The 43,054-nt window shown below is 70.9% G+C and carries 32 protein-coding genes, 1 tRNA gene and 2 pseudogenes; 16 read left to right on the top strand and 19 right to left on the bottom strand.

Annotation, left to right across the window (positions count from 1 at the left end):
• Window positions 1-469: pseudogene (locus NJ376_RS20130) on the top strand (hypothetical protein); the annotation flags it as partial.
• A 170-nt stretch (window positions 470-639) separates the two neighbouring features.
• On the opposite strand, the gene NJ376_RS20125 reads toward NJ376_RS20130, so the two are convergent.
• From NJ376_RS20125 to NJ376_RS20115, 3 genes are read right to left on the bottom strand one after another with little or no spacing between them, the layout of a single operon-like run.
• Entirely contained in the window at window positions 640-1,497 is an 858-nt protein-coding gene (locus NJ376_RS20125; RefSeq protein ID WP_252955084.1) for an ABC transporter permease, read from the bottom strand.
• A gap of 1 nt (window position 1,498) precedes the next feature.
• Entirely contained in the window at window positions 1,499-2,485 is a 987-nt protein-coding gene (locus tag NJ376_RS20120; RefSeq protein WP_252955083.1) for an ABC transporter permease, read from the bottom strand.
• A 12-nt stretch (window positions 2,486-2,497) separates the two neighbouring features.
• Window positions 2,498-4,120 carry an ABC transporter substrate-binding protein gene (locus NJ376_RS20115; RefSeq protein ID WP_252955082.1) on the bottom strand — a complete coding sequence of 541 codons (1,623 nt, stop codon included), beginning with the start codon at window positions 4,118-4,120 and terminating at the stop codon, window positions 2,498-2,500.
• 999 nt (window positions 4,121-5,119) lie between these two features.
• On the opposite strand from NJ376_RS20115, the pseudogene tnpC reads away from it, so the two are divergent.
• Window positions 5,120-5,774 (top strand): annotated as a pseudogene (gene tnpC / locus NJ376_RS20110) (IS66 family transposase); the annotation flags it as partial.
• A 422-nt stretch (window positions 5,775-6,196) separates the two neighbouring features.
• On the opposite strand, the gene coaE reads toward tnpC, so the two are convergent.
• The 10 genes from coaE to NJ376_RS20060 form a co-directional block, all read right to left on the bottom strand.
• Window positions 6,197-6,787 (bottom strand): dephospho-CoA kinase, encoded by a 591-nt coding sequence (coaE, locus tag NJ376_RS20105; RefSeq protein WP_252955081.1) that lies wholly within the window; start codon window positions 6,785-6,787, stop codon window positions 6,197-6,199.
• Window positions 6,784-7,623 (bottom strand): shikimate dehydrogenase, encoded by an 840-nt coding sequence (locus NJ376_RS20100; RefSeq protein ID WP_252955080.1) that lies wholly within the window; start codon window positions 7,621-7,623, stop codon window positions 6,784-6,786. Before NJ376_RS20100 ends, coaE begins: the two co-directional genes overlap by 4 nt.
• 182 nt (window positions 7,624-7,805) lie before the next feature.
• A tRNA-Leu gene (locus NJ376_RS20095) sits at window positions 7,806-7,892 on the bottom strand.
• A gap of 82 nt (window positions 7,893-7,974) precedes the next feature.
• On the bottom strand, window positions 7,975-8,895 hold the full coding sequence (locus NJ376_RS20090; protein ID WP_252955079.1) for an NAD(P)-dependent oxidoreductase: 921 nt from the start codon (window positions 8,893-8,895) through the stop codon (window positions 7,975-7,977).
• 194 nt (window positions 8,896-9,089) lie between these two features.
• A complete protein-coding gene (locus NJ376_RS20085; RefSeq protein WP_252955078.1) occupies window positions 9,090-9,740 on the bottom strand; it encodes a hypothetical protein in 651 nt (216 codons plus the stop codon).
• Window positions 9,741-9,970: 230 nt separating this feature from the next.
• A complete protein-coding gene (locus tag NJ376_RS20080; protein ID WP_252955077.1) occupies window positions 9,971-11,254 on the bottom strand; it encodes a hypothetical protein in 1,284 nt (427 codons plus the stop codon).
• A gap of 272 nt (window positions 11,255-11,526) precedes the next feature.
• Entirely contained in the window at window positions 11,527-12,447 is a 921-nt protein-coding gene (locus tag NJ376_RS20075) for an SAM-dependent methyltransferase (RefSeq protein ID WP_252955076.1), read from the bottom strand.
• Window positions 12,444-12,821, bottom strand: a complete 378-nt coding sequence (locus NJ376_RS20070; protein WP_252955075.1) for a DUF423 domain-containing protein — start codon at window positions 12,819-12,821, stop codon at window positions 12,444-12,446. The genes NJ376_RS20075 and NJ376_RS20070 overlap by 4 nt, the downstream gene beginning before the upstream one ends.
• A gap of 58 nt (window positions 12,822-12,879) precedes the next feature.
• The gene (locus tag NJ376_RS20065; protein ID WP_252955074.1) at window positions 12,880-14,598 is read right to left on the bottom strand and encodes a stimulus-sensing domain-containing protein; all 1,719 of its coding nucleotides are present in this window, start codon (window positions 14,596-14,598) and stop codon (window positions 12,880-12,882) included.
• Between the two features lie 31 nt (window positions 14,599-14,629).
• Entirely contained in the window at window positions 14,630-15,331 is a 702-nt protein-coding gene (locus NJ376_RS20060) for a response regulator transcription factor (RefSeq protein ID WP_252955073.1), read from the bottom strand.
• A 99-nt stretch (window positions 15,332-15,430) separates the two neighbouring features.
• Between NJ376_RS20060 and NJ376_RS29415 the strand changes: the two genes are divergently transcribed.
• The 3 genes from NJ376_RS29415 to NJ376_RS20045 all read left to right on the top strand — a co-directional run bounded on the left by NJ376_RS29415 (window position 15,431) and on the right by NJ376_RS20045 (window position 18,419).
• Window positions 15,431-16,165, top strand: coding sequence for a HugZ family pyridoxamine 5'-phosphate oxidase (locus NJ376_RS29415; RefSeq protein WP_252955072.1), 735 nt, complete (start codon window positions 15,431-15,433; stop codon window positions 16,163-16,165).
• A 92-nt stretch (window positions 16,166-16,257) separates the two neighbouring features.
• Window positions 16,258-17,853 carry a phosphoenolpyruvate carboxykinase gene (locus NJ376_RS20050; RefSeq protein ID WP_252955071.1) on the top strand — a complete coding sequence of 532 codons (1,596 nt, stop codon included), beginning with the start codon at window positions 16,258-16,260 and terminating at the stop codon, window positions 17,851-17,853.
• A 155-nt stretch (window positions 17,854-18,008) separates the two neighbouring features.
• Entirely contained in the window at window positions 18,009-18,419 is a 411-nt protein-coding gene (locus NJ376_RS20045) for a DUF2237 family protein (protein ID WP_252955070.1), read from the top strand.
• A 168-nt stretch (window positions 18,420-18,587) separates the two neighbouring features.
• On the opposite strand, the gene NJ376_RS20040 is transcribed toward NJ376_RS20045, so the two are convergent.
• Window positions 18,588-20,060 carry a SulP family inorganic anion transporter gene (locus NJ376_RS20040; protein ID WP_252955069.1) on the bottom strand — a complete coding sequence of 491 codons (1,473 nt, stop codon included), beginning with the start codon at window positions 20,058-20,060 and terminating at the stop codon, window positions 18,588-18,590.
• 403 nt (window positions 20,061-20,463) lie between these two features.
• Entirely contained in the window at window positions 20,464-21,303 is an 840-nt protein-coding gene (locus NJ376_RS20035; protein WP_252955068.1) for a prephenate dehydratase, read from the bottom strand.
• 50 nt (window positions 21,304-21,353) lie between these two features.
• Between NJ376_RS20035 and NJ376_RS20030 the strand changes: the two genes are divergently transcribed.
• The 7 genes from NJ376_RS20030 to NJ376_RS20000 all read left to right on the top strand — a co-directional run bounded on the left by NJ376_RS20030 (window position 21,354) and on the right by NJ376_RS20000 (window position 29,511).
• A complete protein-coding gene (locus NJ376_RS20030; RefSeq protein WP_252955067.1) occupies window positions 21,354-22,127 on the top strand; it encodes an inositol monophosphatase family protein in 774 nt (257 codons plus the stop codon).
• Between the two features lie 145 nt (window positions 22,128-22,272).
• Window positions 22,273-24,129, top strand: coding sequence for an extracellular solute-binding protein (locus NJ376_RS20025; RefSeq protein WP_252955066.1), 1,857 nt, complete (start codon window positions 22,273-22,275; stop codon window positions 24,127-24,129).
• A gap of 62 nt (window positions 24,130-24,191) precedes the next feature.
• Window positions 24,192-25,295, top strand: coding sequence for a microcin C ABC transporter permease YejB (locus NJ376_RS20020; protein ID WP_252955065.1), 1,104 nt, complete (start codon window positions 24,192-24,194; stop codon window positions 25,293-25,295).
• 202 nt (window positions 25,296-25,497) lie between these two features.
• The gene (locus NJ376_RS20015; RefSeq protein WP_252955064.1) at window positions 25,498-26,529 is read left to right on the top strand and encodes an ABC transporter permease; all 1,032 of its coding nucleotides are present in this window, start codon (window positions 25,498-25,500) and stop codon (window positions 26,527-26,529) included.
• The gene (locus tag NJ376_RS20010) at window positions 26,526-28,124 is read left to right on the top strand and encodes an ABC transporter ATP-binding protein (protein ID WP_252955063.1); all 1,599 of its coding nucleotides are present in this window, start codon (window positions 26,526-26,528) and stop codon (window positions 28,122-28,124) included. Before NJ376_RS20015 ends, NJ376_RS20010 begins: the two co-directional genes overlap by 4 nt.
• Window positions 28,121-28,576, top strand: coding sequence for a hypothetical protein (locus tag NJ376_RS20005; RefSeq protein ID WP_252955062.1), 456 nt, complete (start codon window positions 28,121-28,123; stop codon window positions 28,574-28,576). Before NJ376_RS20010 ends, NJ376_RS20005 begins: the two co-directional genes overlap by 4 nt.
• A gap of 2 nt (window positions 28,577-28,578) precedes the next feature.
• Window positions 28,579-29,511, top strand: coding sequence for a 2-hydroxyacid dehydrogenase (locus tag NJ376_RS20000; RefSeq protein ID WP_252955061.1), 933 nt, complete (start codon window positions 28,579-28,581; stop codon window positions 29,509-29,511).
• 127 nt (window positions 29,512-29,638) lie between these two features.
• On the opposite strand, the gene NJ376_RS19995 is transcribed toward NJ376_RS20000, so the two are convergent.
• The 3 genes from NJ376_RS19995 to NJ376_RS19985 all read right to left on the bottom strand — a co-directional run bounded on the left by NJ376_RS19995 (window position 29,639) and on the right by NJ376_RS19985 (window position 32,920).
• Window positions 29,639-30,052 carry a MarR family transcriptional regulator gene (locus NJ376_RS19995; protein WP_252955060.1) on the bottom strand — a complete coding sequence of 138 codons (414 nt, stop codon included), beginning with the start codon at window positions 30,050-30,052 and terminating at the stop codon, window positions 29,639-29,641.
• Between the two features lie 164 nt (window positions 30,053-30,216).
• Window positions 30,217-31,641 carry a leucyl aminopeptidase family protein gene (locus NJ376_RS19990; RefSeq protein WP_252955059.1) on the bottom strand — a complete coding sequence of 475 codons (1,425 nt, stop codon included), beginning with the start codon at window positions 31,639-31,641 and terminating at the stop codon, window positions 30,217-30,219.
• Window positions 31,642-31,780: 139 nt separating this feature from the next.
• Complete coding sequence (locus NJ376_RS19985) at window positions 31,781-32,920, bottom strand: hypothetical protein (RefSeq protein ID WP_252955058.1); 1,140 nt, start codon at window positions 32,918-32,920, stop codon at window positions 31,781-31,783.
• A gap of 320 nt (window positions 32,921-33,240) precedes the next feature.
• On the opposite strand from NJ376_RS19985, the gene NJ376_RS19980 reads away from it, so the two are divergent.
• Window positions 33,241-35,013, top strand: a complete 1,773-nt coding sequence (locus NJ376_RS19980; protein WP_252955057.1) for a glycosyltransferase family 2 protein — start codon at window positions 33,241-33,243, stop codon at window positions 35,011-35,013.
• A gap of 488 nt (window positions 35,014-35,501) precedes the next feature.
• Here the strand turns inward: NJ376_RS19980 and NJ376_RS19975 are convergent, their stop codons facing one another.
• Window positions 35,502-36,101, bottom strand: a complete 600-nt coding sequence (locus NJ376_RS19975; RefSeq protein WP_252955056.1) for a D-sedoheptulose 7-phosphate isomerase — start codon at window positions 36,099-36,101, stop codon at window positions 35,502-35,504.
• 154 nt (window positions 36,102-36,255) lie between these two features.
• Between NJ376_RS19975 and NJ376_RS19970 the strand changes: the two genes are divergently transcribed.
• The 3 genes from NJ376_RS19970 to NJ376_RS19960 form a co-directional block, all read left to right on the top strand.
• Window positions 36,256-40,533, top strand: a complete 4,278-nt coding sequence (locus NJ376_RS19970; protein ID WP_252955054.1) for a class I SAM-dependent methyltransferase — start codon at window positions 36,256-36,258, stop codon at window positions 40,531-40,533.
• The gene (locus NJ376_RS19965; RefSeq protein WP_252955052.1) at window positions 40,530-41,618 is read left to right on the top strand and encodes a class I SAM-dependent methyltransferase; all 1,089 of its coding nucleotides are present in this window, start codon (window positions 40,530-40,532) and stop codon (window positions 41,616-41,618) included. The genes NJ376_RS19970 and NJ376_RS19965 overlap by 4 nt, the downstream gene beginning before the upstream one ends.
• Before the next feature lie 286 nt (window positions 41,619-41,904).
• Window positions 41,905-43,054 (top strand): lytic transglycosylase domain-containing protein (locus tag NJ376_RS19960; protein WP_252955050.1); only part of this gene is annotated, 1,150 nt, incomplete at its 3' end.

Here is a 43,054-nt window from a genome sequence, read left to right as displayed (position 1 = left end):
GGCCTGGACCGGCGGCGCGGTGATGGCCGACGCCTCCCTGAACCGGCGGATGACGGTGCGGCTGGCGGAGGCGGTCGCCTATGCCCAGATCGGCATTGTCGGCTTCGACGGGCAGATCGAGCTCGAGGCGCTGCGGCTCTACGGCCTGCCAGAGCACGCCCCGGCGCTGCTCTGCGGCACGCCCAACCTGCCGGTGGGCCAGCGGGAGTTTGCCGCCGAGGTCTCCTGGGACCTGCCGAACCTGGCCCCGGGCGCCACTAGCCTGCTCGACGTGGCAGTCACCGGCTGTCGGCAAGGCGACCTGGCTGATGCGGCGCTGGCCTCCTCGACCCGCTTCACCGAGCTCGACGCCGCGGCCTGGACCAACAACACGGTCCGGGTGATGGCGCGCAACATCTCGCCCTCCGCCACCTTCGACCTCAGGCCGGCCACGCTTTCCGTGGCGGTGACGAAGCGGCGGATCCCATAACCGTCCGGGCGGGAGAAAGCGTGCGAGCGGTCCTGCGCGTGCCCCCTCGGTCCGCGCTTGCCGCAGCACACAAGGCCCGGCAGCCGTGCAGCCTCAGGCTCGGCTCGCTGCCATTCCCCACTATCACGCAAGATTCGCCCCGCGCAGCACGTCCCGCGGTCTCCGCAAAGCTAGTGGCTCCCCGAACGTGGGTTGAGCACGTCGTTCAACCCATCGCCTGCAAGGTTGATGGACATGACCGTAAGCGCGATCGCCGCCCCAGGCAGTGCCGTCAGGTACCAAGCGGTACGGAGGAGCTGCCGCCCGTCGCCGATCATGCTGCCCCAACTCACCAAGTTGGGGTCGCCCAGGTTGAGGAAGGAGAGCCCCGCCTCGGTGAGGATGGCATTGGCGACCATCACCGAAGTCGTGACGACGATCGGCGGCAGCGCATTCGGCAGGATGTGCCGGAGGATGATGCGCGACGGCCGGGCGCCCGAGACCAGCGCCGCCGCGACGAAATCCGCGCTGCGCAGGCTGCGGAACTGCGCTCGCACCAGCCGCGCCACCGTGGGCCAGGACGCCACGCCGATCGCCACCGCGATGGCGGGCGCCGAGGGCTCGCGGATCGAGACAAGGACGATGACCAGCAGGAAGGCCGGCACAGTCTGGAACAGCTCGGTGACCCGCACCAGCAGATCGTCCACCCAGCCGCCGCTATAGCCGGCGGCCGCGCCGATGGCGGTGCCGATCAGCAGCCCGATGCCGGCCGCGCTGACCCCCACCAGCAGCGAGACCCGCGCCCCATGCGCGAGCCCGGCCGCCACGTCGCGGCCAAGGCTGTCCGTGCCGAGGGGGAAGGCGGGATCCTCGCCGGGCCACAGCGCCGGCATGCCGACCATGTCCAGCGGGTCCCCCGGGAACAGCCAGGGGGCGCTGAGTGCCACCAGCACCACGGAAGCGAGGATCAGGATGCCCGCGGTGAAGGACAGGTTGCGCAGCGCGGCGCGCAGCGTCCGGTGGCGCCGCCAGAAATTGTCCAGGCTCATGTCAGGAGAGGTCGGTGCGCGGGTCGATCCATGCCTGCAACAGGTCGACCGCGGCATTGGTCAGGATGACCAGCATGGAGGAGAGCAGCAGCACGCCGAGCAGCACGTTGAAGTCCCGCCCGGTCACCGCCTCCAGCGCCAGGCGCCCCATGCCGGGCCAGCTGAAGACCGTCTCCACCACCACCGCGCCGCCCAGCAGGTTGCCGAGATGCATGCCCGCGACCGTCGTCACCGGGATGAGGGCGTTGCGCAGGGCGTGCCGCATCCGGATGACCAGGGGCGACAGCCCCTTGGCAACCGCGGTGCGGATGTAGTCCTGCTGCAGCACCTCGAGCATCGTGGCCCGGGTGAGCCGCGCATAGACCGCAATGAAAAAGGAGGCCATGGCAAGCGCCGGCAGCACCAGATAGGGCAGGCGGTCCCGCAGGAAGTCGAGGCCGGTCGGGGCGATGCCGATGGTCATGCTGCCGCCGCTCGGCAGCCAGCCGAGCTTCACCGAGAACAGGACGATCGCCATCAGCCCGATCCAGAAGCCCGGGGTCGAGTAGAAGAACAGCACGACCACCTGCAACACCCGGTCCGGCCAGCGCCCGGCATGGATCGCCATGACCGAGCCGGCAATGATGCCGAGGCCGAGCGCGAGGCCGAGCGCCGCGAGCATCAGCACGAGCGTGTTGGGCAGCCGTTCCAGGATGAGCTGCGAGACCGGCGTCCCGAAGCGGGTGGAGTAGCCCAGGTCGAGCTGCGCCACCCGCCACAGATACCGCCCGAGCTGGAGCAGGATCGGATCATCCAGCCCGGCCCGGCTGCGGATCGCCGCCAGAGTCTCTTCCGTCGCCGCACCGGATTCGCCCGCCAGTACATCCGCCACGTCGCCCGGCATGAGCTGCAGCAGCAGGAAGCACAGGATGACGATGCCGAGGATCGTCGGCACTGCCTGCACCAGGGTGCGGCGCAGCGACCTGCCGGTGCGGTAGGCGAGACTCACGCGGCGGCTCCCTCAGGCATCGACATAGGCATCCGCCAGATTGGCCTCGATGCCATTGGCGGTCAGCGAATGGTCATGGACGCGCTTGTTGTAGATGGTCAGGAAGACCGGCGAGGCGATGTTGATGTCCGGCACCTCGGCCGCGACGATGCGCTGGAATTCACGGAACAATTCGACGCGCCGGGCCGGATCGTTCTCCACCGCCGCCGCCTCCAGCACCCGGTCCACCTCCGGGTTGGCGTAGTGCGTGCAGTTGGAGAAGGGCACGCCGCGGATGAAGTTCTTCGACCAGTAGGTGCGCTGCACGCCGACGGTGGGGTCGAACAGGTTGCTCAGCCCGTTGGTGGTGAAGGCGAAGTCTCGGTCCGTATAGACGCGCTTCACGAAGCTGCCGGTGTCCTGGGCGCGGATATCCACCGCGATGCCGATGCGGCCGAGGGTCGCCCGCAGGATGTCGGACAGCCGCCGCGCCTCGTCGAGCACGGGGTTGAAGTCCAGCGGCACGCGGAACCGGGTGCGGTTGGCGCCGCGGCGGAAGCCCGCCTCATCCAGCAGCTTCTCGGCCTTGGCCAGGTCAAAGGGATAGGGCGAGGGCGTCGGGTCGTGGAACTCCCGTAGCCCCGGCGCGATCGGCGAGGCGCAGGGCACCGCGTTGCCGAAGAAGGCGACGCGCGCGATGAACTCGCGGTCGATGGCGTGCGCCACCGCCTGCCGCACCTTGAGATGGCGGAAATACTCGTTATCCAGGTTGAACTCGAGCTTGGTGACGTTGAAGGAGTAGCTGTTCCCCTTCGTCTCGAAGCGCAGGTCCGGATGGTGGCGCAGCCGCTCTACATCTGCGAGCCCGACCGGCGTGCGGTAGCCGAGATCGACCTGGCCCGTCTCGAAGGCGGCAGAGCGCGCCGCGGCGTCGGGGATGAAGCGGATGATGAGTTGATCGAGATAGGGCTTGGGCGCGTCCCAGTAATTCGGATTGCGCGCATAGATCACGTGGCTGCCGCGCACCCATTCCTTGAAAATGAACGGGCCCGTGCCGATCGGCGCCGCATTGTTCGGGTTGGAGGCAGCGTCGGTGCCTTCGTAAATATGTTTCGGGAGGATGGGCGCCTCGGCGCCGGCCAGCGCCTTGATGAGATAGGGCGCAGGCCTGGACAGGCGCACCTCCGCCGTCAGCGGATCGGGGGTCAGCACCTCGGTGAGGTTGGCGAAGGTGCTGCGACCACGCGGATGGACCTGCTTCAGCAGCAGCAGGGAGAAGGCGACGTCCGCGGCGGTGAAATCCTTGCCGTCGTGCCACTTTACGCCTGGGCGGAGCCGGAAGACGTAGCGCAGCCCGTCCGGCGAGACGTTCCATTCCGTTGCCAGCTCCGGCTGCGGATTTAAGTCGAAATCGTATCGCAGCAGCCCCTCGGTTACCTTGCCGGAGACGCTAAGAGCCGGTGTGACGACCGTGGTGGCAGAGACGAGCGCGGTCGGTTCGCTGGATAGAGCGATGGTCAGCGTGCCGCCGCGCCGGGATTCGGCGCGCAGCCCGTACGGCGCCAGAGCGCGGGCCGAGGCCCCAAGCAGGGCAAGGCGGCGGGTCACGGGCAGGCCGATCGCTGCATTCTGGCCAGCGTCATGGATGATGCCCATCTGGGTTGTCTTCCTCTAGCGTACAGGCGGCGTCGTCAAGAGCGCAGGCGGGAGAGCTCTGGCCTCACGGCCGGACATGGCGCAACCCTAGATTTAGCCACATGGATATGCGCCGCGATCTTTTGCGGATCCGCGCGAAGGGCGTGTTACGAAGAGGCAGTACATCAGTACAGCGGACCTTTTAACCTTCCGCTTTTACCTGGTCACGCGCGACATTGTCAGACCATGCACCACGTCTCTCTGTGCACCCTAACGCATGCCAATAACGCACCCCAATGAGCTGTCAAAGCGCTCGGGAGAAATACGAAGAAAATTCGTTCTTCGCAGAAGGGGGCGTTGGAAGCGCCGCTCATGCCCAGGTTCCTGACAGGCAAGCTGCAAGGTGGGCCATGACAACCGGACAGAGCGCATAAAACGCTTGCGAGACGCCGAAACGAGGGCGCAACGCGCCGAAACTGCACAGACTGAGTTTGTGGCGGGTGGAATTGCGCCTATGAGATAAGTGAATATATGCATGGCTCAACTCATAACAGGAAGATGGAGCAGTGCGCACTGCCGCGCCTGCCATATGACCGCTTACGCAGGGCCCGCTGATGCCAGCGAGCCAGCTCGTGTCTGTCCGCCGCGCCGGGCGGCCCAGCGGTCCTGACGCCCGGTATCTCAGTCCGGCTGCCGCGAGCATGTTCCGGGCTGGCTTGGGAGGTATTGCGCGAAGACCTTGGCCGGACGGACTGCGTCGGCGACGCTGTGTGGCTGGGCTGGGGTGCGAACTTCATCCATCCAACCTTCCCACCGGGGCAGGAACCCAGGCTGGCCGATTTCGTTCGCGCACAGGAAGGGGTCGTCTCCCCTGGCCTGCAGTTGGTGGTGCTGGCGCTTTTACCGGATTGAGACTGGGAGCCGCAGGCCCGCGTTCGCAGGTCATCGGCTTCGCCGCCCGCGTGGGTCGGACCCGCCGCGGCGGGGAAGGTTGAGGCACGCGCTTTGGTGCGTCCTGGCGGGCGAGATGCGGCCGTGCTCTCGCCCTTCCATGCCCTCATCCAGGCCCATATCCTCGCGACCGAGCGCCTGCATGGGGACGACACCACCGTCCCGCTGCTCGTCCGCGGCAGGACGGTCGCGGCCCACTTCTGGGCTTATGTGCGGGACGACCGGCCCTTTGCCGGACCAGCCCCGCCCGCGGCCGTGTTCCATTTCTCGCGTGACCGCTCGGCCGAGCACCCGAGACGGCACCTGCCCCCATATTGCGGGATCCTCCAGGCCGACGCCTATGCCGGGTTCGGCGAGCTCTGCCGCTCCGACCGCAAGCCAGGGCCGATCACCGAGGCGGCTTGCTGGGCACACTTCCGGCGCAAGGCATTCGAGCTGGCCGAGGTCGCCCGAGGCCCGCTCGCCGCCGAGGCCGTGCGGCGCACCGATCGGGTGTTCGACGCCGAGCGGGCGGTGAACGGGTGCCCGGCAGCCGACCGGCTCCAGCACCGCCAGATCGGCGTAGCCCCGCTCGTCGCCGATCTCCGCGCCTGGATGCTCGAGACCAAGGGGAGGCTACCGTGCCACAACGACGTCGCCAAGACGCTGGACTACGCCCTCAAGCTGGGAGGCGTTCACCCGGTTCCTCGACGACGGCCGGGTCTGCTTGACGAATAATGCAGCCGGGCCGCATTGCCTGCCAACTAGAGCAGATCGCCGTAGGGCGGCATCGCCCGAAGGCGTGAATCTGCTCTGCAAACAAAGGCGTAGAGCGTTTTCGGTGAACGCATGTAAACCGAAAACGCTCTAGGCGTCTGGATAGCTGCTGGTCACGGCGATCTCGTGACCGACCGCAATGTTGAGCAGAAGGCACCGGCTATTTCCGGTTCCAGCGAGGCGCGCTCGATGGGCTTCGACATAGGCGCATGCCTAGGCTTGAACCTAGGCCCTCACGGTTGCGCCGCCTGTCCGGTCGAATTGGGGGCCGCTCCAAGGACAGAGTCGGCAACTGAACCCTAAACGCCGTCGTCGCGCGCCCTAGGCATTTACAGGACAAAGCGGACAACCCTTGCTATTGCTCCCTAACGGTGTCCAGCACCACATGCCTCATCGCTGCGCCTCCTCCCGCACCAGCTGCCTGATGCGCCGCTGGGCGAAATGGCGGGACAGGCCGGTCGGCACCACCACATCCGCCAGCCGCCGCTTCACCCGATCCGGCGTCTGCCGCGCCAGGATGGCGGCGAGGCGCGCCGGGGTCATGCCCTTGCGGCGCAGCACCCGCCAGCGCTGCACGGCGGCTGGGGCGGAGACCACCACCACTAGGTCGCAGCGCCCCTGGCCCTTGGTCTCGAACAGCAGCGGGACGTCGAGCACCGCGAGCCGCTCCGCCCGGCGGCGGGCGGCGGCGAGGAAGCGCTGCTCCTCCCGCCGCACCAGCGGGTGGATGATGCGCTCCAGCCGGGTCAGCGCCGCCGGGTCCGGCAGCACGGCGCGGCGCAGCGCCTCCCGGTCCACCACGCCCTCCTTCACCGTGCCAGGAAAGGCGGCGGCGATGGGGGCGACGGCGCGGCCGCCCTTCGCCTGCAGCCTGTGGACCGCGGCATCGGCATCGAAGACCGGCACGTGGAGGCGACGGAAGGTGGCGGTGGCGGTGGATTTCCCCATGCCGATCCCGCCGGTCAGGCCAATGATCTTCATCTGAGCGGGATGTCCCCGCCGACGAATTCCTCCAACTCGCTGTCCACCTGCGGCATCGTGCCGAACCACTCGGAAAAGCCCGGCCGCGCCTGGTGCAGCAGCATGCCGAGCCCGTCCACGGTGCGCAGTCCCCGCGCCCGGGCGGCGGCGAGCAGCCCGGTCTCCCGCGGCACATAGACGATGTCGGCGACGATGGCCGTGGCGGGCAGCGGCGCCAGATCCAGCACCAGGGGCGGCTGGCCCTGCATGCCCTGGGAGGTGGTGTTGACCAGCAGCGCGGCGCCTTCCAGTGGCGGGCGGTCGGCCACCTCGATCGGGCCGCTCAGCGCCTGGGCCAGCGCCTCCGCCCGCGCCGGGGTGCGGTTCACCAGGGTGAGGCGCGGGCAGCCGGCATCCAGCAGCGCCGCGGCGATGGCGCGGGCCGAGCCGCCGGCGCCGAGCACCACCACCGGGCCGGCCGCCGGGCTCCAGCCGGGGACGGAGGCCATGGCGTGCGCCAGGAAGCCGAAGCCATCGGTGTTGGAGCCCTCGATCCGGCCGTCCCGGAAGACCAGGGTGTTCACCGCCCCGGCGCGATGCGCCGTGGCATCCACCCGGTCGCACGCGGCGAAGGCGGCCTCCTTGTGCGGGATGGTGACGTTGGCCCCGGCGAAGCCGAGATCGGCCAGCGACCGCACGGCGTCGGCGAAGCGCTCCGGCCGCACCGGCAGGGGCATGTAGGCGCCATCGATCCCGTGCCGCCGCAGCCAGAAGCCGTGCAGCCGGGGCGAGCGGGAATGCGCCACGGGCCAGCCCAGGATGCCGGCGAGGCGCGAATGGCCGGAGAGAATCGTCATGCGCCATGCAAAGCCGGCGGCCGGGTTGCGGTCAATGCCGTGGCGATGCGATGGCGGGCCGGGCAGGGGCCAATGGCCGCCGGAATCGGGAAGGGCCGTAGGCGCTTGCCCGCCGCTGCCGCCTCCGGCGCGGCGACCGGCCAGGGCAAGGGGCCCAGTCGGGCGGCGTCGCGCAACCGGGCTGGTGCGGGCGACGGGACTCGAACCCGTACATCCGTATTGGACCTGGGTTTTTAAGACCCATGCGTCTACCGTTTCGCCACGCCCGCCCCGCCCGCCAGATGTGGCATGGCACTGCCCGGGCTTGAAGAGCAAAGTTCCGCGGTCGGTACGGCGCCGCCCGCCCCGCCGCTACATCCCCTCCTTCACGATCCGCCGGCAGTGGCCGAGCGCGGCGCCGATCAGGTTGTCGCTCGCCTCCGGGGTGCGGAAGGCGGCGTGGGAGGTCAGTGTCACATTGGGCAGCTTCGTCAGCGGATGGCCCGCCGGCATCGGCTCCTGCACGAAAACGTCGAGGGCGGCCCAGCCGAGCTGCCTGCTCTGCAGCGCCGCGATCATCGCCGCCTCGTCCACGATGGCGCCGCGCGCCGTGTTCACCAGGATGGCACCACGCTTCATCTGGGCCAGCCGGGCAGCGGAGAGGAAGCCGCGGGTCTCGTCGTTCAGCAGCAGGTGCAGGGAGACCACGTCGCTCTCGGCCAGCAGCCGCTCCAGGCTGACGAACTCCACGCCCGGGATCGCCTTGGGCGAGCGGTTCCAGGCGATGACCTTCATGCCGATGCCGGCGCAGAGCCGCGCCATCTCCGCCCCGATGCCGCCGGTGCCGATCAGCCCGATGGTCTTGCCGGTGAGCTGCATGCCGACGACGCGCGGCCACTCCCCGCGGCGGATGGCGGCATCCATCATGGCGGTCTGCCGGGCGGCGTCCCAGAGCAGGGCGAAGGCCATCTCCGCCACGGCGGTGTCGCCATAGCCCTTGATGATATGGACCTCGACGCCGCATTCGGCCTTCAGCGCCTCCGGGTCCATGTAGCTGCGCGCGCCGGTGCCGAGGAAGACGATGTGCTTCAGGTCCGGGCACTGCCTGACGATGTCCACCGGGAATTGGGTGTGGTCGTCGATCGCGATGGCATGGCCGGCCAGCAGCTTCGGCAGCTCCGCCGGGGTGATCTCCGCATTGCGGTTGATCGCGACCGGCGGGTCGCCGGGGCGGACCAGCCGTTCCGTCACCTCCGCCAGCGATTCATTGGCATCGACGAAGATGGCGCGCATCGGCAAGGGCTCCCCGGGCTGAGTCGGGGCGCATCCTAAAGGGATTCGTGCGGGGGCGGAATCGGGTGGCACGGCGCCCCTGCGGGCGCGGGACGGGCACCGGCTGCCGGGGGGGGCGGGCCCCGGCCCCATGGCGGAGCCGTTGCCGCGGGGTGGCCCGGCGGGCCGCCGGCCGCGGAGCGGCAGCCGCCGCCTCAGGCGGCGAGGACGCCAGCCCCGCCGCTTCCGGAGGCCGGCGGCAGGCCACGGCCCGCCTCCTGGCCGAAGAGCTGCGCCATCAGCGCATTGCCGAGGCCGCCCTGGCCGCCGGCATCGCCCTGGCCGCCCGGCGCCGGAGGCTGGCCGCCATTCCCCTCCGCCGAGGCCCGCAGCTCTGCCTGGGTGATCACCCCGTCGCAATTGCGATCGGTCCGGCGCAGCAGCGCGGGCAAGGTGCCGCCGGCAGCGGATGCGGGCTCCTCCGTCTGGTGAAGAAGCTGGGCCAGCAGCCCACCGCCGAGGCCGCCCGGCATCCCTGCGCCCTGGCGGTGCTGCGGCCCCTCCCGGCCCTGGCTGCGCTTCGCCGCCAGCCCGGCCGCGAGCTCCGCCTCGCTGAGGCTGCCATCGCCGTCGCGGTCGAGCCTGGCGAAGGCAGCGCCGGTGGCATCGGCCGAATTTGCCGCCGCGGCAGCTTCTGCCGCCTTCTCCTGCAGCTCCTTCAGCCGGGCCTTCGTCGCCTCCGCCGCCTCCGGACGCGCCCCGTCATTCCGGCCGGAACCCGGAGATTTGAAGGTGTTGCGCTCCAATTGGCTGCGCCAGACCTGCATGCTCGGGGGGGTGATGCCGCCCCCGCCGGAGACCTGCATGGCAATTCTCCTGCGCTCAGATGAAGCCGGCCGGCAAGGCCGGCAGTGTCCCGCGGACACCGCGGCGGGACGCTGCACCCGGCGTGCCAGCCCTGCCCGATCGCGCAGGCCGTCGGGTTTCGCGCCCGGCCTGCGCGCCGCGGCCTTGGCCGGCCGCGGGCAAGGGGGATGCCGGCGGGAGGCGCGGCCGGCGCGCCGGCATCCTTCGGCATTCCCTGTCCGGCCCGCGGTCAGGCGATGAGGAAATTGTCCTCGTGCAGCGCCGTAGGGCTCAGCCCGGCGAAGACCAGCTCCCCGGCATTGGGCAGGTCCAGCACCGTATTGCCCATCCCGTCCCCATGCAGGGCGGCATAGGCGCTCTGGGCCGTTGCATACCCCGTCGTCTCGGCATCCAGGGCGACCACCGCGCCGCGATCCGCGCCGAAATTCTCGACGGTCTCGGTGAAGGAGAAGAGGCCAGGGGTGCTCGACACGTTCAGCCGCAACCCGTCCGACCGGTCGTTGATGGTCCCGTGGTTGGCGTTGTCGAGCGTCGCGACATTGCCCGCGCCGTGGAAGGTGATGGTGGCGCTGTTGCCGAACAGGCTGAGCGTGGCGTCGCCCTCGCCCATGTCGATGGTGCCCCCGGTGGGGATGTTGTTCGTCAGCGAGTTGTGCGAGCCGCCGAGCATGAGGTTCAGGCTGGAGCTGAACCCGTTGCGGAAATCCAGCGTGGTGTGGCCATCGCCGCCGGTGACGGTGACGCTGCCGGCCGAGCCGTCGATGGTGTTGTGCGTGCCGTTCAGCGTGATGGTGCCGCTCGCGCCGCCGCCACGCGCGGAAAAGCCGAGATGGACGATGTCGTGGCCATCGCCCGGCGCGATGTCGAAGCGGCCGGTGCCGGTAGAGACCTCGTTCTGCTCGCCATGGGTGCGGAGCGAGAAGGTGCCGGCGCCGGCGAAGCCGAAGCTGCCTTGCCCGTCGCCGCCGGTAATCACGACATTCGCCCGGGCCGGCCCGAGGGCGGCCGGCGTGTCGTTGATGACGGAGAGGCTGTTGCCGGTGCCGGTGAACTGGATGGTGGTGGTCCCGGCGCCGCCATAGGCCAGGCCGTGCTGCACCACGCTGGCATGGCCGCCGAAGAAATGGATGCTGTCATCCCCTCGGCCGAGCTCCACCGAATTGTGCTCGCCGAAGAGCCGCAGGTCGTTGCTGCCGCTGCCGAGGGTGATGTGGTTGCCGCCATGCAGGCCGAGGATCCTGAAATCCGCTTCGCCGCCGAGCAGCGTATTCCCTTCCCCCCGCAGCAACACGGCGTCCGAAAGAGTCGGCGTGCCCGGTGGCGGGAGTGGCAGGAGAGGGTCTGCCGGCATGCCGAGATGCAGGCTGTCATGGCCGCCATCGCCGCTGATGACGATATTGCGGCCGCCATCATCCGTGATCGTATTGTGAGAGCCCCGTGCGATCAGGACGTCGTTGCCATCTGTGCCGTCGATCTGCCCATGGCCTTGGGCCGGGCCAAGTATGAATGCCATGTTCGTTTCCTCATGTCAGTGTATTCATATGATCTTCTTCAAAGAAGAAAGAGAGTATCGTGAATGAAGAGGGCGCAGGGATTCAAATTGCAGAAGATAACGGGAGACATATCTTCATTAAGAAATATTTATGTGTTTGGCGGCATGGTGTGGGTGCCGCTTTCCGGTAGCCTGGTACCGGAAACGAGATTCGGTCAGCCGGCACCACCCCGGGCGGCGGCGACGCCCGGCCATCCGCACCACCGCCTTGCCGCGAACGCCCGGGCAGGCGGTCAGGCCTCGGCTTCGCCGAGCCGGAGGAACATCACCTCATGCTTGTTGTGGGCGCCATGGAACAGGCGGGCGCCGGGGATGGCGGCGAATTCCGCCATCGCCGTGTGGTCGGTCTCCCCCTGGAACTTGATGGTGCAGCAGAAATGCCGCGCCCGCCCCGCCTCCAGCCAGCGCCGAACCAGGGCGAGCAGCCGCGCCGGGTAGCAGATGACGTCGCTGAACAGCCACTCCACCGGCGGCATCTCGCGCGGGTCCAGGCCGAATGCGCTCTCCAGCCGCTGTTCCACATTGGGCAGCGCGGCCACGGCGGGGTCGAGCGGCGCCTTGTCCACCGCGATCACCCGGGCGCCGAGCTGCGCCAGCGCCCAGCTCCAGCCGCCCGGGGAGGCGCCGAGGTCGAGGCAGGTCTCGCCCGGCCCCGGCCAGCGCCCGGCACGGGTCAGCGCCTCCCATAATTTCAGATAGGCGCGGGAGGGCGGGCCTTCCTTGTCCTCAAGGAACTGCACCGCGCCGTTGACGAAGGGGCTGGTCTTGGTCGGGGAGGCGAGCAGGCGGTCCGGCGCCAGCAGGGTCCAGGCGCCGAGATGGCCGGTCGGTGCCGGTTCAGGGAAGCGCAGGGGGCGGGCCTTCACCGGCGGCAGCCGGGCCTCGATCAGCGCCGCCCGGCGGTGGTGCAGGGCGGCGTAGAGCGCCCAATTGCGCTGAATGGCGCGCAGCGCATCGGCTGCCGCCTTCACCGAGGGGGCGGGCAGTTCCTGCGGCGTGGTCCAGACCTCCAGCGCCCAGATGGCCGGGTGCGGCGGCTCCGGCGAGAGGGCGAGGCGGCCATGCCAGGCGGCGATGCTGCGCCCGGCCAGGGCCAGCTCCTCGGCCAGCACCGCCTCGAAGCCCGCATCCGCCAGATAGGCGGCGCCGATCACCGCCGGACCAGGGCCGAGGCGCCGAGCAGCGCCCAGCCGGCCATCAGCAGCATGCCGCCGATCGGCGCCACCCGGCCCAGCGAGACGTCGCGGAGGGCGTGGCTGTAGACGGCGCCGCAGAAGAGGATGGCGCCGAGCCCGAAGGCGGTGGCGGCGAGCTGCGGCAGCAGGCCGGGGCGGCGCTCCGCCCAGAGCGCGGTGCCGAACAGCGCCAGGGCGTGCCAGCCCTGCATCTGCAGGCCGCGCTCCAGCATGCCGAGATGGACCTCATCCAGCACGGCGGGCGCGCCATGCGCCGCCCAGGCGGCGAGGCCGACGGCGGTGAGGCCGAGCAGGGCGGCGAGGAGGAGCCAGGGACGGTGCAGGGTGGACATGGCGGGGAATTAGCCCTGGGCCGGGGCGTTAGCGACTGCCACCGCCTTCCCCATCGGGTCACCCCACCGGCAGCCGCACCACGAAGCGGGCGCCCAGCACCTTGCCCTCCGCGTCCCGGCGGTTCTCCGCGCCGATCCGCCCGCGCAGCCCCTCCACGATCTGCCGGCTGATGGACAGCCCCAGGCCGGAATGCTGGCCGAAGCGCTCGCCGCTGGGGCGCTCCGAATAGAAGCGCTCGAAGATACCCTCCAGCTTGGCCTCGGGGATGCCGGGGCCCTCATCCTCGACCACCACCTCCACCTCCCGGCCGGCCCGGCGCGCCCGCACGGAGACGGTACCGCCGGCCGGGCTGAAGGAGAGGGCATTGCCCAGCAGGTTGCGGAAGACTTGCACCAGCCGCCCCTCCACGCCGCGCACCACCAGCCCCTCCGCCGGGGCCTCCAGCCGGACGCTCGGTGCCTCCTCCCCGCTCCGCGTCGCATTGTGCAGCTCGGCGAGCGTCGCCAGGATGGGCGCCACATCCACCGGCACGGCCACGGTGCGGGACAGCTCCGCATCCACCCGGGAGCTGTCGGCGATGTCGGCGATCAGCCGGTCCATCCGCACCGCATCCTCGGCGATGATGGCCAGCAGCCGCTTCTGCTGCTCCGGATTCTCGATCCGCCGCAGCGTCTCGATGGCCGAGCGCACGGAGGTCAGCGGGTTGCGCAGCTCATGCGCCACATCGGCGGCGAAGCGTTCATTGGTGTCGATCCGGGCCCAGAGGGCGCGGGCGGAGGCCTGGAGGTCCCGCGCCAGGATGCCGATCTCGTCCCCCCGCGCCAGGAGCGGGGCGGGCACGCTGCCACTGCGGCCCTCCCCCTGGCGCATCGCCGCCGTGGCGCCGGCAAGCTGCATGATGGGGTTGGCCAGGGTCTGCGCCAGGTAGATGGAGAGGGCGACGGTGACGACCAGCGCGATGCCGAAGATGCCGAGCACGCTGGCGCGGATCTCGAACAGCCGGCGGTCCACCTCCCGCGCCTCCCGCGTCAGCAGGACGATGCCGACGGATTGGTTGGCCCGCCGCGCCGGCTCCGCCACCGAGACCAGCAGCCGGCCATCCGCGGTGCGGCGGATATAGGGGCGGACCCCGCCCTCGAGGGCGAGGCGCAGCTCCTCCCGCCGGTCATTGCCGGCGCCCTGGCTGCCGGCGGGGCCGAATTCCGGCTGCCAGTCGAAGGAGGGGGCGTCCGGCGTCTGGTCCACGAAGACGTCGTCGCGGACATCGTGCCGCAGCAGGGCGCGCGGCAGGATGCCGAGCACCCGGTCATAGAGGCCGGCTACGCCGGCGGAGAAGGCGCCGCGCGGCTCGGGTGGCGGTAGGGGCTGGGTGACGACGGCCCCGGCCGGGCCTTCCCGCACCCGGCTGTCCGCCACGACGAGGCCGGTATTGTCGAACAGCTTGGCCTGGGTGTTGGGGGAGGGATCGACCAGCCGCCGCAGCAGGGGGCGGGAGGCTTCCGGCACCAGCACCGCCCGGTCGTCCTGGATGCGCGTCGCCGCTTCGGCGATGGCGCCGGCATAGATCCGGGCCTGGGTGCGCAGCGCCTCCACCTCGGCCGCCAGCAGCCCGTTCTGGTACTGGTCCAGGTAGAGCATGGCGGCGGCCAGCAGGGCCGGCGGCAGCACGTTCAGCAGCAGGATGCGCCGCAGCAGGGGCGAGACCCAGCGCCGCCGCACCCGCACCACCGGCGGGTCAGTCTGCGTCGCCTCCCGCGCTACGCCGATATCGGGCATTCATTCGTCCTGCACGGCCCGGAGAGGCCGATCAGCTTTCCTTGTAGCGGTAGCCGATGCCGTACAACGTCTCGATCTGGGCGAAATTCTCGTCCGCCTGGCGGAATTTCTTGCGCACCCGCTTCACATGGCTGTCGATGGTGCGGTCATCGACATAGATGTTCTCGCCATAGGCGGCATCGATCAGCTGGTCGCGGTTCTTCACCATGCCGGGGCGCTGTGCCAGCGCCTTCACCAGCAGGAATTCCGTGACGGTGAGCTGGATGTCGTGGCCCTTCCAGGTGCAGGTATGCTTGGTCTCGTCCAGCAGCAGGTCGCCGCGATGGATGATGCCGCCGGCGGGCTGGCCGCTGGCCTCCGCCCGGCTCGCCTCGTTGCGACGGAGCAGGGCGCGGATGCGCTCCAGCAGCAGGCGCTGGCTGAAGGGCTTGGTGATGTAGTCGTCGGCGCCGAGGCGCAGCCCCATCAGCTCGTCCACTTCCTCATCCTTGCTGGTGAGGAACACCACCGGCATGGCGGTGCGCTGGCGCAGCCGCTGCAGCAGCTCCATCCCGTCCATGCGCGGCATCTTGATGTCCAGCACGGCAAGGTCGGCGGGGCGGGCGAGCAGCCCCTGCAGGGCGCTCTCGCCATCCGTGTAGGTGCGCACCTGAAAGCCTTCCTGCTCCAGGGTCATGGAGACGGAGGTGAGGATGTTGCGGTCGTCATCCACCAGGGCGATCGTGGCGGGCATAATCAGCATGTCTCCCGAGCCGGCAGGCGGCCACTGTCTACGGAGTCTGCACGGGATATGGTGCGGGATTGTGGCACAACCGATGGGGGAGGGTGAGGGGTGAGCGACGATCCCGCCTTCGAGGCACGAAAGCTGATCCGGGCGGCCCGGTCGGCGACCCTGGCGACCCAGGCGGATGGCCAGCCCTTCGCCAGCCTCGTCACTCCGGCCACGGCGCCGGACCTCTCGCCGCTGCTGCTGCTCTCCTCGCTGTCGGAACATACGAGGCAGCTCCGGGCGGAGGGGCGCTGCAGCCTGCTCTTCACCGGGGCGGCAGAGGGACCGAATCCGCAGACCGCGCCCCGGGTGACCCTGACCGGGCAGGCGGCGCCGGTCCCGGAGGGCGAGGCGGCGGCGCTCAAGGCGCGCTGGCTGGACCGCCACCCCTATGCCGCGCTCTACGCCGACTTTGCCGATTTCGCTTTGTGGCGGGTGGAGCCTGGCGGAGCGCTGCTGGTCGGCGGCTTCGCCCGGGCCACCAGGCTGAAACTGGTCGAGCTGCGCCCGGACCCTGTCGCGGTCGCCGCCCTGGAAGGGGCGGAGCCCGGCATCCTGGAGCACATGAACAGCGACCATGCGGAGGCTTGCCGGCTGATCTGCACTCGGCTGCTCGGCGGGGCGGAGGGGCCCTGGCGCATGGCGGCGGTGGATGTGGATGGTGCCGACTTCGTGATGGAGCACATGGTTCTGCGCCTCGCCTTTCCGGCCCCGGTCGCGGATGCTGCGGCGGTGCGGCGGGCGCTGGTAGCCGCCAGCAAGGCGGCCCGGGCGGCGCACAAGTCCAATGAAGGTTGACGCAGGCTTGCGTTGATCGCCCTGGACGGCGCCTTAAAATGGTCTTTTATTAAGCGGATACCGGGACCGCCCCGCCCCTCCGGAGGATCTGAATGTCGTCTCCCCAGCCCGCCCTTGCCGGCACCGGCGTCGCCGCCAGCGGCGCCGTCCACGCGAACCTGACCGCCGCCGGCCTGGTGGAGCATGCGCTGCGGCGCGGCGAGGGCCGGCTGTCCGCCGATGGCGCCTTCATCGCCGTGACCGGGGTGCATACCGGCCGCTCCGTCCAGGACAAATTCGTGGTCGATGACCCGGAGGTCCATGACCAGGTCTGGTGGGGCAAGATCAATCAGCCCATGGCGCCGGAGAAGTTCCGTGGCTTGGCCGCCAAGGTCCGTAGCTGGCTCGGCGCGCGCCCGGTGCTGTTCACCGAGGATCTCTACGCCGGCGCCGACCCGGCCCACCGCATCAAGGTCCGCCTCGTCACCACCAATGCCTGGCATGCGCTGTTCGCGCGCAACATGTTCATCCGCCCGGCGCGGGCGGAGCTGGACGGCTTCGAGCCGGACTTCACCATCCTGCACGCCCCGGAATACGAGGCGAACCCGGCCGAGGATGGCTGCCGCAGCGGCACCTGCATCGCGCTGTCCTTCGCGGCAAAGACCATCCTGATCGCCGGCACCTCCTATGCCGGCGAGATCAAGAAGAGCATCTTCACCGTCATGAACTGGCTGCTGCCGGCGCGCGGCGTGCTGCCGATGCATTGCAGCGCCAATGTCGGCCGCGCCGGCGACACCGCCCTGTTCTTCGGCCTGTCCGGCACCGGCAAGACCACCCTCTCCTCCGACCCGGAGCGGCAGCTCATCGGCGATGACGAGCATGGCTGGTCCGACCACGGCGTCTTCAACTTCGAGGGCGGCTGCTACGCCAAGGTCATCCGCCTGGACCAGCAGCAGGAGCCGCAGATCTGGGCCGCCTCCCACCGCTTCGGCGCGGTGCTGGAGAATGTGGTCGCGGACGAGCTGGGCAATCTCGACCTCGACGACGCCTCGCTGACCGAGAACACCCGCTCCTGCTACCCGCTCGACTACATCCCGAACACGATGGCGGGCGGCCAGGCTGGCAAGCCGAGGAACGTGGTGATGCTGACGGCGGACGCCTTCGGCGTGCTGCCGCCGATCGCCAAGCTGACGCCGGCCCAGGCGATGTACCACTTCCTCTCCGGCTACACGGCGCGCGTCGCGGGGACGGAAAAGGGGCTGGGGAAGGAGCCGCAGGCGACCTTCTCCACCTGCTTCGGCGCGCCCTTCCTGCCGCGGCACCCGGAAGTCTACGGCAAGATGCTGGAAAGCCTGATCGCCCGCGACGGCGCCCAGGTGTGGCTGGTGAACACCGGCTGGACCGGCGGCGCCTATGGCACTGGCCACCGCATGTCCATCCACCACACCCGCGCCCTGCTGCGGGCGGCGCTGGACGGCTCGCTGGCCAAGGTGGAGTTCGTGCAGGATCCGTTCTTCGGCCTGATGATGCCGAAGTCGCTGCCCGGCGTGCCGGCCGAGGTGCTGAACCCGCGCGAGACCTGGGCCGACAAGGCGGCCTATGACGCGACGGCGAAGAAGCTGGTCGGGCTGTTCGAGAAGAACTTCGAGACCTTCGCGGGCGCGGTGAGCGAGGAAGTGAAGGCGGCGGCAATCCGCGCGGCGGCCTGAGGCGCCTGGGAGGGGCCTTGCCCCTCCCGGACCCACCCCGCCAAAGGCCGAAGGGCCTTTGGGAACGATGAGTTTGGGGGCGGCGGGCGGAACCGTGGCTGGCCTGGGCCGGATGAGAACCCTGTCCTGGCTAATCGAATAGCACGGGGAGCCCGATGCCGCTCGACGACACCGATTTCCGCCGCCGGCGGGAGGAGCGCCCCACCGCCCGCAACGTGCTGGGCGGCCCGTTGCTGCCCTGCTCCGTGGCGCCGGTGACCGGCTTCTTCCGCGATGGCTGCTGCAACACCGGGCCGGAGGATCTCGGCCTGCATGTGGTCTGCGCGGTGATGACGGCGGAATTCCTCGCCTTCTCGAAAAGCCGCGGCAACGACCTCTCCACCCCGATGCCCGCCTTTGGCTTCCCCGGCCTGCAGCCCGGCGACCGCTGGTGCCTCTGCGCCGCCCGCTGGGAGGAAGCCCGCCGCGCCGGCCAGGCCCCGCTGGTCGCGCTGGAGGCCACGCATGAAGCGGCGCTCGCCGTGTGCCGGCTGGAAGACCTGGAGGCCCACGCCGCCGAGGCCTGAACCGGCCCCTGGCGCAGGAAGCGACGCCCGGGGCCTGGGCGCGCCTGCCAAAACCTGCCCTCGCCCGGTACCCTTCCGCGGCTTCGCCGCGGAAGGCTGTGCGACGCCTCAGAACTCCAGCGCCTCCGGGGCCCCCACGAAGCCGCGCAGCGGCTTTGTGGGGAACCTCTAGTGTCCGCCGGCCAGCGCGGCGCCCGGCTTGTGGTGTTGGCCGAGGCGCTCCACCAGGCTGCGGCTCGCCTCGTTCATGCCGATGATCTCCACCGCCACCCCGTGGTGGCGGAATTTCAGCACCACCCGGTCCAGCGCGTTGATCGCCGTCAGGTCCCAGAAATGCGCGGCGTGCACGTCGATGACGACCTGCCGCAGCTCCTCCCGGAAGTCGAAGGCGTTGTGGAAGGCCTCGGCCGTGGCGAAGAAGATCTGGCCGGTCACGCGATAGGTCCGCACTCCATCGGCCAGCGCCGACTCGACGCCGAAGAAGCGGGAGATCTTCTGGGCGAAGAACAGCCCGCTCAGCACCACCCCCACCAGCACGCCCTGCGCCAGGTCATGCGTGCCGAGCACCACCGCGACGGTCGCCAGCATGACGACGGAGGAGCTCTTCGGATGCGTCACCAGCGTCTTCAGCGAGCGCCACTGGAAGGTGTTGATCGAGACCATGATCATCACCGCGACCAGCGCCGGCATCGGGATCTGCTTCACCCAGGGGCCGAGCACGAGGATGAGGAAGAGCAGGAACACGCCGGCCCAGAGGCAGGAGAGCCGCCCCCGCCCGCCGGAGGAGACGTTGATGACGGATTGCCCGATCATGGCGCAGCCCGCCATGCCGCCGAACAGGCCGGAGGCGAGGTTGGCCAGGCCCTGGCCGGCGCATTCCCGGTTCTTGTCGGAGGTGGTGTCGGTCATCTCATCGACGATCGCCGCCGTCATCAGGCTTTCCAGCAGCCCGACCATGGCGAGCGTCAGCGCATAGGGCAGGATGATGCGCAGCGTCTCCAGGTTCAGCGGCACCATGGGCAGGGCGAAGGCCGGCAGGTCGGAGGGTAGCGCCCCCATATCGCCCACCTTGTGGAACTCCACCCCCGTCGCCATCGAGAAGCCGGTGAGCAGCAGGATGGCAACGAGCGGCGAGGGTACCGCCGTGGTCAGCCGCGGCAGCAGGTAGATGATCGCCAGCCCCACCGCGACCATGGCGTAGGTCTGCCAGCCCAGGCCGATCAGCTCCGGCAGCTGCGCCATGAAGATCAGGATGGCCAGCGCATTGACGAAGCCGGTGACGACGGAGCGCGAGACGAAGCGCATCAGGTCGCCGAGCCGGAGCGCGCTGGCGAGAAGCTGGAACAGCCCGGTGAGCAGCGTCGCCGCCAGCAGGTACTGCACGCCATGATCCTTGACGAGTGAGACCATGACGACCGCGGTGGCGCCGGTAGCCGCCGAGATCATCGCCGGCCGCCCGCCCGCGATGGCGGTGACCACGGCGATGCAGAAGGAGGCGTAGAGCCCGTGCTTCGGATCGACCCCGGCGATGATGGAGAAGGCGATGGCCTCAGGGATCAGGGCCAGGGCGACGACGGTGCCGGCCAGCAGGTCGCGCGTGACATTCGGCGCCCATTCGGCGCGCAGCTTGGACAGGGGCATGGGACAGCTTTCGGCGGGCCGGCCCGCGCGGGGCGGCCAGGATAGGAAAAGGCGCGGGGGAGCCGGCGGGCCGGCGATGGTCCTGCCCTTATGGCGGCGTGGGCCGGGAGCTTTCGGACATGGCGCGCAAGGTCATGTGAAAAGGCTAACCGCGGCCTTGCTGCAGCGCAATACGCCTTCCGCCCTGGAAGGTGCCTTCGCACCCGCTGTCCGTGCTCCACCGTTGCCGGACAGGAATGCCCGGCTGGGTCGTCCCCAGGCGCAATGCCGGGTAGGGCCGGGCTATGTCGTCGGCAGCCTCAACGGTTGGTCTGGACCCGGACCTGGGGGCGGGCCAGCTCCTGGCCCCGGCAGGGGTTGGCGGCACTGCTGCCAACCGGTAGCCCTCCGGGGCCGGGGGCCGTTACCCGCGATGTGCGCGCCGGAAGGGATGCGCCGGATAGGCCCCCAGCACCTTCAGCTCGCGGGAGAAGAATTCCAGCTCCTCCAGTGCCCGGGCCAGCCCCGGATCGTCCGGGTGGCCGTCCACATCGGCCAGGAATTGCGTGGCGGTGAATTCGCCGTCCAGCATATAGCTTTCCAGCTTCGTCATGTTCACGCCATTGGTCGCGAAGCCGCCCAGCGCTTTGTAGAGCGCTGCCGGGATGTTCCGTACCCGGAAGACAAAGGTCGTCACGCACTCGCCACGGAAGGGCGGCGCCTGCTCCAGCGAGCAGACATAGAAGCGCGTGGTGTTGTGCGGCGCGTCCTCCACATTGCGGCGGAGGATCTCGAGGCCGTAGGTCTCGGCCGCGAGGGCGGAGGCGATGGCGGCATCCTCCGTGCCGCCGCGGCGGGCGATCAGCTCGGCGGCGCCCGCGGTATCGGCCTCGATCACCGGCTCCAGAGACAGCTCCTTCAGGATGCGGCGCACCTGGCCCAGCGCCACCGGGTGGCTGTGGGCGCGCTTCAGCCCGGCGAGCGTCGCCCCCTTCGGCGCCAGCAGACAGTGCTCCACCCGCTCGAAATGCTCCCCGACGACGAAGAGGCCGCTATCCGGCAGCAGGCGGTGGATGTCCGGCACCCGCCCGGCCAGGGTGTTCTCGCAGGGCAGCATCGCCAGCTTCGCCTGGCCGTCCCGCACCGCATCCATCGCCGCCTCGAAGCTCGGACAGGGCAGGGTGGCCCAGCCGGGATAGGCGGCGCGGCAGGCGAGGTCCGAATAGGCCCCGGGCAGGCCCTGGAAGGCGATGGTGTCGGTCATGCAGGGCGTGTAATCGAGCCCCCACGGCCGCGCAAACGGGGAGTAAGGGCATGGAGGCGTTCATCGCGGCGGCGGAGGCAGCGGCGGAGCTGGCCGGGGCTGTCATCCGCCCCCTCTTCCGCTCCCCCCTGCTGGTGGAGGCCAAGGGCGATGCCAGCCCGGTGACCGAGGCCGACCGTGGCGCCGAGCGGGCGATCCGCGCCCTGCTGGCCGAGCGCTTCCCCGCCCATGGGATCTGGGGCGAGGAATACGGCCCGGACCGGGCGGATGCCGAATATCTCTGGGTGCTGGACCCGATCGACGGCACCCGCGCCTTCGTCACCGGCCGCCCCCTGTTCGGCACGCTGATCGCCCTGCTGCATCGCGGCCGCCCGGTGCTGGGGCTGATCGACCAGCCGGGCATCGGGGAGCGCTGGATCGGCGTGGCCGGCCAGCCCACCCGCTTCCGCTCTCCCCTGGGCGGGACGCCCCGCTGCCGGCCCTGCGGAAGGCTGGCGGAGGCTGAGCTCTCCTGCACCAGCCCCGAGATGTTCGAGCCGCAGGACCGCCCGGGCTTCGAGCGGCTGCGGGCGGCGGCCCGCCGCGTGACCTGGGGTGGCGACTGCTATGCCTATGGCCTCATGGCCCTCGGCCTGGTGGATGTCATTGCTGAAAGCACCATGAAGCCCTGGGACTGGGCCGCCCTGGTGCCGGTGGTGGAAGGTGCCGGCGGCCGCGTGACGGGCTGGAAGGGCGAGGCGCTGACGCTGGAGAGCGATGGCCGCGTCCTGGCAGTGGGCGACCCGGCCCTGCTGCCCGAGGCCACCCGGCTGCTGGCGGGCTAGGGCGGATCGCCGTAGGGCGGCATCGCCCGAAGGCGTGAACCTGCTCTGCAAACAAGGGCCTGGAGCATTTTCGGTGAACGCATGGGACCTGCAAATGCTCCAGGCGGTGGTTGCCCCGGCGGCTGCGAATCCCCATCCTCCGGCCATGCATCGCCGAGACCTTCTGGCTTCCGCCCTGGCCCTGCCCTGGGCTCTGTCCGCTGCCCGGCCGCAGCCCGCCGCGGCCCAGGCGGCGCCGCGCCGCACCCATGCCCTCTCGCTGCTCGGCGAGCCGGCCCTGCCGGCGGATTTCCCGCACTTCCCCTGGGTGAACCCGGAGGCGCCGAAGGGCGGGGAGATCGCGCTGACGGCCCTCGGCAGCTTCGACAGCTTCAACCCCTTCATCCTGCGTGGCACGCCGGCGGTCGGCATTCTGGCGAACGTCTATGAGACGCTGCTGCGGGATAGCGCGGACGAGGCCAGCACGGCGTACTGCCACTTGGCTGCCGCCATCGAGCTGGCAGCCGATGGCCTCGGCGTGACCTTCATGCTGCGGGAGGAAGCGCGCTGGCATGATGGCAAGCCTATCACCGCCGAGGATGTCGTCTGGACCTTCAACACGCTGCGGGAGCAGGGGCGGCCCAATTACCGTTCCTATTACGGCGACGTGGCGAGCGTGGCGGCGGAAGGGCCGAAGCGCGTCACCTTCCGCTTCAAGACCAACGAGAACCGGGAGCTGGCGCTGATCCTCGGTCAGCTCCGCGTGCTGCCGAAGCATTGGTGGGAGGGGCGCGACTTCGCCCGGCCGCTGCTGGACCCGCCGCTCGGCTCCGGCCCCTACCAGCTGGAGCGCTTCGAGCCGGGGCGCAGCCTGGTCTATCGCCGTGTCGAGGACTACTGGGCGCGCGACCTGCCCACCATGAAGGGCACGGCGAATTTCGACACCATGCGCTATGAGTATTTCCGCGACAGCACCGTGGCGCTGGAAGCCTTCAAGGCCGGGCAGATCGACTTCCGCACCGAGAACGTGGCGAAGGACTGGGCCACCGCCTACGACTTCCCGGCCGTACGGCGCGGACTGGTGAAGCTGGACGAGATCCGGCACGAGCTGCCGACCGGCATGCAGGCCTTCGCGATGAACCTGCGCCGGCCGCTCTTCCAGGACGCGCGGGTGCGGCGGGCGTTGATCGAGGTCTTCGACTTCGAATGGATGAACGCCAACCTGTTCTACGGCAGCTATACGCGCACCACCTCCTACTTCTCCAACTCCGAGCTCGCTTCTTCCGGCGTGCCGGAGGGGCGGGAGAAGGAGATTCTGGAGAAGTACCGCGGGCAACTGCCGGAGAAGCTGTTTAGCGAGCCCTACCGCCTGCCAGTGACGGATGGCAGCGGCAACAACCGGGAAGGGCTGCGCCGCGCGCTGGACCTGCTGCGCCAGGCGGGCTGGACGGTGCGCGACCGCCGGCTGGTGAATGCGCGCGGCGAGGGCTTCGCCTTCGAGATCCTGCTGAACGGCCCGACCTATGAGCGCGTGGCGCTGCCCTTCGTGCAATCCCTGCAGCGGCTGGGCATGGAGCCGCGGGTGCGCACCATCGACCCGGCGCAGTACCAGGTGCGGATGGACAGCTTCGATTACGACATGACGATGGACGTCCTCCCGCAATCCCTCTCGCCGGGGAATGAGCAGCGCGATTTCTTCACCTGTGCCGAGGCTCAGAAGCAGGGCAGCCAGAACATCGCCGGCATCTGCAACCCGGTGGTGGAGGAGCTGGTGGAGCTGGTGATCAGCGCGCCGGACCGCGCCGAGCTGGTGGCCCGCACCCGCGCGCTGGACCGCGTGCTGCTGTGGCAGGACTACATGATCCCCAACTGGCACAGCCGCACCTTCCGCGTGGCCTATTGGGACAAATTCGGCCGGCCGCCGCGCAACCCGCGCTACGCCCTCGCCCTCGATTCCTGGTGGGTGGAAGGCGGCCGGGAAGGCGCGGTGGAACAGGGCAAGCGCGAAGCCCGGCCGCAATAGACATCATGGCGGCCGATTCACGCCTCCGGCGCTGCGCGCCTCCGACGATCGAACGCTAGCGCATGGCCGCCTACCTCCTCCGTCGCCTGTTGTTGGTGGTGCCGACCCTGCTCGGCATCATCCTGATCAATTTCGCCGTCGTCCAATTCGCGCCGGGCGGGCCGGTCGAGCAGATGATCGCCGAGCTGAAGGGCAATGCCGGCAGCACCCTCGGCCGCATCTCCGGCGAGGGGCAGGGTGAGACCCGCGCGCCGCAGCGCAGCGAGGGCGGCAGCAGCGAAGGCACGCGCTACCGCGGTGCCCAGGGGCTGGACCCGGCGGTGGTGCGGGAGATCGAGAAGGCCTTCGGCTTCGACAAGCCCTGGCATGTCCGGCTATGGGACATGCTTTCCGGCTATGCCCGCTTCGACCTCGGCCGCTCGCTCTTCAGCGACCGGCCGGTGGCGGGCCTGATCCTGGAGAAGATGCCGGTCTCCGTCTCCCTCGGCCTCTGGTCCACCCTCATCATCTATCTCGTCTCCATCCCGCTCGGCATCCGGAAGGCGGTCAGGGACGGCTCGCGCTTCGACGTCGCGACCTCCGCCGCCGTGCTGGTGGGCTATGCCATCCCCGGCTTCCTCTTCGCCATCCTGCTGGTCGTGCTGTTCGCCGGCGGCAGCTTCCTGCAATGGTTCCCGCTGCGCGGGCTGCTCTCCCCCGGTATGTCCGCCGCGCCCTTCTGGGAACGCGCACTGGACTATGCCTGGCACATGGTGCTGCCGACCCTGGCGCTGGTCATCGGCGGCTTCGCGGGGCTGACGATGCTGACCAAGAACTCCTTCCTCGAGGAGATCCACAAGCAATACGTGGTGACGGCGCGCGCCAAGGGCGCGGGCGAAACCCGTGTGCTCTACGGCCATGTGTTCCGCAACGCCATGCTGCTGATCGTCGCCGGCTTCCCGGCCGCCTTCATCGGCATCCTCTTCACCGGCGCGCTGCTGGTGGAAATCATCTTCTCGCTCGACGGGCTCGGGCTGCTGGGCTTCGAAGCGGCGATCCGGCGGGACTACCCGGTGATGTTCGGCACGCTCTACATCTTCACCCTGCTGGGCCTGATCATGCAGATCGTCGGCGACTTCACCTACACCCTGGTCGACCCGCGCATAGATTTCGAGGCTAGGCGGTGAGCGGGGCCGTAGCGTTGCAAGGGGCTCTGCCCCCTGCACCCCCGCCGGGGACTGAACCAGTGCCTGGACCCCGGTGGGTTTTAATCTCCAGGCGGAGGACCCCCGCTGGGGCTCCTCCGCCTGGAGATAAGTCATGGGTTCCAAGGGCCTTTCGGCCCTTGGCGGGAGGGTGCAGGGAGGGCAGCGCCCTCCCTGCGACGCCATGAGCCCGCTCAACGCCCGGCGCCTCGCCAATTTCCGGGCGAACCGCCGCGGCTGGTGGTCGCTCTGGATCTTCCTGGCGCTGTTCCTCGTCACGCTTTTCGCCGAGTTCATCGCCAATGACCGCCCCCTGGTGGCGCGGGTGGAGGGGCGCTGGTTCTTCCCCGTGCTGGTGGACTATGCCGAGAGCGATGTGTTGCCGGACGGGCTGCCGACGGAGGCCGATTGGCATGATCCGGTGCTGGTGCAGGAGGTGGAGCAGCGCGGCTGGATGGTCTGGCCACCCATCCCCTACGCCCATGCCACCATCGTGCGGGATCTCGGCCGCCCCGCCCCGGCGCCGCCCTCAGCGCGGAACTGGCTGGGCACGGATGACCAAGCGCGGGACGTGCTGGCACGGGTGATCTACGGCTTCCGCATTTCCGTCCTCTTCGGCTTCACCCTCACCATCGTCTCCTCCGTCATCGGCGTCGCCGCGGGGGCGGTGCAGGGCTATTACGGCGGCACCACGGACCTGCTCTTCCAGCGCTTCATCGAGATCTGGTCGGGCATGCCGCAGTTGTTCCTGCTCATCATCCTGGCCAGCATCATCACGCCGAGCTTCTGGGTGCTGCTGGTCTTCCTGCTGCTGTTCTCCTGGATGGGGCTGACCGGGGTGGTGCGGGCGGAATTCCTGCGTGGCCGCAACCTGGATTATGTGCGGGCCGCGCGGGCGCTGGGCGTGGCGGATGCGCGGCTGATGGTCCGCCACATCCTGCCCAACGCCATGGTGGCGACGCTCACCTTCCTGCCCTTCATCCTCTCCGGCTCGGTCACCGTCCTCGCCAGCCTGGACTTCCTCGGCTTCGGCCTGCCCCCCGGCTCGCCCTCGCTGGGGGAGCTGCTCTCCCAGGGCAAGAACAATCTCCAGGCGCCCTGGCTGGCCTTCACCGGCTTCGTCGTGCTGGGCGGGGTGCTGACCCTGCTGATCTTCGTGGGGGAGGCAGTGCGCGACGCCTTCGACCCGCGCAAGCTGCCGGGGGGCGGGGGGTGAGCGCGCCGCTCCTCACGGTGGAGAACCTCTCCGTCGCCTTCGGCGCGCGCCGCGTGGTGCGGAACCTCTCCTTCAAGCTGTATCCTGGGGAGACCCTGGCGCTGGTCGGCGAAAGCGGCAGCGGCAAATCCGTCTCGGCCCTCTCGGCCCTGCGGCTGCTGCCACCCGGCGGGCACAATCCGGAGGGGCGCATCATCCTGGACGGCACCGACGTACTGCAGTCTGAGGAGGCGGCGCTGCGCCGGCTGCGCGGCGGCGTCGCCGGCATGGTGTTCCAGGAGCCGATGACCTCGCTCAACCCGTTGCACGGCATCGGGCGCCAGGTGGCGGAGGCGGTGACGCTGCACCGCCCGCTCTCCGGCGCCGCGCTGCGCGAGCAGGTGACGAAGAAGCTGCGCGAGGCCGGCCTGCCCCGCGCCGCGGAGCGCCTCGGCGCCTTCCCGCACCAGCTCTCCGGCGGCCAGCGCCAGCGGGTGATGATCGCCATGGCCCTGGCCAACGATCCGAAGCTGCTGATCGCCGACGAGCCGACCACCGCCCTCGACGTCACCATCCAGGCGCAGATCCTGGAGTTGCTTGCGGGGCTGAAGCGCCGCACCGGCATGGCCATGCTGCTCATCACCCATGACCTTGGCATCGTCCGCCGCCATGCTGACCGCGTGGTGGTGATGAAGGATGGCGAGGCGGTGGAGCAGGGGGACACGGCGACCATCTTCGCCGCCCCGCGCCACCACTACACAAGAATGCTGCTGGCGACGCAGCCGCGCGGCCGCCCCGCACCGGTGCCGCCGGAGGCGCCGGAGGTGATGCGCGGCGAGGATATCCGCGTGCATTTCCCCATCCGCCGCGGCTTGTTCCGCCGGACGGTCGGGCATGTGAAGGCGGTGGACGGCGTCAGCCTCGCGGTGCGGGAGGGCGAGACGCTCGGCCTGGTGGGGGAGAGCGGCAGCGGCAAGACGACGCTCGGCCTTGCCCTGCTGCGGCTGGAGCGCAGCACGGGCGCGATCCGCTTCGAGGGCGAGGATATCCAGGGCTGGAGCCAGTCCGCCCTGCGCCCGCTCCGCCGCCGCATGCAGATCGTCTTCCAGGATCCTTACGGCTCCCTCTCCCCGCGGCTCTCGGCCGGGGAGATCATCGGCGAGGGGCTGGAGGTGCATGAGCCCGGCCTCGGCCGCGCCGGCCGCGAGGCGGCGGTGGCGCAGGCGCTGGAGGAGGTGGGGCTGGACCCCGCCATGGCGCAGCGCTATCCGCATGAATTCAGCGGCGGCCAGCGCCAGCGCATCGCCATCGCGCGGGCGCTGGTGCTGAAGCCGCGACTCCTCGTGCTGGATGAGCCGACCAGCGCCCTCGATGTTTCCGTTCAGGCCCAGGTGGTGGATTTGCTGCGTGACCTGCAGGCGAGGCATCGCCTCGCCTACCTCTTCATCAGCCACGATCTGCGCGTGGTGCGCGCCATGTCCCACCGCATCATGGTGCTGAAGGACGGGAAGGTGGTGGAGGAGGGCGAGGCCGGACGCCTGACCGAAGCCCCCGCCCACCCCTATACCCGCGCCCTGATGGCGGCAGCCTTCGAGCTGGCGACGGTGCGGGCATGAGCGGCGCCGAGGCAGGGCCGGAGCTGCAGCGGCTCCGGACGCTGCTGGATGCGGGCCAGGTGAAGCTCGGCGTGCATATCCGCCCGATGAACAGCCCTGGCAGCCCGGTCTACCGCACGGGGGAGAACGTGGTGCCGCCCGCGGTGGTGCTGCTCGCCTCCTTCACCGCCACCGCGCTGGTGCATTACTACCTCGGCGCTGCGGTGCTGGGGGTGGGCTGCTGGTGGTGGCTGAAGCGGCAGCAGCCGCAGGTGCGGGACGCGGTGTTCGACCGCACCGCCGCGCTGGTGCTCTCCGCCGACCGGCATTTCGACTTCTGGTGGTCGCGCGGCGTGCTCAGCCTCTATGCCAAGCTGCCGGATGGCGAGGAGCGTGCGGCGACGCGCCGCGACGACTGGCGCGCCTTCATCCGCGCCCTGCCCGACTCGCTCGAGACCTTACCGAAGGACTGACCATGGCCATCCTGCTCGCCACCAAGGAGTCCGCGATGGCGGGCTGGCGCGACGCGCTGCTCGCCCTCGATCCCGCGCTCGATATCCGGCTGCATCCGGACGCGGGCGACCCGGCGGCGATCGAGGCGGTGGTGATGTGGACCGGCTACGACCTCGCCGCGCTGCGCCGCTTTCCCAATCTCCGCCTGGTCGTCTCCATGGGCGCCGGGGTGGATCATCTCATGCGCCCGCCGGGCCCGCCGCCCGGCGTGCCGGTGGCGCGGCTGGTGGATACGCGCCTCACCCAGGGGATGACGGAGTGGGTGCTGCTGAACGTGTTGCGCTTCCACCGGCAGGATCCGGAGTACCGCGCGCAGCAGGCAGCCGCGCTGTGGCATGAGCTGCCGGCGCCGGACACGGCGCAGCGCCGCATCGGCCTCCTCGGCCTCGGCGCACTGGGCGGCGATGCGGCGGCGAAGCTCCGCGCCCTCGGCTTTCCCGTCATGGGCTGGTCCCGCCGGCCGAAGGCGCTGCCGGATATCGAGACCTTCCACGGCGAGGACGGGCTGCGCACCATGCTGGCCCGCAGCGACATCCTGGTCTGCCTGCTGCCGCTGACGGCGGAGACGCGCGGGCTACTGAACGCGGAGCGCCTGACCCTGCTGCCGCGCGGTGCCTTCCTGCTGAACGCGGCGCGCGGCGGCCATGTGGTGCAGCCGGACCTGCTGGCGGCGCTGGGGAGCGGGCAGATCGCCGGCGCCGCGCTGGATGTGACGGAGCCCGAGCCGCTGCCGCCGGAGCATCCCTTCTGGCGGCATCCGCGCGTGGTGCTGACGCCGCATGCGGCGAGCATCACCATCCCCGCCAGCGCCGCGCCACAGGTGGTGGAGAATCTGCACCGGCTGCGTGAGGGCCGGCCGCTCATCAACCTGGTGGATTTCGCCGCCGGCTACTGAGCGCGCTCCGCGTCGCCGCCGGGCGTCGTCGTCGCATTACGCCGGGACGCGAGGCATATCCGGCGAAGCCGCCGCGGCGGCTTCCCGTCTCTGACATCCGCCGGCTGCCCCCACAGCCGGGCGTCGGTCAGCCCGCCCTGCGGCCCTCGCCGCGCGGCGGCTCGGCATTCGCCGCCTCGGGCGCTTCCGACATCTCCGGCACCACCCCTTCGGCCTCGCTCATGATCTGGCGCATGTCGCGCAGGAAGGCGGTGCCCTTCAGCGTACGCTGCACGATGACGCTGCGGCGGTCCATCGGGTCTACCTTGCGGCGCGCCAGGTCCAGTTCGCCCAGCCGGTCGAGCGCGCGGGTGATGGCAGGCTTGGAGACGTTGAGCTCCGCCGCCAGGCCGCGCACCGTGTGCGGGCCGTCCGTCAGATACACCGTCAGGAAGACGCCGAGCTGCCGCGCCGAAAGATCCGGCCCATCGCGCCGGACGAGAGCCACGACCGTATCGCGCAGGATGGCGACGAGTTGGTCCGGGTGTGTTTGAACCGCCATAGCTTCAATCCCCTTGCCCCACAGGGCGTGTACCCCTGGCGCACCCATCCGGGCCTTGCGGCCCTGTGGGCTACGCCGCTCTGGAATCCGAATCCGTCAATCTGCGCATTCTGATGACGCAAGAGCGACGGATGCGGGAAAGTTTCCATCCCATCTCGGTTTCGTTACCCGTGCGTGGCTGCGACGCCATCGAACAGGGTGCTGATCGCCCGCAACGCGGCGCGGATTGCCTGGGCTTCGCCGCCTTCCGGGCGTCCCGGCCGGGTGGCATCGTTCCACGCATAGACATCGACATGCGCCCACCGCACCGCGTCGGGGACAAACCGCTTCAAGAATAGCGCGCCGATGATCGCGCCGGCCATCGGGCGGTTCGATACGTTGTTCATCTCCGCAACGCTACTGTCGAGCCACGAATCGTAACCTTTGTGTAGCGGTAGCCGCCACAGCGGATCATCGGTCGTCTGACCAGCTGCGAGCAGCGTCTCCGCCAGCGCATCGTCCGGCGTGAACAGCGCAGGCAGATCGGGCCCGAGCGCGACGCGCGCCGCGCCGGTGAGTGTGGCGAAATCCAGCACCAGCGCGGGGCTGCGCTCCACCGCATAGGTGAGCAGATCGGCAAGGACGAGGCGTCCCTCCGCATCCGTGTTGCCCACCTCGATGCTGAGGCCCGCGCGGCTGCGCAGCACGTCGAGCGGACGGAAGCTCTCGCCCGAGACCGCATTCTCCACCGCGCCGATGAGCAGCAGCAGGCGCACCGGCAGCTTCGCCTGCATCACCATCTCGGCCAGGCCGAGGGCGAGGGCGGCGCCGCCCATGTCCTTCTTCATCCGCAGCATGGCGGAGGAGGGCTTGAGATCGAGCCCGCCGGTGTCGAAGCAGACGCCCTTGCCGCAGAGGGCGACAAGCGGTGCGTCCGCCACCCCCCATTCGATCACGATTACGCGAGGTGTGCGCGGGCTGCCGGCGCCGACGGCATGCAACGCCGGGAAGCCCTCCGCCAGCTCCTCGCCGGCGATGATCTCGCAGCGTGCGCCTTCCCGCGCCGCCACCTCCTGCGCCGCCGCGGCGAGTTCCGCCGGGCCCAGCAGGTTGGCGGGAGTGTTGATCAGGTCCCGCGCCCGCCAGATGGCGGCGGCCTGCTGCAGCGCCGCCTCGCAGCCCGGCGGCAGGGCCAATTGCGCCGGCGCCCGGGGCGGTGCCTTGAAGCGGCTGTAGCGATAGGCGCCGAGTGCCCAGCCGAGTGCGGCCTGCGCCGCCACCTCCGGCACCGCATCCGCGAGCGTCCAGGCCGTGCCGGCGGGCAGCAGGTAGGGCAGGGCGCCGAAGGACCAGGGGCCGGGCACGGCTTCCCCCAGCCCCAGCCCCAGCACGGCGCCCGCCAGCCCCTCCGGCCCGGGCAGGAGCTGGCATTCCTGCGGCTTGGCGGCAAAGCCGGTGGCGTGGAGGAATTGCGCCGTCGCCGGCGGCAGCCCGGCGAGCAGCGCCGGCAGGGCGGCAGGCGAGACGGCGTGCAGGGGCAGGGCGGGCGCCCCCGCAGGGGCCAGCGCCTGGGTAAGCCCCGGCGGCTGCCTTTGGGTCGAATCGTTCATCTGTCGTGAATATCCGCCCGGCTTCGGGCGGGCGAGCCCAAAAGAACGCAAATCGCGCAATAAATACGGTTTCGTAGCAATATCTCGGGTGCGCCGCAGCCTCCAGGATTTACGGAATTCTATAACTCAACTGTCGGTTTCATACGGTTCGGGGCCGCAGGCTGGCCAGATGTGCCTTGATGACCGCCACGGGGCAGGGGGCGGCGGACGGCACCAAGGCCGGCCATTGTTCCACATGGGGCAGATGGCCCGGATTGCGACGCACCAGCTCCGTCTTCAGGAAGGGAAAGCCCAGCCGCCGCACCAGCACGGTCCACAGATGCTGGGTCGGGTTCAACGGATGCGCCTGGAGCAGCGCCAGCCGCTCCGCCGGCGGCAGCCGCTCCAGCTCCCGCAGCAGGGGGTGGGAGGCGCTGAGCTGCGCGATCTCCGCCGGGTCGGACAGCGCCGCCTCCAGCAGCCGGTGGTAGCCGAACAGGGCGGCGACGCGATGGCCGCGCTGGCGCATCCACCCCGAGAGCCGCAGTTCGCCCCGCTGCACCACCAGCCATTTGGAATGGCTCGGCACGAATTGCCGGAGGAAGAGCGCGAGGTCGGCGACCGCCGCCGCGCCGCGCGCCAGCACCAGGTAGCTCTGCAGGTGCGGCCTGCCCTGCAGGCTCTCGGTCAGGCCGAACAGGCCGGGGCCGCCGGCGCGCAGCGCCGCGAAATAGGGATCCGGGTCGCGGATCGGGCCGAGGATGCTGTCATTCATCAGCAGCACTTCCTCGGCCTCCGGCCAGCGCTGCAGCACGGGGCCGATCAGGTCGCGCCAGGCGCCGAAATCCCGGCCGAAATTGCGTCGGTGCGCCAGCAGCGCCGCCACCTGCCGCACCGCGTCCCAATCCGCCTCGGGGATCTCCGCCGCGGTGGAGATGAAGGCCACGGCGAAGCCCTGCTCCCGCAGCATGCGGAGCTGGCGCAGCACCATCTCGGAGACGCCGCCGCCCGCCGAGTAGTGCATGAAGAGGGCGACGCTGCGCGCCTGGCGGCAGGGGGCCAGCCCCGGCTCCAGCCGGTGCAGCATCGGCCGCGGATCCGCCGCCTGCAGGAGGTCCCGACCGAGGGCGAGGCCGATCTCCACCGCCGCCTCCCCGGCCCGGCGCGCCAGGCGCGGCCAGGTGCCGGCGGTGCTGTAGGCGTGCACTCCCCGCGCCGCATCCTTGCCCGGCACCGCCAGCTCCGTCAGCCGCAGCGGCAGGGTGTTCGGGCGGAGGACCATATCGATTTGATCGAGCAAAGATTTTTCCTGCCGTGCCGGGCCGGGGAGCACCTGCCCGGTATGACAAAAGTCGGGCGATCGGGTTGAGACAGAGCTGAGTGAGGTCAATCACGATGCCGTGAGAACAGCGTCTGGCGTGCCGCCGCGCACATTGCGCGGCGGCTTCCGCCGCCGCGGTTGCCATCGCCCGCCGGGGCTGCCATGGCCGCGCCGCCCGGCATGCCACGCACTGCCTCCCCGCCGGGCCGAAGCGGCGAAGGAACGCTCCAGCCCGTGACAGATCGCGCCCCGCCAAGGCCCATGCCCTGCTCCGCAACGGCGGGGAACGGCGCCTAGCCATGCCGCGGGCTGCGGCGCTTTCCGGCCTGCGGCGCGGGCTGCTTGGCCTGGCCAGCCGGTGCTGGCGGCGGAGCTGGGCGCTGCTGCCGCCGCCGGCTGCCCGGCTGGCCGGGGCCATCCGTGTCCCGCTGGCCCTGGTGGCGCAGCGCCTGCTTGGCACCCCACCCCGCCCGCCCCGGCTGGACCGCACCCCGCCCCCGAAGCTGCAGCGTTGGCGGCGGCGCCATGCGCGCTGGCTGGCCGGGCAGGTGCCGGCCGGGGACGGCCCGGCGGCGGCGCCGCGCTTCCTGGTGCATGTCGTGCCGGGGGAGGGGGCGCTGGAGGCGACCCTTGCCTCCCTCGCCGCGCAGCGCCACCCGCCCTTAGCCATCCGCCTGCCGGGGGAGGCCGCGCCGCCACCCGAGGCCGATTGGTGGCTGTTCCTTCGCTCCGGAGAGGTGCTGCACCCCCTGGCCCTGTCCCTGCTGGCGGCCGGGGCGGCGGCGGCGCCGGAGGCGGAGATCCTCTATGCCGACGAGGAGGTCGCCGCCCCCGGCGAGGCCGGGCCGCTGCCCTGGCTGAAGCCGGATTTCGACCCGGACTGGCATTTGGCGGCCAATCTCTTCGGCCCCGCCACCGCCTACCGCGCCTCGCTCGCCGCCCGCTGGCCGGGCGCGGCGCCGGAGCTGCTGGCGCGCCGCGCCGCCCTTGCGGTGCCGGCCGCGGCAATCCGCCACCTGCCCATGCTCCTTGCCACCGCCCCGCCGCGGCAAGCGGCGCCGGAACGGGCGGCGACGGCGGCCGTGCTGGCGGAGGCCGGCCGGCCGGTGCAGCTCTCCCCGGCGCCGCTCTGGCCCGCGGCCAGCCGCATCGCCTGGCCCCTGCCGGCGCCGCCGCCGCTGGTCTCCATCCTGGTGCCCACGCGGGACCGTGCCGCCCTGCTGGAGGCCTGCCTGGAAGGGGTGCTGCACCGCACCGACTATCCGGCCATGGAGGTGATCGTCATCGACAATGACAGCCGGGAGGCGGCGACCGCGGCGCTGTTCGACCGGCTGCGCCGGGATGCGCGGGTGCGCATCCTGCCCGCCCCCGGCCCCTTCAACTACGCCGCGCTGAACAACCGCGCGGCCGAGGCGGCGCGGGGTGAGGTGCTGCTGCTGCTGAACAACGACATCGAGGTGATCGGCCCAGGCTGGCTGGCGGAGATGGTGGCGCAGGCCATGCGGCCGGGCATTGGCGCCGTCGGGGCAAAGCTGCTCTATGCCGATGGTGGGCTGCAGCATGGCGGCATCGTCATCGGCATCGGCGGCGTCGCCGACCACTACCTGCCGCGCACGGCCGGCGACGACCCCGGCCCCTTCGGCAGCCTCGGCGTGGTGCGGGAAGTCGCGGCCGTCACTGCCGCCTGCCTGGCGGTGCGGCGGGACGCCTTTCTGGCGGTGGGCGGCTTTGATGCCGAGCGCCTCGCCGTCGCCTTCAACGATGTCGATCTCTGCCTGAAGCTACGGGCGCGCGGGCTGCGCAATCTCTGGACACCCTTCGCAGAGCTGTATCACCTGGAATCCGCCTCGCGCGGCGCCGACCTCTCGCCGGAGCAGATGCGGCGCTTCGCGGGGGAGATCGCCACAATGCAGGAGCGCTGGGGGCAGGCGCTGCTGCACGACCCCTTCTACAACCCCTGGCTTTCGCGGGAGGGAGCCTATGCCGCACTGGCCGCGGCGCCGTGGCCGGACCGGGGGCGCCGCCATCGGGCCACCGCCGGGGGCTGGGTCGGCTCGCGGACCCCGGCCTGAAGGTCAGACCCGGCCCCCTCCCGCGGCCTCCGGCGGGGCTGCCAGCCATGCGGCGGCGGCGGCGACCAGCACCAGCCAGGGCACGTCCGCGCGGCCCGGCCGGCATGTCCGTTGCGCGATCCCCTTGCGGAACGATCGAGCGCGAGGAGGCCGTGGCGCCGCACCGCGTCGCGCACCATTCGGGGCGGGCTTGCCGGTCGCTCTCCCGCCGGTGGGGCCCAAGGCGTGCAGCGGATGGTCCGGGCAATGCTCCACCGCAGGCAGCGCTCGCCCTCTGCGGCGAAGCGCGCCGCCATCCATGGCATCAGCGCACCGAAATCCGTCTCGGTGTAGAGGCCGCGGCTGATGCCGGAGTGGTTGTGACGATGGCGGGCAGCGTGCCACGCACCCGCGCCGCGCGCATCAGCGCGAAGATGCCGGGCAGGGATTCCGCCTGCTTGATCCGCCGCGATCGACATGCACCGTCGCGATCGGAAACTGCGCCGGCCTCATGCCTCGCGCGGGAAGAGCTGCCGCTCGATCAACGCACAGATGGTATGGCCCGCCACCGCATGCCCCTCCTGGATCAACGGCGTGACGGTGGCCGGCACGCGCAGGCAATGATCGCAGAGCGGCGGCATCTCGCCGCCCGCGGCGCCGGTGAAGCCGAGGGTCGCCATGCCCTTCGCCCTTGCGGCCCGCAGCGCGGCAAGGATGTTCGGCGAGCGGCCCGAGGTGGAAATGGCGAAGAGCACGTCGCCCTGCCTGCCCAGCGCCTCCACCTGCCGCGCGAAAACGCGCTCGTAGCCGTAATCATTGCCGATGGCGGTGAGGATGGAGCTGTCCGTCGTCAGCGCGATGGCGGCGAGGCCTGGGCGGTCGTACATGAAACGGGAGACCAGCTCCCCCGCCCAGTGCTGCGCATCGGCCGCGCTGCCGCCATTGCCGCAGAACAGCAGCTGCCCGCCGGCACGCAGTGCGGCGACGCTGGCCTCCACCATGCCGGCGATGGCGGCGCGGCAGCCGGCATCCTCCGCCATCGCCTGCAGCACCGCGGCGGAGCGGCGGATCGCGCTGCCGATCTCGGCATCCAGTGGGGTCGTGCTCATGGCACCGGTGCATGCCCGAAACCGTGTCTCCGAATCAAGCGCTCGCGATAATGGCAACGCCCTTGTGTCGTGCCGTGACGGCAAATTACAGTCATAGGACGCAGGTGGCCATGCCAGCGTGCCGCAGGCTTGGCCGCACAGCGAAGGACGATGCATGGACCTGAACCTGCCCGACCGCCCGATCGCAACCGATCCGGGGCTGGCCGGCGTGGCCGCCGCGTTGGAACTGGGCCCGGAGCTCGACTGGCACCCCGACCACCTCGCCGCCAGCGCCTGGCTGGAGCATGTGCCCTTCGCGTGGTGGCTGGTGAAGGCGCTGCGGCCGCGCAACATCGTCGAGCTCGGGACGCATTGGGGCGTCTCCTACGGCGCCTTCTGCCAAGCGGTGGAACGCTGCGGCCTGCCGAGCTTCTGCCACGCGGTCGATACCTGGCAGGGGGACGAGCATGCCGGCCATTACGGCGAGGAGGTCTTCGCCCGCGTCAGCGAGGTGAACGAGCGCCACTGGCGCCGCTTCTCCACCCTGCTGCGCAGCAGCTTCGACGAAGCGCGCGGCTATTTCGGGGCCGGCGAGATCGACCTGCTGCACATCGACGGGCTGCACACCGAGGAGGCGGTGCGGCACGATTTCGAGACTTGGCGGGAGACGCTTTCCGAGCGCGGCGTCGTGCTGTTCCACGACATCAACGTGCGGGAGCGCGATTTCGGCGTCTGGCGGCTGTGGCGTGCGCTGCGGGCGGAGCACCCGCATTTCGAGTTCACCCACGGCCAGGGCCTCGGCGTGCTCGGCCTCGGCCGCGAATTCCCCCGCCCGGTCGCCGCCCTGTTCGAGGCGGATGCGGCGATGACGGCGACGATCCGCCACCTCTTCGCCGCGCGTGGCGAGGCGGTGCGCTCCCGCTACCAGCTTGCCGAGCTGGCCCGGGATGTCGGCCGCCGGCAGGTGACGGAGCGGCAGCAGGAGGACCGGATCGGCGCCCTGGCCGCGCAGCGCGACGCCGCCCTGGCCGAGCGCGAAGCGGCGCTGGCCGAGCGCGACCGCGTCAGCGCCGAGCGCGACCACATCCTCGCCGAACGCCACCACATCCTGGCCGAGCGCGACCACGCGCTGGCGGAACGCGACCACGCGCTGGCCGAGCGCGACCGCATCCTGGCCGAGCGCGAGCGCGTGCCGGGCGAGCACGGCGCCGCTCTCGCCGCCCGGGATGCCGCCCTGGCGGCACGGGACGCGGCGCTGGCGGAGCGCGATGCGGCGCTGGCGGAGCGCGATGCCGCCGTCGCGACGCGCGAGCAGATGGCGGCGAGCCTCGCCCAGGCGCGGGCCGAGCAGGACCAGGCGCAGACCGAGCTGCTCGCCGCCCGCGTCGAGATGCGCGCGGCCCGGACCGAGGCGATGGCGTTGCGGGAGCAGCGCGCCGCGCTCCTCGCCTCCAGCTCCTGGCGGCTGACGCGGCCGATGCGTGTCGCGGCCGGGCTATGGCGCGGCGAGCCGGGCTACCGGGCGAAGCTGCGTGCCATGCTGGGCCGGCCGGCCCCAACCCCGGCGCCGGCCCTGCCGCCCGCCCCGGCGCTGGCCCCAGCCCTGGCCCCGCCCGCCCCGGCGGCAGCAGCAACACCCCTGCCCGCCGCCGCACCCGCCCGCTACCGCATCGTCTTCCTCAGCGGTGAGCCGCACACGCCCGGCCATTCCTACCGGGTGGAGCGCTATGCGGTGGCACTGCGCCAGGCGGGCGCCGAGGCCGAGATCCTGCGCATCGAGGAGCTGCCGGCGCGGCTTCCGGAGATCGCCTCGGCGCAGCTCCTCTGCATCTGGCGCGCCGCCTGGACGCCCGAGGTGGGGGCGGCGATCGACACGGCGCGCCAGGCCGGCGCCCGCATCATCTTCGACGTCGACGACCTGATGATCGACCCGGAGCTGGCGCGGGTCGACATCATCGACGGCATCCGCACCCAGTTCCTCACCGAGAGCGCGGTCGAGGAATTCTACGAGCGGGTCCGCCGTACCATGCTGCAGGCCGACCTCTGCACCGTCACCACGGAGGAACTGGCGAGCCATGCGCGGCGCATGTGGCTGCCGGCGATGGTCCTGCCGAACGGCTTCGACGCGGCGACCTTCGCGCGGTCCCGGCTGGCCGCCCGGCGGCGCGCGGCGGCGCCCTCCGACGGGCTGTTCCGCATCGGCTATGCCGGCGGCTCACGCACGCATCAGCGGGACTTCTCCGTCTGCGCGGCGGCGGTCGGCCGCATCCTGCGCGCCTCGCCCGCGGCGCGCCTCGTGCTGTTCCACGACCTCGAAACCGGGCGGCCGCTGATCGACATCGAGGAATTCCCTGCCTTGCACGGCCTGGAATCGCAGATCGAATGGCGCCATCGCGTGCCGCTGGAGCAGCTGCCGGAGGAGGTGGCGCGGTTCGACATCAACCTCGCGCCGCTCGAGGTCGGCAACCCGTTCTGCGAGGCGAAGAGCGAGCTGAAGTATTTCGAGGCGGCGATCGCCGGGGTCTGCACCATCGCCTCGCCCACCGGGCCCTATCGCCGTGCCATCCGCCATGGCGAGACCGGCTTCCTCGCGGAATCGGAGGAGGAGTGGCACGGCGCGCTGCGGCGGCTGCTGGACGACCCGGAGGAACGCCGGCGCGTGGCGCGCAACGCGCTCTACGACGCGCTGTGGAATTTCGGGCCGGACCGGCGGGCCGAGCTGGCCGCCTCGCTGCTCGAGCATCTCCGCGGCGGCCGGGCGGCGTCGCGCGCCTTCGCCTTCGGACTGCAGCCGCTGCACCAGCCGATGCCGCCGCCGGCCCTGCCGGCGCATGAGCAGGTCTTCCTGTCGGACAATTTGCGGCAGGCCGACGTCACCGTGGTGGTACCGCTGCACAACTACGCGCATTTCGTGGAGGAGGCGCTGGATTCGGTCGCGGCGCAGGACGTCGCCGACCTCGACCTGGTCGTCGTGGACGACGCCTCCACCGATGACAGCCTGGCCGTCGCGCTGCGCTGGGCGGAGCGGCACCGGCATCGCTTCAACCGCCTCGCCGTGCTGCGCAACCTGGTCAATGCCGGGCTGGGCCCGACCCGCAATGTCGGCTTCGACGCGGCGGAGACGCTGCACGTGCTGCCGCTCGACGCCGACAACCGCCTGCTGCCCGGCTGCGTTTCCCGCTGCCTCGCGGTGCTGAACAGCGTGGGCGCCGCCTATGCCTACCCCGTCATCCGCCAGTTCGGTGCGACGCAGGAGCTGATGGGCGTGTGGCCGGCCAACCCGCTGCGCTTTGTCGGCGGCAATTACGTGGACGCCATGGCGCTCATCTCGAAGGCGAGCTGGGCGCTGGTTGGCGGCTACGACAATGTCCGCTTTGGCTGGGAGGATTTCGACTTCTGGTGCCGCATCGCGGAGCGCGGCCTGCCCGGCGTCGCGGTGGGCGGCGAGCCGCTGGCGGAGTACCGCGTGCATGCCAGCTCCATGCTGCGCACCGTGACGGAGATGGAGGAGAACAAGAAGAAGCTGATGGCGGATATGGAACGCCGCCATGCCTGGCTCGCCCTCACCGCGCCGGGCGGCCGGGGGGCGACGGCGGCCGGCACGGCGGCGGCCCCGGCGCGGGAGGAGCGGGTCGCCCAGCTCCTGCCCCTGCTGCGCTGCCCGGTGACCGGCGGGCCGTTGGCCCTGGCACCGGACGGCTCGGCCCTGCTCTCCGGCGAGGATCACCGCTGGCCGCTCGTCGCTGGGCGGCCCGTGCTGTTCCCCGGGCTCGGCGAGCCGGTGCTGCATCCGGAGCACCATGTCAGCAACCCGCTGCCGGCGCATGTCGAGGCGCGGATCCGCGCCACGCCGGGGCCGGTGCTGAACCTTTCGGCCGGCGGGACGCCCGACCGCCTGCCCAACGTGATCGAGGCCGAGGCGGCCATCTTCCGCAACACCGACCTGATCGCCGACGCCCACCGCCTGCCCTTCGTCGATGCCGCCTTCGAGGGCGTGGTGGCGCTCAACGCCTTCGAGCACTACGCCGACCCGATGCGCGCCGCGGCGGAGATCCGCCGTATCCTGAAGCCCGGCGGCTGGGTGCTCATCCAGACCGCCTTCCTGCAGCCGGAGCATGAGGCGCCCTGGCACTTCTACAACTGCACGAAGTACGGGCTGCTGCAGTGGTTCGACGGGTTCGAGGCCGGCGAGGTGCGGGTGCCGGACAACCTGAACCCGGTCTTCGCCTTCGCCTGGCTGGCCTCGGAATGCGAATCGGCGCTGCGCCGGGATGTCTCGGCGGCGGCGGCGGATGGGCTGCGCGCCGCGCCCATCGGCTGGCTGGTGGATGCCTGGCGCGACCCCGCTCGCCGGCGGGAGGCCACCTGGCGGAATTTCGCGACGCTGACCCAGCCGAGCCAGGAGCGCATCGCCGCCGGCTTTGAGTACACCGGTCGCCGTCCCGCGGCATGAGCGAGCGGAACGCCGCCCTGCTGCGCGGCCTTTCGCCTGCCGACCGGATCATCGAGATCGGCCCGAGCTTCGGGCCGATCGCAGCCAAGCGCGACGGCTGGAACACCACCGTGGTGGACCATGCGAGCCGCGAGGCGCTGGTGGCGAAATACGCCGCCGCGCCGAACGTGGACACCGCGCGCATCGAGGCGGTGGACCGGATCTGGACGCAGGGCCCGCTGGATGCGTTGTTCCCTGCCGCGGAGCATGGCCGCTTCGCCGCCCTCATCGCCAGCCACGTCATCGAGCACATCCCGGACCCGCTCGGCTTCCTGCGCTCCGCCGCGCGGCTGCTGGACCCGGGGCGGGGGGTGCTGGTGCTCGCGGTGCCGGACAAGCGCTGGTGCTTCGACCTTCTGAAGCCGCCGAGCACCACGGGGCAGGTGCTGGCGGCGCATCGCCGCGGCGCGGTGCGGCATGCGGCGGGGACGTTGTTCGACCATTTCGCCTACAGCGCCACCGATGCCGAGGGACGCCCGGGCTGGGGGGCGGGGGAGGCGGTGCCGACGCTGCGCCTCGGCGGCAGGCTGGAGGATGCGCTCGCCGTCTTCGAGAGGTGCGTCGAGTCGCCGGATGCTCCCTATGTCGATTGCCATGCCTGGCAGTTCACCCCGGCGAGCTTCGCCCTGCTGATCCTGGAGCTCGGGGCGCTCGGCCTCGCGGATTGGCGAATCGAGTGGCTGCGCCCGGAGCCGGCGGTGGAATTCCTCGTGCATCTCCGTCGCGGCCGGCAGGAATTCGCCTCGGCCGAGGCGCGCGAGGCGGCGCGGCTGGAGCTGCTGCGGCAGGTGCTGCTGGAACTCAGGGCGCAGACCGATTGGCTGGTGCCCGCTGCACCCCCGCCGGCCGGGCCCGCCGCGCCGGCGCTCGATGCCCGGCTGGCGGGCATCGAGGCGCAGCTCCACCGGCTGACGGAGCAGCAGCTTCCGCCGGTGCTGGAAGCCGCGCTCTGGACCCGCGCGGCGCTGCGCCCGGCGCGGGCGGCCTGGCGACGGCTGCTGCCGCTGCGGCGTGGCCTCGCCCGGCTGCGCCGCCGAGGGCAATAACATCTGGTGGTAACGAAGCCGGTGCCGCCGAATCATTAGGCATTCGTCAAGAAAGCCACAATCGCTGTGGCCAAGTCGTCACAGCCAAGCCTGTACCTGACCAAAGTATTGCGAGCGCAACTCGGTCTTGCCTTCCCAACGCGAGAGCGTGTACGGCTTCGACTGCAGGACGCAAACCGTCCGCCTGGTTCTCGGGGCAGCCTGGGGCTGCGGTGTGGGGACACCGCTGACCCGGAGGGGGCAGGCTTCGGAAATCCGGTGGCCAAGACGTGACGGAGCGGTGGTGATGCCCGAAGGGCAACAAGCTGGCCTACGGTGTTTCGTTCCGGTTGAGACCGGAAATGCGGCGTCCGGAGGTGCAGGGGGAAGAGTCCGGCCGGGCGGCCCATGGGGCTTTGGTCCGCGGGGATCTTGCCGGGGCGGCGGTTGGGGCCGGCCGGCCCTGGCCCTCTCGCTGCTGGCGCTGCTGGCGGCCTGCGGACAGCAGGCGCAGCAGCGCGGCGGCCCGGCTGTCCATGCCGCCGCCACCTATGGCAACTACAACCGTCCCGCCAGCTACGACCCGCCGGGGCCGGCCAGCGACCCCTGGGGGCCCTGGATCCGCGAGGCCGCCCGCCGCTTCGACGTGCCGGAGCGCTGGATCCGCGAGGTGATGCGGCAGGAAAGCGGCGGGCGCGTCTCCGCCACCTCCCCGGTCGGCGCCATGGGGCTGATGCAGGTGCTGCCCGGCACTTACCGCGAAATGCAGGCGCGCTACGGGCTGGGGGACGATCCCTACCACCCCTATGACAGCATCATGGCCGGTGCCGCCTACATCCGGGAGATGTACGACCTCTACGGCTCGCCCGCCTTCCTCGCCGCCTACAATGCGGGGCCGCGGCGGCTGGAGGACTACCTCTGGGGCAGCCGCGGCCTGCCGACCGAGACGCGCAATTACGTCGCCCGCATCGGCCCGCGCATCGTGGACGCGCATCCGCGCCGCCGCGTGGCGCCGGAGATCTACGCCGCCGCCGAGATCCCGCTGAACATCCCGCCCGGCCCGCGGCGGATGGACAGCGCGACGATGCTGGCGCTGCGGGAACAGCGCCAGGCGCTGGACCCGGGGATCCAGGTGGCGCAGCTGCCGCCCGGCCCGGTGGTCCGGATGGAGCCGATCCCGGATGGCAGCACTGCCGCGGCTTCCCTGCCGCCGCCGGTGCAGGTCGCCTCGCTGGGCGCCGTGCCGCTGCCCGGCGGGGTGGTTCGCATGGACCCCATCCCGGATGGCAGCACGCCGGAGGGCGCCGCCAGGCTGGCGGAATCCGCGTCCGAGGCCAGCGAGTCCCGCAGCAGCCCGGCGCCGGTGCCGCGCGCCATGGAGCCGCCCATCGCCCGGCCCGCGCGCAGCGCGCCGTCGGCCGCCCGTGGCACGGCCCTGGCCAGCGCCGCCCTGCCGC

It is taken from the genome of Siccirubricoccus soli (genome assembly GCF_024178315.1).
GTDB classification, from domain to species: Bacteria; Pseudomonadota; Alphaproteobacteria; order Acetobacterales; family Acetobacteraceae; genus Siccirubricoccus; species Siccirubricoccus soli.
The sequence above is the reverse complement of the archived record's forward strand: the minus strand, read 5'-3'. Positions and strand labels throughout refer to the sequence as shown.

Excerpts from the sequence above, each read along its gene's own strand:
- NJ376_RS19990 (WP_252955059.1), bottom strand. The coding sequence starts at position 31,641 with ATGAACGATTCGACCCAAAGGCAGCCGCCGGGGCTTACCCAGGCGCTG.
- coaE (WP_252955081.1), bottom strand. The coding sequence starts at position 6,787 with ATGAAGATCATTGGCCTGACCGGCGGGATCGGCATGGGGAAATCCACC.
- NJ376_RS20050 (WP_252955071.1), top strand. The coding sequence starts at position 16,258 with ATGTCGTCTCCCCAGCCCGCCCTTGCCGGCACCGGCGTCGCCGCCAGC.
- NJ376_RS20005 (WP_252955062.1), top strand. The coding sequence starts at position 28,121 with ATGAGCGGCGCCGAGGCAGGGCCGGAGCTGCAGCGGCTCCGGACGCTG.
- NJ376_RS20000 (WP_252955061.1), top strand. The coding sequence starts at position 28,579 with ATGGCCATCCTGCTCGCCACCAAGGAGTCCGCGATGGCGGGCTGGCGC.
- NJ376_RS20115 (WP_252955082.1), bottom strand. The coding sequence starts at position 4,120 with ATGGGCATCATCCATGACGCTGGCCAGAATGCAGCGATCGGCCTGCCC.
- NJ376_RS20125 (WP_252955084.1), bottom strand. The coding sequence starts at position 1,497 with ATGAGCCTGGACAATTTCTGGCGGCGCCACCGGACGCTGCGCGCCGCG.
- NJ376_RS20030 (WP_252955067.1), top strand. The coding sequence starts at position 21,354 with ATGGAGGCGTTCATCGCGGCGGCGGAGGCAGCGGCGGAGCTGGCCGGG.
- NJ376_RS19995 (WP_252955060.1), bottom strand. The coding sequence starts at position 30,052 with ATGGCGGTTCAAACACACCCGGACCAACTCGTCGCCATCCTGCGCGAT.
- NJ376_RS20080 (WP_252955077.1), bottom strand. The coding sequence starts at position 11,254 with ATGGCATTCATACTTGGCCCGGCCCAAGGCCATGGGCAGATCGACGGC.
- NJ376_RS20070 (WP_252955075.1), bottom strand. The coding sequence starts at position 12,821 with ATGTCCACCCTGCACCGTCCCTGGCTCCTCCTCGCCGCCCTGCTCGGC.
- NJ376_RS20065 (WP_252955074.1), bottom strand. The coding sequence starts at position 14,598 with ATGCCCGATATCGGCGTAGCGCGGGAGGCGACGCAGACTGACCCGCCG.
- NJ376_RS20020 (WP_252955065.1), top strand. The coding sequence starts at position 24,192 with ATGGCCGCCTACCTCCTCCGTCGCCTGTTGTTGGTGGTGCCGACCCTG.
- NJ376_RS19980 (WP_252955057.1), top strand. The coding sequence starts at position 33,241 with ATGCCGCGGGCTGCGGCGCTTTCCGGCCTGCGGCGCGGGCTGCTTGGC.
- NJ376_RS20025 (WP_252955066.1), top strand. The coding sequence starts at position 22,273 with ATGCATCGCCGAGACCTTCTGGCTTCCGCCCTGGCCCTGCCCTGGGCT.
- NJ376_RS19965 (WP_252955052.1), top strand. The coding sequence starts at position 40,530 with ATGAGCGAGCGGAACGCCGCCCTGCTGCGCGGCCTTTCGCCTGCCGAC.
- NJ376_RS19975 (WP_252955056.1), bottom strand. The coding sequence starts at position 36,101 with ATGAGCACGACCCCACTGGATGCCGAGATCGGCAGCGCGATCCGCCGC.
- NJ376_RS20040 (WP_252955069.1), bottom strand. The coding sequence starts at position 20,060 with ATGCCCCTGTCCAAGCTGCGCGCCGAATGGGCGCCGAATGTCACGCGC.
- NJ376_RS20015 (WP_252955064.1), top strand. The coding sequence starts at position 25,498 with ATGAGCCCGCTCAACGCCCGGCGCCTCGCCAATTTCCGGGCGAACCGC.
- NJ376_RS20035 (WP_252955068.1), bottom strand. The coding sequence starts at position 21,303 with ATGACCGACACCATCGCCTTCCAGGGCCTGCCCGGGGCCTATTCGGAC.
- NJ376_RS20085 (WP_252955078.1), bottom strand. The coding sequence starts at position 9,740 with ATGCAGGTCTCCGGCGGGGGCGGCATCACCCCCCCGAGCATGCAGGTC.
- NJ376_RS20045 (WP_252955070.1), top strand. The coding sequence starts at position 18,009 with ATGCCGCTCGACGACACCGATTTCCGCCGCCGGCGGGAGGAGCGCCCC.
- NJ376_RS19970 (WP_252955054.1), top strand. The coding sequence starts at position 36,256 with ATGGACCTGAACCTGCCCGACCGCCCGATCGCAACCGATCCGGGGCTG.
- NJ376_RS20090 (WP_252955079.1), bottom strand. The coding sequence starts at position 8,895 with ATGCGCGCCATCTTCGTCGATGCCAATGAATCGCTGGCGGAGGTGACG.
- NJ376_RS20060 (WP_252955073.1), bottom strand. The coding sequence starts at position 15,331 with ATGCCCGCCACGATCGCCCTGGTGGATGACGACCGCAACATCCTCACC.
- NJ376_RS20100 (WP_252955080.1), bottom strand. The coding sequence starts at position 7,623 with ATGACGATTCTCTCCGGCCATTCGCGCCTCGCCGGCATCCTGGGCTGG.